A 56,338-nucleotide genomic window follows, 5' to 3' on the forward strand; every position below is an offset into this window, starting at 1 on the left:
AAGCGCTTTTGCTCAACTACTTGAAATACAACTTGCCAACCATCTTGTGCATACTTGTTTAGCTCAGCTTCCATTTTTTGCACAGGTAAACCGCTTGCGCCTAACAAGATTGTTCCGCAGCCACCTTCTACAATGTGAACCACTTTATATTCTGTAAACTTTGTCATTTTATAACCAACTATTTTAGTAAAAACAAAATGTTACAGCATGCAACAAAATGCATCAAGATGAATATTGTGAAATTCGCTGTATAACACCCAATTAAGTAGCCCCAAAACGCGATGACTCACTTTCCGCATTACTCGGCAACACCTAACCCAACGCAAACCAAAATCGCCACGCGTTGAGGGGCTGCTTGAATTGTTTGTTATGTTTTACCATAAATGACTGACTTACTTAGCAAAGAACTGCGTTGTTAAACGTATTTCAAGAAGTGAACCACAAGCCTAACCTCACTTGGCCGTCAGACGCACGAAACACCAAGCGGGTCAGTCCACGTCCCTGCCCAATGAGGCAACTGCCAAGCTGAAATGATACTTGGAAAATGTGCTGGAAGCGACTTAGAGTCAGCTATATTCAAAACCAACCGCCAGGACGTGCAAATGAAGCAACCCACTGATATTGAGATGTTTTACTGGCTGAAAAATTCACGAATGTAGGCCGATAATGCGGATTTTCTGAGACAATTCAGACGAACTGCCAAAGGGGCAAAGAACATAGATCGAAGAATTTTTAAGTTATTGAAATTAAAGTAAACATAACGCCCAATTAAAGGGTGAGCAACGCTACCACCCAACCTAAAGCATTGTACCGTAACCATTAAATTTGAAGTAGAAGCAAAAATGCCAAGCGTTGTGAATCCCTCTTAAATTGCTTGTCATGTGTAACTCAAAGTGCAGAGATGATACTTTTTAGCTGCTCAAGTGCTTATGGAGAGAAGCGGATTGATTGACTCTTTTTACCCGTTTCCTGTCGTTTCGCTGAACCATATGTATCAACTTGAAGGTATTTCTCTCCATTGTCACCAAGCACTACTGTATATGTAGCGTTTACCTCAGAATGACTAGAATCGCGTTCAAGAGTCAATTTTTCCATTTTTCTTACAATAGCCATAGCTGCCCCAGTCTTTTAAATTAGAACTTAGTGTACCGACTAATATGAGTATAGAGTCTTATTCGAGAGCAAAATACCTCTCTGACACATAACGCCCAATTAAGGGGTGAGCAACGCTACCACCCAACCTAACGCATTGTACCGTAGCCACTAAAATTGAAGTAGAAGCAAAAATGCCAAGCGTTGTGAATCCCTCTTAAATTGCTTGTTATGTGAATTTACACAGCGCACAAATGATTTAAAGGAGCCCATGCCAACTCTTTCGGGCTACCCAATTTACTACCCCAGATCCAGCCGTTTAACTCATGTTCTTTTACTAGAATTTCACCGATCGCCAAACGATGCTCCTTGGCGAAATAGTCCTCAAGTGCAGTTACCTCGCCATTGTCGATAGCTAGTATTTGTTTAGGAACCCAACCTTCTTTGTTTTCCCCTCGGCAGAAAATCCAGTTTGCCCAGTCACCTTCTGGATTGGATTCCTCTACAAATTGCAATTTTTCGCCTAGAACTATTCGAATAGGCGATTCTGGAGCATCTTGATATTCTTTAACGACTTTGTATTCCATAGCTTATTCCACTTTGTTCACATAACGCTCTGTTAAGGTGTGAGCAACGCAATACCGAAGCTCCCGCATACCACCTTAAACACCAAGCGCAACGCATAGTAAAAATGCCACGCGTTGCGAATCACTCTTAAACAGTTTGTTATAACACAGTTTTACACGTCATCTTCCGATAAAATTTGACGACAATTACGAACTGTTAGTACGCGAATTTCGTGACTTAAACTGTAGATAATACGATAGTGACCAAAGATGATTTCGCGATAATTCGTATGGGGCATTTCAGGAACAAACCGCCCCATTTCAGGCATACTTCCAAGGAGTTCAGTTTTATCAAAAACTTCGTTTACCCACTTCTCTGCCGCAGGTGGATTATCCAAAGAAATAAACTCCGCTGCATCGCCTAGTTTCTGAAGTGCTAATGGAGACCAGACTACTTTCATTTCTTAATGCGCCCAAGTACTTGAGCACGCGCATCATCATTGGAAACACCGAGACCAGAAGCTAACTGAGCTTCTGCTGTGCGCATTTCTTCCAGTAATTCGATTTTCTCTTGCATTGCTTCATACTCAGCAACATCAAGAACAACAGCAACACCTTTGCCACGTTGCGTAATAACCAATGGACGACGAGTCTCATTGATCTGTTTGATATATGAAGCTACACCGGCACGAAACTCAGACAAAGGCTGAATATCTTGATCGAAATGAATACGACTCATATTGAACTCCCATTGGTACAAAATAACGTACAAATAATAGTTCAAATGACCGTTTTGAGCAAGAAGTCGATTCTGTGTTATAACGCCACGTTAAGGGGTGCAGGCACGCAATACAAAAGCTTCTGCAAAGCACCGTAAACACAAAACTCAACGCAAACTAAAAATGCCACGCGTGCCAAATCCCTCTTAAACGCTTTGTTATATGCGAACGTTTAAGCTTAAGATTTTATGCCAAGCCCCACTTTGAAACCATGATTTTTATGTGCTTTGATGCACTTAAGTCAGGCTTAGACTTGCAGCGACTTGCCACTGAAACCACTTGGAATTTTCAACGCCGCAGAAAACGGACTGACGACACCAAAAAGTGCTTTTGGAACGGCAATTTCACAATGAGGACTTTCCACAAACTCACTGAAACCACGTGAACTCACCACACCAGAGAAAGCGCCCTTTCAACAAGTAAACCAGCTTTTAGGAAGGCAAACTCTCAGAGCGGAATTTCAGCAGAAGATGTTGCCTAAATTGACCAGGCATTATCAGCACCAAAGAATAAAACCACCGATAAACGGTAGGCAAAAACTGAACCACGGACCGGAGAAAACGAGAATTGAAACCGAAAAATCTCGACGCCCAAAGACCTAGACACCAAGGCTGTAAACCTGAATTTTTAGGCTTTCTTCATCTGGCATATAACGCCCAATTAAGTAGCCCGAAACGCCCTGGCTCACCTTCCGCATAGCAGCGTAAACACTAAACCCGACGCAAACCAAAAGTGCCACGCGTTGAGGGGCTGCTTGAATTGTTTGTTATGTTTTACCACAAACGACTGATTTATTTGGCAAAGAACTGCGTTGTTAAACGTATTTCAAGAAGTGAATCACAAGCCAAACCTCACTTGACCGCCAGACGCACGAAACACCAAACGCGTAATTCCACTTCCCTGCCCAATGAGGCAACCCGAAAAACGTTCAACAAACGCCCTCTCTTTCCAACCAAAGCGCAGAACAATGGCAAATTGCCGAGGCAACTGCCAAGCCGAAATGCTAACTGACAAATACGCTGGAAGCGACTTAGAGCCAGTGAGATTTGAACCCAGCCGCCACGACCTGCAAATGAAGCAACCCGCGAACATTGACATATTTTACTGGCTGAGAAATTCATGAACTTGGGCCGACAATGCCGATTTGCTGAGGCAACTCGAACGAATAGCTAAAGGGACAAAGAACAGAGATCGAAGAATTCTTAAGCCATTGAAATACAAGTAAACATAACGCCAAATTAAGGTGTGAACAACGCTAACCACCCTACCTAAAGCATTGTGCCATAAACACTAAACTTGCATGAAGTGAAAGCGCCGAGCGTTGTGAATCACTCTTAAATTTATTGTTAGCCGTCGCTCATTTTGCTAACGATGAACTGTGCTCTTTCTTTAACTGAAACCTTAGGTACTTCAATTAAGTCATAGCCAAATTTAATATATGCACTCACCATTTCATGATATGTCGCTATTGCTTCAGTAAAGTCCTGCTTTCGCTCAGAGTCATTTTCGTAGATTTCTTCCCAAGGCGGAAAAATGAAAACTTTACGGCAATAAGTCAGTTCACCACATTTCGCTAACAAGAGATCCGATATAGGTATGTGCTCAAGCTTACTGTACCCATACGAGTCGATAATACTTCGGTCGAAAAACGTAATTTCAGTACCACCAAAGTTTTCGTAATTGTCGATTTCTTCAATGACCATTTCGTCGCGGAATGCGGCCCTGTCCAACCAAGGCAATGCTGTACCTTGCAATTCTACTTGGGCTTGGATAACTTTTCGCCCAACTTCAGGTGCACTGGCGTAACCCATCTGGCGCAAAAATTCGATAACTGAAGTCTTCCCTGAACCTGGGCCACCTGTAAAAACTACTCGATTATTCAAATAAAACTCCATAGACGGCTAACGCCCAATTAAGTAGCCCGATACGCACTGGCTCACTTGCCGCATTGCTCGGCAACACCAAACCCGACGCAAACCAAAATCGCCGAGCGTTGAGGGTCTGCTTGAATTGTTTGTTATGCGAATTCACACGCATAAGCCAAGTTGGGCAGATGAAGATTACCTCAGACACGAAAAACCACAAACAAACCAAGTACTTTTTGTGAGTCACTGAACAACCGAAGTCACTATGTTACAGACCCACTTCCAACAAGTGACTAATGGTGAATTTCAGCCAGTGACTCTGCTTTTACTTCGAGAAACTCAACGCGGCGGAAAACCAGCGAAGAAGAACTGCCGATAAACTTGCCCTTGCCACACTTTGCGCCAGCCAACCTCGCCACAAACCAACTCTGAAAACCAATGAGGCAACCCACGAAATTTGGCATGTTTTACGGCCTGAGTGATTCAAGAATTTAGGCCGACAATGCTAAATTGACGACACCGAAAACCGACTGCCAAAGAGAGCGAGAAAGAGAGATATAGAAGATTTTTGCCCAGTCGCATAACGCCGCATTAAGGTGTGAGCGACGCTTGGCTATACTTGAGCGAAGCGAAACTGCCAAGCGTTGCGAATCACTCTTAAATGCTTTGTTATGTGCGTAACTCACCTATGAACGCCTTTGCCTTTTTAGGGCTTGTTATTCTTACAAATGTGATATGACTATACTTCGGATCGTCTAGCAGTTCTGTGTAACGAGATCGATTTTTACTGTACGTTTTTAGCGTCCAAAGGATGATAGAATCTTTGCTAAGAAAAGACTTTCTAAACGACTCAACATTACCTGTTTTACCCCATAGCTCCTGCTTGGTCACTGTGCGAACTAAAGCCCTTTTCACAGCTTGAAACAGTGTTCTTACGAAGGAGTAATCAACCCAGACAATGGTATCTACTCTGCTCCATTTAATTTCAGCAGTTCGATTATAATTACCATCAAGAACCCAGCGTTCGGCGCTCAACCTGTCGGCCAATTTTGCAAAAAACTCATCATCTGAAGATTCTTGCCAATTAGGCTTCCAGAATATGGCATCCATTTCTACATAAGGGCACTTTAGCTCACTCGCAAGCATGCGACTGAAAGTACTTTTTCCACTACCACTAGTGCCTATTACATTGATTCTTTTCATCGCCTGACCTGATTTTTTGCCTGAGCACATAACGCCCAATTAAGTAGCCCGAAACGCACTGGCTAACTTTCCGCATTGCTCGACAACACAAAAGCCAACGCAAACCAAAAGTGCCACGCGTTGAGGGTCTGCTTGAATTGTTTGTTATGTTTTACCACAAACGACTGATTTAATTGGCAAAGAACTGCTTTGTTGAGCGCGTTTCAAGAAGTAAATCACAAGCTCATACTCACTTGGCCGCCAGAAGCACGAAACACCAAACGCGTAATTTCACTTCCCTGCCCGATGAGGCAACCCGACTTAACTGCAACAAGCGCCCTCTCTTTCCAACCAAAGCGCAGGACAATGGCAAATTGCCGAGGCAACTACCAAGCTGACATGCTACTTGGCAAATATGCTCAAAGCGACTTAGAGCCAGTGATATTTGAAGCCAACCTCCACGACCTGAAAATGAAGCAACCCTCGAACTTTGACATGTTTTACGGGCTGAGAAATTCACGAATTTAGGCCGACAATGCGGATTTGCTGAGACAACTCGAACAAACTGCCAAAGGGGCAAAGAACATAGTTAGAAGAAACTTTAAACCGCTGAAATACAAGTAAACATAACGCCGCGTTAAGTAGTGAGCAACGCCACCACATAACCTAACCCATTGTGCCATAAACACTAAAGCCAAACTTTTAACCGAAGCCGCCATGCGTTGGGAATCTGCCTTAAACGCTTTGTTATATGCGTACTATTTAGCATGCGTACAAACAAAATCATTTAGCTCGGACACTGTTTTGATAATGTAGACTTCTTTGTCACTAGCGTATTCCATTAGCTTAGAGGTAAATTCATCGTTCCAGAACTTAGGGCTTAACTTGAGCATTTTATAGCTATTTAAAGTGCCTTTTAAAACTGAACTTCCATCAGGCCAGCCATCTGGCTTCACAAAGAGCCCTTTCAGAAAGCGCTTAGTAACAAACCAATAGCTTACTGAATATGGTATATCTATGTAAACGAGAGTATCTGCCGCAGCTAAGCGTTCATTAAAAGAGCGTAAAGGACCAAGCCCATCAATGACCCACGACTCTGACTGAAGAATATCATCGTGAACAGAATCAAATTCTTCTCGAGCTACAAACTCACCGTTTGGTTTGTAAACAATTGAATCTAACTGATGGAGCGGTAAACCGCTCATTTGCGCTAACACTTTGCTTACGGTTGATTTTCCACTACCCGGCTTTCCAAAAACAGCTACCTTTTTCATTTTAAATTCCTCCAAGAGACTAGTTCCCTAAAGGCAGAAAAAGAAAACCCACCTTATAGGGTGGGGTCGATTTATCCAAAGCACACAAAATCCCACCATTCCTAAGGAGTGATGATAATTCGCTTGTTTAACTGCACTTGTTTGATTTTCATACAACCACTGTTATATAAATGCACTCTGTTGTCAATTTGTCTTTGAACAGGGTTGAATCGGCTGCCAAAGCACTTAGTATCAAGTTTGAAGTGCGACACTTTCTACAGATGCGCATGAATATACTCCAATGGTATTCTATAACCAAGTCTTTTGCGTGGGCGCGTATTTAATTTGTGTGCAATTTCATTGCAGAGCTTCTGTGTCACGTGTGACATAGAAGTTCGTTTTGGTAAGTATTGTCGTATCAAGCCATTGGTGTTTTCATTAGTGCCTCGTTCCCATGAGTGGTATGGATTTGCAAAGTAAAACAGACAGTTATGATGTTTTTCTAGTTGTACATAACCATGAAATTCAGTGCCGTTATCCGCAGTTATCGTCTTAAAAGGTAAGTCAGAGCGGGTCATGATTTTGCTCATTCTTACGTTGAGCGACTCGCTTGTTCTATCGTCCATTTGCCCAATAAAAGTGTAGCCAGTCATTCTGTCGACTAAAGTCACGATACAGTGCTTGGTTCCGCGGCCAACGACGGTATCAATTTCCCAATGACCAGGCTCTTTTCGATGCTCAGCATTCGCTGGTCTTTCGGTAATATGACGCTTATTTGCAAGCCGCCCTCTGCTGTCTTTTGAGTTGTACCTCTTACGCCTTTGCTTAGTCGATTGGCGTAGGTGTTTCCATAGTGTTCCACCGAGAGCTTTGTCGTTCCAAATGTGCTGATAAATGAGCTCGTGGCTCATTGTTGGATAGCCTCTCATTCTTAGGTATCCGACGATTTGGTCAGGGCTCCAATCCAGTCGTAGCAAGGCTTCAGGTAGCCTGAAGTCAAGTTTGGTATAGCGCTTATTTCGGCGTGAACGACTCAGCCGGTTGCGCGCCATTTGCTGTGCCCGCTCTGGTTGATATGAGTACCTATCGAAGAACTTGTTGTAACGACAATTGCGTTCAATTTCTCGATAGATAGTGGCTTTGTGACGACCCAGTTGTTTAGCTATTTCAGCGGTACTAATTCCTTGCTTTCTGAGTGCAGAAATCATATACCTTTCGTTCTCAGTGAGGTGCGTGTATTTCATGTTTTTTACTTCTTGGCGGGAGCAAAGTTCATGATTATCGCACCTTACTGTTTTTATGTTCAGAGGTGTCGCACTTCGTACTTGAATCCAAGGCAACTAACAAAGCATTCAAGAGGGATTCACAACGCTTGGCATTTTTGCTTCTACTTCAAATTTAATGGTTACGGTACAATGCTTTAGGTTGGGTGGTAGCGTTGCTCACCCTTTAATTGGGCGTTATGTTTACTTTAATTTCAATAACTTAAAAATTCTTCGATCTATGTTCTTTGCCCCTTTGGCAGTTCGTCTGAATTGTCTCAGAAAATCCGCATTATCGGCCTACATTCGTGAATTTTTCAGCCAGTAAAACATCTCAATATCAGTGGGTTGCTTCATTTGCACGTCCTGGCGGTTGGTTTTGAATATAGCTGACTCTAAGTCGCTTCCAGCACATTTTCCAAGTATCATTTCAGCTTGGCAGTTGCCTCATTGGGCAGGGACGTGGACTGACCCGCTTGGTGTTTCGTGCGTCTGACGGCCAAGTGAGGTTAGGCTTGTGGTTCACTTCTTGAAATACGTTTAACAACGCAGTTCTTTGCTAAGTAAGTCAGTCATTTATGGTAAAACATAACAAACAATTCAAGCAGCCCCTCAACGCGTGGCGATTTTGGTTTGCGTTGGGTTAGGTGTTGCCGAGTAATGCGGAAAGTGAGTCATCGCGTTTTGGGGCTACTTAATTGGGTGTTATACAGCGAATTTCACAATATTCATCTTGATGCATTTTGTTGCATGCTGTAACATTTTGTTTTTACTAAAATAGTTGGTTATAAAATGACAAAGTTTACAGAATATAAAGTGGTTCACATTGTAGAAGGTGGCTGCGGAACAATCTTGTTAGGCGCAAGCGGTTTACCTGTGCAAAAAATGGAAGCTGAGCTAAACAAGTATGCACAAGATGGTTGGCAAGTTGTATTTCAAGTAGTTGAGCAAAAGCGCTTTATGCTGTTTTGGAAGCGTGAGGCTGTGATTATCACGCTTGGCCGATAAGTTTGGTTAAATATCTTTCTTTAAAGTTGATCCATCGCTATCAAGCTAGCGGTGGATCAAAACAACTATTGAACATTGAGTGTAATTTTGAGCCTACTTGCTCAGAGTACACTAAACAATGTATTGAAAAGCATGGGGCTGTCAAAGGTTGGAAGCTAGGCCTAGCTAGAATTAAGCGATGTAATCAACCTGACCTCATTGGAAAAATATATGATGAGGTGCCGTAATGCGTTTATTCGAACCGATCGAACAATTGGAAAAAAATGAAGAGCTCTTGAGGAACCAGGTCAATTCATTGCCTGAAGGTCAAAAGAAAGAGTTCTATAAGCAACAATCTAAAAAGCTCAAAGATCCAGACACCTATGCTACTTTGAACTGGTTTTTTCTTGGTGGCTTTCATCATTGTTATTTAGGTAAGTACGCTTTATTTGCTCTAGAGTTGACACTGCTAACGATAAGTATCGTAGGCTTAACTCTAGGCCACTCAAGCGCATTTATTATCCTCGGGTTACTTGTTCTCTATGAGTTGCCGCAACTGTTTTTTTCGCAGAAGATCGCCAGGCAGCATAATTATCAAGTTTCTTGTGACATATTTAATGATGTACGAAGAGGATAGGTGGAAAGTGCTGTATAACAAAGCGTTTAAGAGGGCTCCATACGCTTGCTGGTTTCGCTTCACTCACGTTTAGCAAGCGCATGTCGCCCCAAGTTCTTGAATCACTCAGGCCGTAAAACATGCCAAATTTCATGGGTTGCCTCATTGGTTTTCAGAGTTGGTTCGTGGCGAGTTTAGCTGGCGCAAAGTGTGGTAAGGGCAAGTTTATCGGAAGTTCTTCTTCGCTGGTCTTTCGCTGCGTTAAGTTTCGAGAAGCAAAAGCAGAGTCGTGCGCTGAAATTCACCATTAGTCACTTGTGGGAAGCTGGTCTGCAACATAGTGACTTCGTCTGTTCAGTGACTCACAAAAAGTGCTTGGTTTATTTGTGGTTTTCGTGTCTAAGGTAGTTTTCACGTGCTTAACTTGGCTTATGCGCATAACAAACACTTTAAAACGGATTCGCAACGCTTGGCACTTATTCTTCTACTTTACTTATATACTATGCTGTTTGTGTTAACTCAATTGGAGATAGTCGCTATGAGTACAGAACGTCATGGGATCACATTGGGCATTGAGCGCATTGGCTCGGAGCCTGTTTTAGTGTTTAAAGCCAGAGGTAAGCTTACGCATGAAGACTACGAAGCGATTGTTCCAGTGTTGGATGCGACTATAGAGAAGGTTAACTTAAAGCATCTAAAAATGCTGGTTGATATTACTGAGTTTTCTGGCTGGGAGCTTCGTGCGGCGTGGGATGATTTTCAGCTTGGGTTAAAGATTGGCGTTACGATAGAGAAAATAGCCATCTACGGTGATAAGAACTGGCAGGAACTAGCCGCCAAAATAGCAAGTTGGTTTATAGCGGGTGAAGTAAAGGCATTTGGTAATTACGACTCTGCAGTGAACTGGCTAACTGATTGACCTTAGGTACGATTTTATCGGTGTTTCCAGTGGCATGAGGAGTGTGCCCGTTTAGATCCTCGGCTTAAAAGGGGCTTGTTGAGAACATACTGAGTTCATAGAAGTGAACAAGAATACAACCCACTGACTTGAGGCGGGTCATTAGCGTGTGATAGTTTTTAGTTCAAGTCAACGTTTGTGATTACGCCAAAGGCTTGGTTTTATCTGAGCGTAAAGCAAGGTTAAGTATCAGGGAGAGGGTATGGAGATTGTGTTGTACAGCGCGCAAGATTCTAACAGCTCACGTCGAGTGGAGTGGGTGTTAAACTATAAAGCGCTCATCTATCGCAGAGTGGAAGTAGACGTCTCAGCAAATAACTCAAGCTATTTGGCGATCAACCCGTTTGGCTATGTCCCCTCTTTGTCCATCGATGGTTTTGTGGTCTGTGAGTCGATGGCAATTATTGAATACCTTGAAGAGTGTTTTCCTGACCGCCTTTTAATCGGTCGATGCCCTAAAGAGCGAGCACAAGTGCGCCAAGTCTGTGAGTTCGTCAATGCGACGATTCATACGCCTCAAAATCGAACCGTGTTGGCATTTCTGCGCCCTGAGCTAGAAGAAGAACAAAAACGAAGATTGAGGGCAGAGTGGGTGGTGCAATGCCTCAACAAGTTGCGCCCCAGTTTATGCGTAGACTCCGGCTATGCAGTCGCCACCTATTTCACCATCGCTGATATTTTTGTCGCTTGTATGTACACTAAGGCTCGTCAGCACGGCGCTGAACCCATCGCTTTCTACGAACGTCACTTGTCTAAGCTACGCAGCGATAGTCAAGTAGCGTCTGCCGAGCCGCAACCCCGAATATGACATACCACCGCTTGCTTTTGAGAATGAAGCGTAAGAGCCTTGTTGCAAGATGGAACTAAAAAATACAGTGTTTGGTAAAGTCTTTGGCTTCGTTTGCGGTCCAATCCCCTTTCGGCTTCTGTTTCAAATCTTCGCACCAAGCTTCACTTCCGACCTCAGTACAGGCTGAGAGGGCGAAACTTAATGCTAGCATTGCAATGATTTTATTCATGAACCTACTCCTTAATCACTTTTTATTACTAACTATTAGAGTCTTGCTATCAATAAAAGTCAACGTAGTTAAACGTTTAGCGATGGCAGGTGCGCGTGTTATGGCGACAGCCACTGCTGCTTGTATCGCTATCTCTCAGCGAGATGGATTGTATGAAAAGGGCTTCATCACGGAAACGAGTATTGTTAGTATGCTCAGTGTTCTCCACATCACTACCCAGGAAGAGTATGGATACGCCAAAACGGCCGATTAATCGCCACGACCACTATCATGCCCACGTTTATTTCGACGCACCAAGCTTGGCATTCGCCCGCCAGTTGCGAAATGAGCTCGAACAGGAGTTTGAGCTTGAATTGGGAACCATGCATCAACGTCTAGTTGGTCCCCACACCATGTGGAGTTTTCAAGTGTTATTTGATAGCACTCAGTTCGAGTCGCTAATCACATGGCTAGACGTTCATCGTGGAGCGCTAAGTGTATTGGTTCATGCCGACACCGGAGATGATTTGGTGGATCATACACAATACGCCTATTGGTTGGGGTGCCCTGTCAAACTTGATTTAAGCCAGTTTTAAGAAAAGGGATTGACTCCAAACAAGCGGCACGCTGGCTCTGTCGGCAGGTTTATTCTAGTGCTAGTAAGAGGCGCCAATTGCGATGACGACTTACCATCAACAATTGATATCACTGATCACACAAGACATGCACCGTGTGGCGGCCCTGGATGCCGTGGCGAGGTTAGATTTACCTCAATGCTACATAGCGGCGGGGTTTGTGCGTAACCTCGTTTGGGATTACCTGCACAATAACGTCCTTCCAACACCACTTAGCGATGTAGATGTTATCTATTTTGATCGCTCAGAAGACGACGCCATGCAACAGTCGCACTACGAGAAGCGGCTTTCAGCAGTGATGCCTGAACTTAACTGGCAGGTTCGAAATCAGGCCATCATGCATGTACGCAATGGGGATCCTGTTTATGAAAGTACGCTCGATGCGATGAGGTATTGGCCAGAGCAAGAAACCGCGGTGGCAGTCAGAAAAGTCGACGACAACACCTATCAAGTTATTAGTGCTTTTGGATTAGCCTCACTTTTTGCAGGCATGATCACGCCTAATCCTAGACGTTGCTTGGAAACATTCAACGATCGCTTAGTGAGTAAAGGCTGGCTCGAGCAATGGCCGAAACTTCACGTGGCCAGGGCTTAAACGCAGGAGGCGACGATGGCAGAAAATGAGTAGTCTGCGAGTAAGATCGCCTCAATCAGTCCGGGTTGGCTGGAGGGCGTGTTAGACTGGCGTGCCCGAGACATAGAAACGAATAAGTGAGTGATACGAATGGAAATCAGCTTGAGACCGGCGGTTGAATCCGACATTGATTTTTTGGTGGCGCTACGCGATGCAACCATGCGTGAATACCTAGAACAAGTCGGTATGCCGACGACGTTAGAAGACTACCTGAATCGCATCGAATACAAGTTTGATTGTGCCGAAATCGTGTTGCTTGATCATTTGCCGGTGGGTTTGTTCAAAGCTGAGTATCAACCGGAGAAGCGCTGTTGGTATTTGATTCAAATCCAAATTCATCCCGGATATCAAAACTTAAAGATTGGAACTCAGTTAATTGAGCGTTTGATTGCTCGAACTGAGCAGCAAGGAACAACACTGGCACTGAGTGTCATTAAAACCAATCCCGCGTATCATCTGTATCAAAAGCTCGGTTTTAGTAAAGTCGCAGAAAATCAATCTGAGTATCTATTGGAGCGCTCACCTAGACGCTAATTAGTGACGTCAATCTTCACAACTTACTAGGCAGCATTGCGCTGCCTCACTTTCCTTACGCTTACCTCTCGCTCTTATCCTTAGCCTACATAAAAATGTGCCCTGGTCGACAAATTGACACAAAATCTGGATCTTTGTCATTTTACAGCCACAATTTAGTTATAAATATAATAATAGCGTTATCTGAATGGTCACTTTGGCGCTGTCTAATGTACTTGTTTTATAAGGATTATAAACGATGCGAAACCTAGGATTTAAGACGTTACTACTTATTGCCATCATTGCTTTGGTAGTGGTGTCTGTTTCGACGTCGAGCTACGTTGCTTACGTGAAGCAGCGAGACGCACTGGTTGAGTTAATAACGAAAAGCAACCAAAACTACGTAGATGCGGAAGCGGAACAGATTGCAAGTCGCCTAAATGAGAAAGTGGCCGGGCTAGAAAAGCTTGGCCAACGTTTCCAGAACGAGCCGATTACGGGTGAGCCGCAAGATTTCATTGAAATGACGCATATGTTTGCTGCCGCAATGAACTTAAATAGCTCAGTTGTCGCCTTCACTAATGGTGATGCCTACTGGAACCAAACCGCAAACACTTGGCCGAATCACAAGTTTGATGGGGATGTGACGACGCGCGGTTGGTATCAAGCTGGCCGACAAGCCACGACGACCAGTATTACTGAACCCTATCTTGGCAGTGAAGCGGGCGGTATCTACTGGGTATCAATCGTCAGGAAAACCTTTAGCGGCATGATTTCTGCTGATATGCAGTTAGATTTTCTCAATGACATAGTGAAATCGGCCAATGAAGTCGCGGGAAAAACGGCGTTCATTCTAAACCACGATGGCACCATATTGGCGTCTTCGCTTCAAGCGGTGAAAGCAGGTGAAAAAACCGACCGCTACCCTTGGCTTAGCAAAGTGTCGCAACAGGTTTTAGGCAAGGACAATGCCCACTTTGAATCATTAGTGGATGATAGGGAAAAGCTGTTTTTTTCCCATCAAATTCGTATCGCTGATAAAAGCTGGTATCTACTCGTTGGGTTAGATAAAGAGATTGTTTTCGCTGATCTATCGGCGGCTAAACGTAATGCGATCGTTACGGCTCTGATTGCCACTGCGGTCAGTGTCATCATCGCACTGCTTATTCTTCGCGTTTTATATCGTCCAATCTTAGTTCTAAAAGAGACGGTTATGAGCTTGAGTCAAGGCAACGGAGATTTGACTCAGCGGATTGAAGTGAAAACCAATGATGACTTGGGCCAAATTTCGCAAGGTGTGAATGCCTTCATTGAGAACTTGCAAACCATGATGCTGGAAATTCGTCAGGTGACGGACCAGCTCAATGAAAACGTCGATAGGATGAAAGATCAGAGTCAACGTAACAGTGCGATTCTACAAAATCATGTACAGGAGACTGAGCAGGTTGTTACTGCGATTGAAGAAATGAACTCGACCGCAGACTCCATGGCGACCGATGCGGCGAACACCGCTGACTTGACCAATAAAGCTAACGAAGCCAGTGCCGAGTCGAAGAGGACGGTAACGCAGGCTCAAACGAATGTCCAAGAGTTGGTTGATGATGTCGGCGCTGCGTCTGAGAACGTGAATAAAATGGCTTCAGAAACCGATGGTATTAACACCATCCTAGGTGTGATCGGTGATATTGCCGAACAAACTAATTTATTGGCGTTGAATGCAGCCATAGAGGCCGCTCGTGCTGGGGAGCAAGGACGAGGATTTGCGGTGGTGGCCGATGAGGTGCGCAACTTAGCCAGTCGTACTAAAACCAGTACCGAAGAGATTGAAGCCGCGCTATCGAGTTTACAGCGTGGTAGTCAGTCTGTAGTGAACTCTATGGAGACCACCAAACAGAAATGTGCTCAAACCGCAGAGGGTGCAGGAGAGGTGGCCGAAAGTCTTGATGTTATGACTCAGTTCGTCACCGACATTAACGACTTGAGTACCCAAATCGCGACTGCCGCTGAGGAGCAAAGTAGCGTGACGCAAGAGCTCAGTCGTAATATGTCGGCTATCAACGATATTGTTGGAGAGCTCGATAGCAATGGTCAGCAAGCCCTTGAAGAAGCGCAAACTATCTCGGATATGAACCAAACGCTAACCGGGATCGTCAGGCGCTTTAAGTTGAGTTAATGAAACTAGAGCAAAGAGTAAAGGCGCAAATAGCGCCTTTATTCATTCTGCCATTGGGGCGAGAGAGTCGGTGAACGGCTGATCAGCCACATCAAACAGACCGCGCCGAAGATGCTCATCGCCGCCAAAATAAACCCATATTGCGTGAGTCCCCATTTCGATAACAGAGCAATAAGCACGTAACTAATACTCTGCATGGAGGTTGAGAACAGAGCCAACCCACCGTCGACTCGGCCACGCTGACCAATATCTATACTATTATGCATCCAGTTGGTGCGCGCAATGCGGTTGAGGGCGTTAAAAAAGCCAAACACTAGGGTGAACATGAGCAGGTGACTGGGGTGTACGGCTTGGCTCATGCCAACTAAACTCAAGGCCACCGCTAGCATCGAATACAGCATAGTGGTTGGGTGAGGGTGCGCAGCAAGCAGCTTGATAACCAACGCGCCGCTAAAGAGGGAGCCTAAGCCAAAGGCCATACTATAGCCCGCAAACCATTCTCCTGATATTCCCGTTTCGGCAAACCATATGGGCACGAGCTTAAGTAAGAACGTCAGCACGGGATAGCATAAACAAGATAACAACAAGAACGCAAAGAAGCGTGGTTGGGCTGAAAATATGTCGCGACTTTGCTTGAGTTGGGCGAAGAAAGGTTCAGAGGTATGCGACGTCAATTGACGGTGATAGTAAGTGACGGCGTAACTTAATCCGGATAATGTCGAAGCCAAGGCGGCGAAGAGTGCAAACTGAACTATTCCCCACTTCTGCAGCAATACGACACCAAGAGCACCCGCGCCCAATGTCGTGACTTGCATAACGATTTCTTGCTTACCTGAAATCGCGGCATACTCGTGGCGTTGGTAGTTCTCCTGAGTGAACGCGTTGTTGGTGGCCCAAGCTAGGTTACTCGACACCCAAAATACCAACTGTGCGCCAGCTAAAATCCATGGGCTTAGCATATTAAGAGTAGCGCTGAGCAATACGCATAATGCGGTAGCGGCTTGAACGACTTGAACTAAAATCAGCAGTTGTTTACGTGAGTGTCGGTCGATCAACGTGGCGAAGAAGGGGGTGAGTATAAAAGAGGTCAGCGTGCATGTAAGTGCCACCAAAGCGACGAATGAGCCCATATTGGGACTTTGCAGCATAATCCAAGGTAGCGCCATCATAAACAGGCCAGAAGAGAGTCCATCAAAAAAGCGTCCGCTTAGGTAGCTAGCGGTTTTGTGCCGTGAAAGATTAAACATGTTTTTTCCTTGTATCAGCTTGGGTATAACTGCTACTGTAAAACCTCAAGTTAACTTAAGGTAAAGAAGTTTTTATTGATTCGAGGGATTGAGATGGACTTAAGTGTTGGGCAAGTGGCTAAGCGTGCAGGTGTAAAAGTGTCTGCGCTGCATTTCTATGAACAGAAAGGTTTGATACATAGCTGGCGCAATCAGGGCAATCAGCGTCGCTATGATCGTAGCGTATTGAGACGAATTGCGGTGATAAAAGCGGCGAAAGAGGTCGGGCTTACACTGGAGGAGATCGTGCAATCGTTAGCCCATTTGCCCAAGCATCAAGCGCCGAATCGCCGCGAATGGGAGCAGATGGCGTCTGGTTGGAAGCAGATGCTCGAACATCGAATCCAACAGTTAAAAGCACTGCAACAAGATTTGGGGGGATGCATTGGTTGTGGTTGCTTATCGATGGAATCGTGCGCAATTTACAACCCAAAAGACATTCGTGCTGAAACCTATCAAGGAAAAACGTTACTCAGTCACCCCGAAGAGTGGTTACAAGGACAGAGCGAACCCGAGCAATAATGGTAAAGTCACAATACTAAAAAAGTTGCCAAACAAGACCATGGAGGCCACTTTGGCCGGCTCGATGTGTAAGCGCTCGGCAAACAAATAGTTCATCACGGCAGGGGGAAGCATAGTGAATAAAACCATCATTTGTAGCTGCATCGTAGGTAAAGGGATAAACCAATAGATGACGGCAAATGCTATCGCTCCGGTAAACAATGATTGTAACGTGCAAAGTACCCCTATTTTGAGGCCGCTCAAACGCATGTGACACATCTGCGCGCCGAGTGACAGCAACATGACAGGCACGGCCGCTTGACCAAGCAAAGCGGTCGCTTCATAAAGTGGGGACCATACCTGGGTGCCTGAAAGGTTAAGCATCAGCGCAGCCGCAGCGGCTAAGAAAATAGGCATCTTGATAATCTGTTTGAATGGGTTTCCTTCACTCAGCAATGCTAAGCCCAAACTGATATGAACACAGGCCGAAACCACAAACAACAAAACCGCAGAAGCTAAGGCGCTGTCGCCAAAGGTATAGGTAAAAAGAGGAATGGCGAGGTTGCCGCTATTGCGAAACATGTGCGGAGGTGCCCAAGCTTTGAAATTCAACCCTGACAGACGGCAGATAGGGATCATCACCACTCCTGGCAGCAAGACCGCGACGAGCGAGGCGCTGAGGAGAGGAACCTGGTCAAGATCGAGTGGCATGGCGACAAGAGACGAAAATACCAACGCAGGGGTAAAGGTATCCATATTGATACGATTAATTGGGCGAAAATCTGGCTTTAGCCACTTACCTACCGAAAAACCGACTAACACCAGTGCAAACACTGGAAACAGTATCCCTACGACTTGCTCTAACATGTCTCTTCCTGAGGCTGCGTTTAACTCTGTCGTTCAAACTACCTGATTTGTCAGTAATAAAACAGAAAAAATGCCTAAATGCTGCGTTAAAGCCTCAGTAAGCTGCTCATCGTCAATAGTACTGATTATCGTGCAGCGGGACTTCGAGTTGGTTACTTTGTTGACGTATCGGCGTACCAATCATTTCATCGTAGGCGCTCTGATGACGTAACACTTGAGCTTTGGCTTTGATACGGCTGCACTGGCGTTGAAGGTCGACTATGGAGTGGGTGCGCAGAAACTGACCTTGGTCATCGATGATATAGAACTCTTCCCCATCGACCACCACTGAAGCGTGATAGAGCGCCATATCCAGTGAGTGAATGACAAGCTTATCGACATAGAAAAACTTTTCTAACTTACTGAGTGCCAGTTTCATGCCTAATCCCTTATTGCTGTTGATGCCTAGGTACGTTTTTTACGTATCTATGGCTGTTACGGGGAGTACGATGAAAAAGATTAACTTAGTTTGGTTTAAACGTGACCTACGCCTGACGGATCACCTACCTTTGCAGCTCGCGCTTGAAAGCGATACACCTTGTGCGCTGTTTTATCTGTTTGAGCCGAGTTTGATGGCCAACCCACACTATGACGAGCGGCACTGGCGCTTTGTTTATCAGTCTTTGCAAGACATCAATTCGCAGCTGAAACCTTTTGGCCACCAAGTTTTGATGGTCGAAAGCGAGGCGATTGAATTTTTCGAGGCTGTCGCTAAACACTACCGCATCGAGACTTTATACTCGCATCAAGAGGTAGGGTTACAAATCACTTTTGAACGCGACAAGCGAGTGGGGCAATATTGTCGAGACAGAGGCATCACGTGGCGAGAAACGCCTTCTGGAGCCGTGAACCGTGGTGCGAAGAGTCGTGAGCAATGGGACAGCCATTGGCAAAAAGTGATGAGGGCGCCTTTAGCAACGCCAGTACTGGATGGCAGAAGGATGTTGTCGCTTGACGCCACATCGCTAGATCTAGGCCAACAGGTTGCTAGCGCTTGGCGTGAGAAACGAGCAGGCATGCAAACAGGAGGCCCGTCATTAGCTTGGCGAACGTTAGATGACTTTTTTCAGCGCCGAGGACGAGGATACTATCGCTCGATTTCTAGCCCCAGTTTGGCGCGCAGTGCCTGTAGTCGAATGTCACCTTATCTTGCTTGGGGCAATATCTCGCTAAGGGAAATGTATCAGTCATTACTCAGTCATTGGTCTCAACCCGGCTGGCGACGCAGTTTATCGGCACTTTCATCACGCCTACATTGGCACTGTCATTTTATCCAAAAGTTTGAGTCTCAGCATGAGATGGAAGTGAGATGCGTTAACCTGGCGTATGAGCCATTGCTTGCCCGAGGTTGCCGACAAAACAGCCATGATCTACAAGCATGGATGCAAGGCAAAACGGGCGTTCCCTTGGTGGATGCCTGTATGCGTTGCTTAGTACACACCGGGTATCTCAACTTTCGTATGCGAGCCATGCTAGTCAGTTTTTTAACTCACCACTTGGCGATAGATTGGCGTCATGGCGTGCACCACTTAGCGCGTCTTTTTCTCGACTTCGAGCCTGGAATACACTATGCCCAATTCCAAATGCAAGCCGGGGTGACGGGTATCAATACCATTCGTATTTACAACCCTGTTAAACAAGCTCAAGAGCATGATAGCGATGGCGCATTTATCTATCGTTGGCTGCCTGAGCTCAAGTCGGTGCCCGTCCCATTGCTGTTTTCTCCATGGCAGATGACGTCCATGGAAGCGATCTTGTATCAACTGGATCCAGAGAGTTGCTATTTACAGCCGATTGTTGACGTTGAGCAGAGTGGTCGAGAAGCAAGAGATCGTTTGTGGACATGGAAAAAGCGCACCGATGTGCAAGCCGCGGCGCAGAAGGTGTTAGCTACCCATGTGCGAAATGAATGATCTATTTTGAAACTGACTGCGTAACAGCTCTACGAAGCAACAATAATGCTAACTGGAGCTAGGCTCCTCACTTAAGGATGGACTCATGGTTAAATACACACTTTCAATTGCCCTCGCGCTGGTCGCACTGTTTACTTACATTTTGCCCGCGCAAGCTCACAATCACGGAATGAAGGCAGACATCGTTGACGTTGCCGTGGAAAATGGATCGTTCAACACGCTCGTGGCGGCGGTGAAAGCGGCCGGTCTCGTGGATACTCTTAAAGGCGAAGGTCCGTTCACCGTTTTCGCTCCGACTGACGAAGCTTTCGCCAAGCTACCGGAAGGCACCGTCGAATCTCTGCTTTTACCAGAGAATAAAGATAAGTTGGTCGCGGTACTTACTTACCATGTTGTTGCGGGTAAAGTGATGGCGGCCGATGTTGTGAAGCTCGACAAAGCAACCACAGTTCAAGGCCAAGATGTGATGGTTAAAACCATGGGCGGTAGCGTGATGGTCGACAATGCCAACGTTGTGGCGACCGATGTGAAAGCGAGCAACGGCGTGATTCATGTCATTGACCAAGTAATTCTCCCTAAGTAGCGACCACCCAACGCTACGTTCCCCTGGGCAAAGCCACGCTTTGCCCTTTCTTATATTCGTATGGTGCCAATAATGCAGCAACAAACTTTGAACGCCCAGCAGATCGCACAGATGGAAAATCGTTATAGAGCACGGTTGGTCAATAGTTTAAGTGGTTTCAAAAGTGCAAACTTAGTCGGCACGGTCGATGCCAAAGGACAAGCAAACCTTGCCATTGTTAGCTCTGTGACCCATATTGGTTCGAATCCGCCCTTGCTCAGCTTTATTAGCCGTCCTAACTCGGTAGAGCGTCACACTTTAGAAAACATTCTTGAAACAGGCGTGTTTAGCTTAAATTCGGTTGAAGCTGACTTCGCGTCTCTGGCCCACCAAACGTCTGCGCGTTATCCGAAATATCAAAGCGAGTTTGATGCGGTGGGTTTGACACCCCAGTACCAATCTGGCTTTGCTGCGCCGTTTGTATTAGAGAGTAACGTCAACATTGGCCTAAACCTCAAAGAGCACCACACCATCAAAGCAAACAATACCGAAATGGTGATAGGCCAAGTGGAACATATCCAATTACCGACTGAGATCATTCAGGCAGATGGTTATCTCGACATTGAGTCGATGGAATGGGTCACCGTCAGTGGCCTAGACAGCTATCACGTGACTCAGCGCTTGTTTCGCTTGCAGTACGCCAAACCGGATAAGGCTCTAAGGCCACTCTCTGTCTCTGGTGATAACAGCGAGTGGCCAAGCCGAGTGGATGAGCTGTGTTAACTTCCGAAAGCTGAGGAAGGCGCTGTCGAGACAGGGTTAGACTTGACGGTACTTCCGCAGTAGGTCGAGTGGTATGTGGCAGTAGTCGTCAGGAAAACGGGTCAATCTGTCTTGGTGCTCAGGATCGCTCGTCACGTAGTTGGTGAGAGGTAACACCTCAACCGCGATTTTATCCGCGTCAGGTCTTGCGCTCAAATGACGACGCGCGGTGTTCAAATGGCTCGGGTCGCGGCTGTAAATGCCGGTACGATATTTGGCCCCCATATCAGCGCCTTGTCGATTCACGCTGTATGGATCGATGATTTCAAACAGATGATCAATGAGTTGTTCGAGTGTAATTTGGCTTTCATCGAAGCGGGTTTTTACGCATTCGGCATAACCATCATATTCGCCTTTCGTGGTGTGACTGCTGCCATTGGCACGTCCAGCTTCAGTCTCAATAACACCGGGTAGGTGGCGGAAAAACTCTTGAACGCCCCACAGGCACCCGCCTGCAAAATAGACCTCTTGCACTCATTTACTCCTTGAGCTCTCTCATTTCTGCAGAGCAGTGTGCCTGTAAATAGACCGTGAGTCTAGTTGTGGTTTTTAAGCCAGCGTGTGGCCTAAATGACGGTTATTGCCGTAACAATAAATAGAAAATATTCATTAATCACAGCCAATTAGGGGGTTCGCCTCCGCAATCTTGCTTATTTAAGAGGACATTCTGTTGGTCAATCTATTTGCATCCCTGTTCGACCATGTCGTCAAACGGGCTAACATTTCACGGCGCCAGTCTCGCTATGCCAAGTAACATTAAAAAACAGCACCTCCCTGTAAAGGTATGTGCGGCGTGCCAGCGCCCATTTACTTGGAGAAAAAAGTGGCAAAAGTGTTGGCACGAGGTCAAATATTGCTCTAAACGCTGTCGTGGTCTGCGCCAAGGAGTATCACCACGGTAGCGCTTCGCCACTGTAACTATAAAAAAGACCGCTGTCGTCGGGCGTACTGCGCTCGATGATAGCCAGTAAGTCTTGGGCGACATTTCCCGGCGTAAACAGCTTGCCAGTGGGGACATTGGTCTGGAAAGGTTTGGATAATGCCGTATCCGTTGTCCCAGGGTGTAAGGCCAGTATCACTCCCTTTCTAAGGGTTCGGTGCCACTCTATTGAAATCGTTTTGATAAGCATATTAAGTGCGGCTTTCGATGCGCGATAGCTATACCAACCTCCGAGACGATTGTCACTGATGCTACCCACTTTAGCGGACAAACTGGCAAACTTAGGCGCTGCGCTTTTTTTGAGCGGGGCGGAAAAGTGCTTGGCGAGTAACAGGGTCGGCAGGGTGTTGCGGCTGATATTGTGGTAAAAGAAGTTCGCGTCGACACTGTTGAGGTTTTTCTCGGGGCCTTGTTCCTCATTATGAAGAAAGCCAACGCAGTTGATCACCCAGTCCAGTTGCGCAAAATGTTGGCTCAAGTTTTTGATGTCAGCTTCACAGCTTGCATCAAACTGGTGCCATGTTGGGTTCATCTCGTTAGATGCAGGCGGTGGCGTAGTAAAATAGGTGGCGTGTAGTTCAGCGTTGGGATAGCGCTGTTGGCAATGTTTTAGTATGGCCGCGCCTATCCCACCGCTGGCGCCGATAATTAGAATCTTCATACTCGGTCTCATTCTTCTTTGATAGCCTGTCGTTGTGAACACTCATTATTGTGATTAGGTACGTAAAAATGGGGCAGACTCACTAATACGACCAAAACAATGTGATCTATCGCAAAATTATCACGGTTAGTCTTATTCATTGTGCGAGCAAAACGTCGATTTATGCATGAACAACGAATAGTGGTCTAAATTAATATGAGATAGGTTTCTTATTTTTAGGCGCGTTGAATGCAGGCTTGGTCAAAAAAACATTGGGTTTCAGGGATGGTCATCCTCGCGTTGACTGTCTCTGCTCTGTTGTTCTACCAGCAAAAAACGCGTTCGCAGGGGCCAGTCGAGAAAACCAAAATCGGGGTGTCTTTAACCCCTCTATCGGCGCCTTTTTTCGTCGCAGATCAAATGGGGCTGTTTAAACAGTTTGGTCTTAATGTAACGCTAGTGCCTTGCTCAAGTGGTGTGAGTTGCGCGGATTTAATGCTGAGTAGCGATGTTGATTATGCCACTGCGTCTGAATCCGTGGTGATGTTCAAAAGCTTTCAACGTGACGATATTCTGCTGTTGGCCAGTTTTGTTGAGTCAGATAACGATCTTAAATTGCTCAGTTTGGTGCCTTCGAAGATTACGCATGTAGCGCAGTTGGAAGGCAAGCGAGTTGGGTTGATTAAAGGGTCGGCCAGCGAGTTCTATTTCGATTCCGTACTGATCGGCAGTAATTTGCGCAACTTGAAGGTAGAGAAAGTCTACTTGCAAACCAAAGAGCTGGTGCCAGCGCTTTTATCTTATAAGGTCGATGCGATTTCTGCATGGGAGCCGATGGGCTTCCAAGTCGATTTGCTTTCAGTGGCAAAAGTGAACAACTTGGGTATCGATGGGGTTTATCAACTCTCGTTTAACCTCATTTCACGACCCTCGCACATCGAGTTTGCTGGTGAAGAACCGACTTACTTGTTGCAAGCACTGCAAGTGGCGATTGATTGGATAAAAACACACCCCGATCAAGCCATGACCTTACTGTCACAACGACTCGACGTTCCTGTCGAGCAAATTGATTGGTCGTGGGACGACTATGTATTTCGTTTGTCTCTTGGGAACTCACTGTTGTCAAACCTCCAACTTCAAGCACGATGGGCGATAGACAGTGGCCTGGTCACTAGATCGCCACCAGACTTTAGGCGAGTATTCTACTCTCACCCTTATCAACAAATGTTGGCAGAAAGGAACTAACGTCATGCTTGATTCGATGTTTAAGAAGATGTTCGTTCTATCCACTACCACTATGCTGTTGACCTTGTTTATTGTGGTGTCGTTTACCAAAATTCACGCGGAGCATAAATCAACCAAGATAGAGCTTGATCAAGTGATAGACTTGCAATTGAGCGTGGACTTACTCCGCAGCCAATTGTGGGCGTTTATGCAATTTCGTGACAAACCAAGTTTAGAGCAAGTTGAAATGGCTCAAGCTGAGCTCGATACCAAGCTTACCGCCTACAAACATGACGACATTCAGTTGGACAATCTTCAGCGCATGAATACTGGTTTGCTCAACCTGATTGAACAAGAAAAGTCACTGTTTCTCGTTCATCCCCAAGATATGAGCCCAGCGTTAGAAAGCGCGTTGGATACAAGAGGCTTATTGCAATCTCGCTACAATATGATTGTACAAAACATGACCGAAGAGCTGGCTTACATCCACAAACAAGTACTCAACAATAACACCCACGGTCTCCAGCAGGTGATGCGCACGGCTGCAGTATGGTTGATCGCGTGTTCTCTGTTAGTCAGTGGTGTGGCTTGGTTAATTTTGTTTCGCTTCAAATCGGGCGCTGGAGCAATTAAACAAGCGATACTAAATCTCGCGAGTGGTCAGCTTGATACCAAAGTGGAAGAGGTTCAAATGGACAGCGAGTTTAAGGTGATTTCGAGTTTCTTTAACCAGATGACGGTGTCACTGCGTCAATCGACGGTGACCAAGCAAGAGTTAGAGGAAGAAGTTAAGCGTCAAACTAAGCAGTTACAAAGTAAGCAAGAGCAACTGCTTTTTCTTTCCGAACATGATCCTTTGACCAATTTGATGAATCGCAGGGCATTTGATAAGCAGGTCGAGAGCGCACTGGTTAAAGCGAATCGCACCGAGCGTAAGTTGGCGATTATGTTTTTAGATCTCGATGGCTTTAAGCAAGTGAATGACACTTATGGCCACAATGCGGGTGATTTGGTACTGACCACAGTGGCAAGACGGTTGGAAGAGTGTATTCGAGAATCTGATTTTATCGGTCGTTTGGGCGGAGACGAGTTTGTCGTTTGCCTCGATTTGTTAACGAACTTCGATATTGTGGCGCGTAAGGTTGAGCAAATTCAACAGGCTATCCATCGGCCAATCCATTTTAATGATCGAACCTTGCAAGTGAGTGTGAGTATTGGCGTGAGTTATTATCCGGATGACAGCAAGAACAAAGAGACGCTGATGAGCTTAGCCGACGAAGCCATGTACCGGACCAAAGAACAACCGATTAAACAGACCAAAGGAAAGGGGGCCGGCGAGTCAACTACGAATGACATTAATGTTGTTAGCCTACACACCAGTAAACACTCATAGCCCAACTCAATCACAAAAGTGTAAATAATACTTAACACTGTTCATTATCAAGTTTTTGGCGACTCCTCTCGACATCAATATCAATAATCGACATCTTATGCGGGTTTGACCTGTGCCTATTTTGCGGGTCGTTAAGGGATAGGAAGCCTGATATGGATAAAGAACATAGTTTGCGCGAGAATTTACTCGCATTATTACTCGGGAGTGCCTTAGTGTCTCTCGGTGTTATCTTTTTTAACAAAGTGGGTTTGTTAACAGGTGGTACGGCTGGATTGGCGATTTTTCTTACCAAAGTCAGTGATTTCAGTTTTGGCCAGATGTTTTTTGCCCTCAACTTACCTTTCTATATCTTATCAGTGATGAGAATGGGTTGGCGTTTTACTCTCAATACTTTTATCGCGGTATCGATTGTCTCGTTTGCCGTTGACCACCTTTATCATGTGATTGAAATTGCACGAATTGACCCCTTCTATGCCGCGTTACTTGGTGGTGGCATGATAGGCATTGGTATGCTTGTGATATTTCGTCATAAAATGAGTTTGGGTGGTTTTAATATTTTAGCGCTTTTTCTCCAAGAGCGTTTTGGTATCCGTGCGGGCAAAGTTCAGATGGCGCTTGATTGCACCATTGTTGTTTTGTCGCTATTTATCGTCGATATCTCGTTAATTTTGCTCTCGGTTATGGGAGCAGTGGCGACGAATCTGATTTTGGCCATGAACCACAAGCCAGGCCGATATCAACCGCAACCGACCACTGCTTAGTAAAATATATAATCAAAGGCTTAGCCACTGTGGCTAAGCCTTTTTTTATCCTTGATTGAGGATTTGATTAAAGCGCTCAACTTCATCGCTTGTTAGCGAGAACCCAGACTGACAAGGCGCATGCAAAGTGGCGACAAACGGTATATCAAAGTAAGCAAATAAGCCGCTGAACAAGCCGTGAAAGGTGGGACACAGCTCTGCACTGCCAGAGCTTGCAATTAAAAAGCCGCGCTTAGTCGCCAAAGCACGAGCTGTGGGCCTTAAATGCTTAACGTCGAGCAGTTCGGTAAGACGGTCAATGAAGGCTTTCATCGGCGCTGTAACGGAATACCAATAGACGGGTGAAGCAAACACTAGGTTGTCTGCATCGAGAAGTCGCTCAATGAGCGGGTGGAAATCGTCGTCTGGGTATTGGTTACCGTAGTTGTAGGGCGTTATCGTCATATCGTCAATGTCAATCAACTCGAACTCATGGTTAGCCTCAACGCTTGCCACTGCCTGCGCGGTATTGCCTTCCTTATTCGCACTCGAAAATAACACGATAGTTTTCATTTATTTAAGTCCTTGTTTATTAAATAGAGGATGAAACTATAAAACCTCAAGTGTGGTTGAGGTAAAGCGGAAGTTACGATTTTCTACACGGCTGAGCGATTGGGTGGTGTGGCGTATTTCGCCAAAGGTAGGAAATATTCACCAGGTTAATAGATTTACTGAGTGGTTGGTTAACGTAAGGTTATGAAATTTAAAAGCATAATCATGGATCTATTCTTGCTGATACCTGTTACCAAAGTGTGGAAATGGTCATAATGAATCGAAACTGAGAAAAGATACAAGATTCATATAAAAGTGGTCTTATGTATGGATAGTTTGGTTCTCATTGATGTCGAACCTCTGTACATTCGTATGACAACAATAATAACGTTCTGATTTTTGACGACTATTTTTATGTATTACAAACAGATAAGGAACTCACATGACGATCAAGCCGTTACGTTGGCTAGTGCCGTTGTTTATTTTAGCCGGGGCTTACGCGGGTTATGCGGCGATTGCCTCCAGTGCCCCAGAGCCTCTTGAGAGCAAGCCACCTAAGGCACCTCCGCTGGTGCAAGTTGTCAAAGCGCAATCGAGCGATCACAAAGTGGTGATCACCGGTCATGGTGAGCTAAAGCCTGTCGAGGTGACACAGTTATCTGCGCAAGTGTCGGGAGAGGTCACGAGCTGGCACCCCAATTTCGTCGTCGGAGGGGTAGTGAAGCGAGGTGAAGTACTGTTTACTCTCGAAAGTGATAACTATCAGGCCGCTGTGTTGCAGGCCGAAGCGAACTTAGCGGTTGCGCAGGCTGCGCTTATCGAAGAACGTGCACGTGCCGAAGTGGCTAAACGCCAGGCCCGGAACTTGCCAAAGCAACAGGTCACCGACTTATACTTACGTAAGCCCCAAGTGCTGAGTGCGCAGGCGCAGCTCAAATCGGCTCAAGCGGCGCTGAAACGCGCCAAACGTGACTTGGAAAACTGCCAAGTCGTGGCGCCCTTCGACGCTTTAGTGGTCGACAAAACGATTGGTGTTGGCCAATTTATTTCTACGGGTAGTCATGTCGCCACGTTGAACAATGTGGAAGCGGGTGAAGTACATATCCCTATCGCGGGTTTCGATAGCGAGTTTTTGCCACAACAGTTCGCCGGTCAACCCGCTCACGTAATTCAGCGTGGTATTACGACGACACAACGTGATGGTGTTATTGACCGCGATCTCGGTATCGTTGACAGCAGTACCCGCATGACCAGTTTAGTGATACGAGTTGACGACCCGTACGCCATTGATAGCGATCTCGCTCCGATCCAATTTGGTTCTTATGTTGAAGTTCAGTTTAACGGTAAAGAGTTCAAACATATTTACCGCCTTCCTCAAGAACTGGTCAACAATCGCCAAGTTTGGGTAGTCAATCAAGATAACCAGCTAGAGCCAAGAACAGTCAATGTGTTACGTGCAGAAAAAGAGTTCATGTTGATCAATCAAGGCTTACAAGACAACGATCAAGTCGTGCTCACGGTCCCCGAGTATCCACAACAAGGCCTAGAAGTCACGATCAATCATACGGATAGCCAGCAGCACGCTCAGGACTAACAGATGCAACAGACAAAACAGACAGGCTTGATTGCCTATTTTGCCAACAACCCCGTCGCGGCCAATTTGTTGATGGTGTTTGTATTGATCGTGGGTACGGTGAGTTTCTTTTTTATTCAGCGCCAAATGTTTCCCAACATTGAAGTGAATTACATCAATGTGAGTGCTCAGTATCCGGGCTCTTCTCCACAAGAAGTGGAAGAGAGCATTCTGATTAAGCTTGAAGAATCACTGAAGGATGTCACTGGTATCAAGAAAGCAGTATCTAGTGCTTATCGTGGTAGCGGCAATATTGAGTTAGAGATTGATGTTGATGAAGACATCGACGATGTACTGGTTAAGGTGAAGCAGAAGATCGATTCAGTGTCCAATTTGCCTGCGGGTATGGAGCCCATTCAAGTTTATCAGTATGAATATCGTCAAGATGTGATTGAAATGGCGCTGGTCGGTGACCGTGATTTGCTTGAACTCAAACCGATTGCCAAACAAATCGAAGATGAACTTTTGCAATTAGGCAACGTGGCGCTGGTGGATTTGAGCGCGCCTGAATACGAAATTGCCATTGAAGTTGAACCGAGGATCTTGCAGAAATACAGTCTGACGTTGAATGACATCGTTAACGCGATTCAGCGATATTCGGCCAACTATTCAGCCGGTGAGGTCAGAACCAACGCCGGGATGATCTCGGTGCGAATTGAAAACCAATATTACCGCGGTGATGAGTTTCGCGACATCCCAGTGAAAATCGGCGCAAATGGTGGCAAAGTTCTTCTACAAGACATCGCAACGATCAAAGATGGATTTACGGAACAGGATCGCTATTTCAAATATTCGGGTCAAAACGCGATATATTTATCGGTGAAAGCAACCAAAGACCAGAATATGGTGGCGGTGGCCGAAACAGTAAGAACCTACCTAGAGCAGAAAAATCAAACCTTGCCCAGCGATCTTGAAGTCAAAACCTTGGTCGACATGACGTACTATCTGAATGCTCGCCTCGACATGATGCTGAAAAATTTACTGCAAGGCGCGGTGCTGGTGGCATTGATGTTGAGTCTGTTTTTACGGGTTAAGCTGGCGATGTGGGTCATGATAGGGCTGCCCGTCTGCTTTCTCGGCGCTGTTATGCTGATGCCCGCGATTGGCGTGAGTATTAATATTGTCTCTCTATTTGCATTTATTATGGTACTCGGCATTGTGGTCGATGATGCGATAGTGATCGGTGAGAGTGCGTACAGTGAGATAGAGAAGAATGGGGGTGGGGTCGACAATGTTGTTCGTGGCGTGAAGCGCGTGGTAACGCCAGCCACGTTTGGTGTGTTGACCACCATGGCGGTGTTCGCACCATTTTTAATGTCAAAAGGGATAGAGCGAGCCTTTTTCTTCGGCATTGCGGCCATCGTAATGCTTTGCCTGCTATTTAGCTTGATTGAATCCAAACTGATTTTGCCAGCTCACCTTGCACATTCCAAATTCGCACCAATTAAACCAGGCAGTTGGCGAGAACGCTTCAATACGCGTTTCTTTCGCTTGGTCAATGGTCCTTACAAACGCTTTGTTGAGCTCTGTACTCACTGGCGTTGGAGTGTGTTAGCCAGCTTTGTGGCTGTTTTGGCGATCAGTGTGTCGCTGGTGATGTCGAACTGCGTACGCATCGTTCCGTCTCCTAAAGTACCGCACGATTTCCCCAGTATTAAATTGGTGATGAACGACAACATCTCGAGTCAACAGACCATCGAAGCACTGAAGTTGGTCGAGTCGGCAGTGAACCAAGTTGACAGTGAAATTGAGCAACAGACTGGGCAAAAGATGGTGCGCGATATTTTGACGTTCAACCAAGGACGCAAAGAGGGAATGCTGGTGATTCCTTTGGTAGACGAAGAGCAACGCCCGTTTGATACCTTTGAACTGGCCAGGCGCTGGCGTGAGCGTATTCCAACGATTCCTGGAATGAAGACCTTTACTATTGCCGATGATGTCAACGGTGGTGGCAAAGGCGACGAATTTGGTTTCTTACTCTATGGCTCTGATATCGACGCGCTTAATCGTGCTGGAAGGGCGTTAATTGAGGCGTTGCAGCAGCAGCAAGGATTGTTTGATATTTCATCTTCGATTGATTCGGGAAGCCAAGAGGTACAACTTTCTCTTGCGCCGGTTGCGTACAATCTGGGTCTCGATCTGTTTGATATTGCCACTCAAGTGGGCGGCAGTTTCTACGGCGGGGAAGCCGAACGTGTGCTGCGTGACGGGGAAGAAGTTAAGGTGATGGTGCGTTATCCGAAACTCACCCGTGAAGCATTCTCCTCTCTGCGCTATGCGATAATCACTACGCCAGCAGGTAAGAAAGTGATGCTAGGCGACGTGGTCGAGATCAGCCAAAAACCAGGCGTGAGTAGTATTCGTCGTGAAGGCGGTTATCGCAGTGTTTATGTGTATGGTTCGATTGATGAGGAGCTAGTGGAGCCAAACGCAATTGTCGAACGTGTCTCGAGCGAGATCATTCCCGATCTTTTAGCCGATTACCCAGGGGTGAAGAGCGAACTCGGTGGTACGATTGAGGAGCAACAGGCTCAGCAAAATGAGCAGATCATTTTCTTTGTCGCGGGGATGATACTGGTTTATATCCTGTTGGCGGTGCCGCTTAAAAGTTACAGTCAGCCGCTTATTATTATGTCGGTGATCCCGTTCAGCCTCACGGGGGCGATTTGGGGGCATTACTGGTTTGGACTCGATCTAAGCATGATGTCGACCTTTGGCTTGATTGCCGCTGCGGGGGTGGTGGTGAACGATTCGCTAGTGATGACCGACTACGTCAATCAAGTCAGACGTGAGGGGGTGAGTATTAAGCAGGCGGTGATCGATGCAGGTTGTGCCCGCTTCAGAGCGATTACATTAACTTCGATCACGACCTTTGTTGGTGTATTGCCGATCATGTTCGAAACCAGCTTGCAGGCACGGTTTGTCATCCCTATGGCGGTGGCACTTGGCTTTGCGGTCTTGTTTGCGACCTTGCTGACGTTAGTCTTGGTACCGTGTCTGTATCTTATTCTCGAAGACATTAAAGGGCTGTTTACCAAGCTCAAACACTTGGTGCTGCGCCGAAGTAAACCGGTTCAGTCTTCTGTATAACTCTCAAAGCGGGCATTCAGCCCGCTTTTTTTATCTCCTTAAGCGAGTGCTCGCTTAGATTTCTTGATGCTTATGCACTAAGCCAAAGTCTGCCAGTACGGCATACGCGGCTGGAATCATAAACAGCACCAGTAGCGTTGAGGCGAAAATACCAAACACGATCGAAATCACCAGAGGCTGAATCACTTGCGCTTGCAAACTGGTTTCGGTCAGAAGTGGTAACAGGCCTGCCGCAGTCGTCATAGAGGTCAAAAATACCGCTCTAAAGCGCTCTCGGCTCGCCTTGACGACCGAGTCATGCACGTTATCGCCTTCATCAACGTGATGGCGAATGTACTGCACCAGTAAAATGGAATCATTGACCACGATCCCCGCCAGTGACACGAACCCCATCAAACTTGGCATACTGAGCGAATGGCCGAGGAGAATGTGGCCCCAGACCACGCCAATAAAGGCCAGAGGAATGGCGAGCATGACTACAAAGGGCTCAAGATAACTGCGAAATTGATAACTCAAAATGGCGAATACACCAAACAGCCCTAACAGAAACCCTTTGCCCATTGAGGCGCCGGTTTCTGCGGTATCTTTGGCTTCACCTTCAAAGTCAAAGCGTAGCCCAGGATACTTGGCCATCAGCTTAGGCGCTTCTTGGCTTTGAAACTGAGCGATAATCGCGGTGGAATTGGCCTTGGTGTTATCGGTATCACCAAACACGCTGATGGTACGTAGGCCGTCGATTCGTTGGATACGTACGTAGTTACGCTGGAAGTCGAGGGTCGCGATAGTGGCAAGTGGGATCTGGCTACCATTCGCTAGGATAATCGGAAAGTTTGCCAGTTGTTGTAAGTCGCCGGCTTGGACCTTGTTTAATCGCACTTCTATCGAGATGTTTTCTACGCCGACTTGTATCTCGTCTGCGGTCTGACCAAAAAATGCGCCGCGCAGTTGTGTGGCAACCAACTGACCATTTACTCCGTAGCTTTCAGCGCCCGGGCGTAGTTTAACTAACACCTCTTCTTTACCCATGCGCATGTCATCGAGTACGCCGTGTACGCCATCGAACTCGTTGAGGTACTGTTGAATATCGATTGAGGCGGCTTTGAGTGCGTCGAGATCATCGTGTTTGGCGCGTATTTCTATCGCGCGTCCACCAGGCCCCATGGTCGGCTGCTTAAAAACCAAAGAAATCGGGTCTGCCAAGTCGCCCACGTCGTCGCGCCATGCGGCAATGAACTCATCGATAAGGGTATTGCGACTTTCAGCGCCGAGTAGGTCTAGTCTTACCGTGGCGATATGTGGACCCGATTCGTTGGCATCGGCGTTGGCATTAAACTGGCTGGTCACATGCTCGATCAACGGCGTTCCGTTTTCTACCTGTTGCGACCATTCAGCGCCTAGTTTGCGCGCCGAGGCTACAATTTTATCGACCACCGCTTCGGTTTGAGACAGTGATGAGCCTGGCGGCAGAATGATCCGCGCTTCGGCAATGTCGCCATCTAGCTCTGGGAAAGGTTGAAACTTAAGTAGCCCACCTGCGATGGTGGCAATGGATATTAGCAATAGAGTGACGATACTGCCCAAAAAGGCGTAACGATATTTCACTACGCGCTCGACGCCATTGACGAGACTGGTGTTACGAAAATGCTCAAAACGTGTAAGGAGTACTTGTTTAAACTTGGCGCTCGGTTTGTCGCGTTTCTCTTTGTGTAGAGAGTGTGAAAGGTGATTTGGCAGAATTAAGAACGCCTCTACCAAACTTAAAATTAGCACTAAAATCAGCACTTGAGGAACGGCTTTGAGTACCGCCCCCATTTCACCTTGCAAGAACAATAAGCTACCAAAAATACACACGGTGGTGAGAAAGGAGGAGATAACACCCGGTAGCACTTTTTTCACTCCTTTAATGACCGCATTGTCGACATCCTCTCCGCGATCGAGATGCGCGGCGATCGATTCGGCGATAACGATCGCATCATCCATCATAATACCAATGGCCATCAGCAAACCGACCAGTGACATGATATTGATCGATAGCCCGAGTTGAGCCATTAAAAACAGTCCGCCAAGAAAAGCGACAGGTAGACCTGCCGCTACCCAAAATGAGTAGCGTAAGGTAAAGAACAGCCACATGGTTGCGAAGACCAAGACAATACCTTGCCAGCCATTGCGTACCATCATCGAGAGGCGATCCCAGAGCACTGAAGAAAGGTCATTGGTCAATTCTAGTTTCACCCCACCCGGTGCCATTGCCTGCTGATCTTGGACGAACTGCTCGACGCGTTCTTTGATTCGCAGTGCGTCGTCTTCTTTATTTTTACTGACTTTAAGCAACGCTGAGGGGTGGCCATCAAACAGGACTTTTTGTTCATCAAGTTCAAAACGGTCAGTGATGGTCGCGATGTCTTTGAGGCGAATGAGCGACCCATTAGCACCAGAGCCGATAACGATATTCTCTAACTGCTGCGGGGTCGTACGGCGTTCATCGAAACGAATCAGAAAATTCTTGTCTGGTGTTTCCACGTTGCCACTTGGCAGCTTAATGTTTTGTCGGCCAATTTGGTCGGCGATGTCGACCACACTTAAGCCGAGTTGACGAATTGCTTGAGTGTCGAGCTCGACACGATATTGGTGGTCAGAAAAGCCTGCAACATCGACTAAGGACACGTCGTAATCGAGCTTTAACGTTCGCTTAAGCTGCTCTGCATAAGCTTTGAGCTCTGGCCAAGTGGTATCGGCAGTAATGGCGACATCGACGACTGGCTCGTTCCAATCAAGCTCTTGAACGACCGGCGACTCAATTTGCTGAGGAAAGTCATTAATGGAGTTGATTTGCGTCTGAACGTCGACCAACATACGACCTATATCGGCTTTTTCGTTGAGTTTCAAAATCAAGCGTGCTGAGCCTTCAATCGCTTCGCATTGGGTCTCTTCAATATTGGCCAAACCGTCGACGGCATCTTCCATACGGACGCAGATACTCTCTTCGACCTCTTGCGGTGACGCACCTGGGTAGACGACACCCGCCATAATGTATGGAGGGTCGAACTCTGGAAAGGTTTCTCGTTTGATGGTGGGCAATGAAGTGATACCCAATAGCAGCAGAGTGAGCATCAACAAGTTTGCTGCAGTAGGGTGTTTCGCAAAAAATCGAATCATTACAACGGCTCCTGTGCAGTACGCTCAGACTGTTTGAGCGACATCCCCTCAATCGCTGGTAGCAAGTCGTTGAGGATCAGTCGTTGACCCTGTTCAAACTCACCATCGATGACTACCTGATTGTCACGGCGATAAAGAACATCGACGGTTTTCATCCTGAGTGTATCGTCACTCGCCATTAAGTAGACTTTGTCACCGTGTAACGCGCGCTCTGGGATCACCCAGCTTGGGTTCGCTTGGCCTTCAATCACTGCACGGACAAACATCCCATTGACCAAAGGTGGCACATTGGTAGGGTCGAGATGACGATAATCTTGATTGATCTCCAGAATCACGCCTGCTGTAGCTTGGCTCGGGTCGACCGTTTCACTGATGCGGCTTACTTTTGCAGGCCAGCTCGCGATAAGGTTGCCACTGCTCAGCTCTATGCTTGCGTTAATAAAGGTCATATCGGGCTGAGGAATACCCGATTCATCACGACGAATGTCGCCAATGCTTGCCGCCAGTGTTTGCATATCGTGAATGGACAACTGCGCTTCCACTTCCATTACGTTCATTCCGTGGGCGGTGACCATGGTCTGTTGCATGTTCACTACCTGATCTTGTTCGATGTCGACGTCGGCAATACGCAAGTCATAGGGCAGGGTGACAATGGTTTTATTCAATGAACGTTCTGCTTCTTCAACCTTTGATGCGTTGACTTTAACCAGCGCTTGCGCCACGCGTTTTTCATCCGGCATTAAGGCGATTTGGTTTTCGATGTCTTGCACGAGTTTGCGCTGAGAGAGGGCACTTTGTTGCTGCTGGTCGACGTCGGACTGTGAGGTTAAGCCTTTTTTACGCAAGTTGAGTTTGCGCTCAAGCTCTTTGTTGGCGATCTCCAAGCGATTGCGCTCAATACTTAAGGTTTGCTTGAGGTTAGACTCTTCTTGAGACAGCTTGGCCAGTGAGGTCTGAGCGGATTTATAGTCGGCTTGCGCTTGTACCAGCTTGAGTTCATAGTCGAGCGGGTCAATACGCAGAATCTCGGTGCCAGCGGTGAGAATTTGGCCTTTCTCCAGCTTTGGATGGCGATAAACCACTTTCCCCGTTACTTCTGCAATCGCCTTCCACTCGACCTTGGGGGTGATTTTCCCAAAACCGATAGCGATCGGAGCCATCGCGCGCAGTTCGAGGGGAATAGTTTCAACCAGGCGCGCGCGCTCTCCCGCCGGTTTAACCGGAAGGTCTGGCTTGAGTTTAATGGCCATCACCAATACGAATATTCCAACGGCAACCGCTGGAAAAAACAGGCGTTTTCTATTGAGGTTCATTATGAGTTGTCCTGGTTGTCGTGGGTTTGGAGAAATCCATGTTTCATCAAATTAATATTGTGCTCGAGTAGTTGATTCAAAAAGTGTTCATTGAGTTCGATACCGTGTACAGCCAGCAGCGCAGGGGGGGCAATGAATGGAAAAACCATCAGGCTGATGTAAGAGACTCGACAAAGACTAGGGTCAGCATCTGGGCGTAAAATGTCGCTGTTGACTAAACGCTCAAACATCACCTTTTGCATTGGTTGGGTAATGTCGATGAAAACCTTTTCGAGCAGTTTGCGTTGAGTTTCCGATGGGTTCATGTGCATCACTTGCGCGACCAAACGCGGGAACTGCGGGACTTTGATCATTTCTCGGTAGTAGGTTTTCATTAAGTCGAGAAAGTTCTGTTGAGAGCTGTCTTTGAGCAGTAACTGCATTTGACGCTTCATCGGCGCAAGCGTTTCTCTTAGCATGGTTTCGAACAAGCCGTCTTTAGACCCGAAGTAGTAGCGAATCATGGCAGCATTGACGCCGGCTCGCGTAGCGACTAAGCGTGTTGACACCTTGTCGTAGGGCATTACGGTAAACAGCTCTCGGGCGTGGTAGATCAGTTGCTCTCGCACATCAATGGAGTCGTTCGGGCGTCCAGCTTTGCGATTCGATGGGGTCACAGAGGCACTCTCAAAAATTAATCAGATGATTAATTATAGTGTGCGAACGCTCTGTCTGATATGACAAAAATTAACCGACATTTAATCAAGTGATTAATTAATTGCGTTCTTATCAATATAGGTAAGCACAATCGCCCATGCAGAGGAACACAGCATGGGCGATTTGAAGAGCGTTGTATTGGCTTCGCGTTCGTTACAGTTTGTCGGATATTACTGAAAAGAGAGGTGATGATTGGTAGTGAGTCGGGTCCGGCGTACCATTTTGCTCAGCTTTCCAGTAATCCCACCCCACCGTGCCTTTTTCTCCCAGCTCATAGTTCATCGCATCCCAGGCGTCTTCGCGAAAACTGTAAAACGCCCAATGAAGTTGGTTCGAATCAAGCGCAGTGATCACGTCATCTAAATAGGTCGCACAACTGTTCATTTTTCTCACACAGCCAAACTCACCGGCGACGAGATGTTGTGTTGGGATGCCGTGCATGTTGGCCCAATCGACAGGTTGCTGTAGATAGCGCGCAACACGGCTCTTATCCCAGCGCTGTGGCTTGGCGTCTGCGAAGGGGACTTCTCCCGGGTACACGTAAGGTTGGTCCCTGCGCAAGTTCGGAGAGCTGGTCGCTTGGTAAGGTTCGTACATATGGAAGCTATATAGAACCTTGTCATCGTTAATCGGCTTAAGCCAGTAGTTAAAGCCGTCGGCTGCCGCATACCAACCTGAGTCGAGCATAATCGGTGTTACTGGGTCGACGTCACGGATCGCATCCGTGATGGTTTGGTAGAACAGAGGAAGATCGCGACTGCCGCCCTGATGCTGTTGGTACCAGGCTTTCATCTGCTCGCTGGATGCATGCTCTGCAAGACCATGGCGCTTTTCAGGAGCGGGTTCGTTGAGGATGTTATAGGCTGCCACATAAGGGCTGTCTTTAAGCGCGAGAGCCAGATCAACCCAAAATTGGATAGCGACTTGCCAATTTTGCTTGGAATCGAACAATCGGCTGTCGAACTGATTCCCATTGTTTTGCGACCAGCGATAGAGTGGCAGTGAGAGTGGCGCAATCACCACTTTGAGCCCGGCTTGACCCGCTTTTTCAATCTCTTGTTTAAGCAGGGCGAGGTCTTCTTTAACGAGACCTTGGTAGTTGTCGGCATCACCAATCAGGAAGTCCCGTTGTTTGCTCGGCCATTTATCATAGGCTAAACGAATCCAACTGGCGTTGTAGTCATGTAAGTCTGGGTAGACATCTGCGTTTGCGGGTAAACGATTAAAGATGTTGGCACCGTGCTGCGGCGTGTGCCAAAACTCAATGAGGTCAGCGGCGGTGACGTTTGCACTGACCAACATAGAGAGACTAAGCGCGGTGAGGGTCATCAGTGGTCGAGGTGTAAAGCGAGACATAATCAGCTCCAAGTCGTGAATGAACCTGTACTATGCGCTCGAACTTGCAAGCAATTGTCACCTCACTGTCTCATTGACTGACAGGGAGAACATCGGTCAATGTGACGCGCTGAATATACTCAATTTTGATGTTCGCTTGGTATTCATATAACAAGGCAGAGGCGCTTAGGTATTGAGCATTATCGCGAAATAGATTATCTGGTAACTGAACGTGTGTTTGATTGAGCGTTAGAGGCGTACGTTCGCCGACCTGATCATAGTGGTCGTCAAACCATTGCAACAAGACTTGCAGAGGCTGGCAAGTTTGCGTGGTACTTGGTACATCGACATTTAAACGATTCGGCTTTGCCCCATCACGCATCAACCAACCCGACGTATCGAAGTCAGACAGCAGCAGAGAAATAGTCTGACTGGCAAAACTCAGTTGATAAAGTCCAGGCTTTGGCTTTAACAGTAAATCACGGGTTTCCCACTCCTGATAAAACTTACCGGGCAATACGTCGCCGTGAATTAACCGCTCTCCATCTGGTGAGGTCAGCAACAATGGGCCGCTTTGTTGCGCACTCTCGATAGAGATTTTAAGCTGATAACTACTGCTTGAATGCCCCTTTCTACTAATTAAGCTGAGAGTAAAAGGGGGGAATGGATGAGCGCTTGTCAGTCGGTGCCCGCATTCAGAGCGGGACAATATGACTTGTTTGACAGGTTGCCACTGTTCGCTAGCCACCGAATGACTGTCGAGTGCGACAAGCAGCTCTTGCCATGCACGTTGAGGGTTTTGCTGCAACAAAGCCTCAAGTGCTGGCCTAATTGGCGTAGGACGAAACCAGGGCGATTCGGCTTGTACTGGCCAACCGCTCACGAGTAGCAAAACGACGACTAACCAATACGGATTCATGGTAGCTCCTTACGTAAGCGATAACCGATACCGCGGTGAGTTTCAATCTCTAAGCAGGGAAGCGCTTGGCGAAGTCGCAGCACATGATTATCAACGGTTCGCGTGGTTGGAAATGCTTGATAGCCCCAAATCTTATTGAGTAGTTCATCTCGATGAAACACTCGCCCCTGATTGTTTAATAACAGTACCAGTAACTGGAACTCCTTTGGCTTTAGCGTCACAGCCACGTCTTGGTGTGAAACGGTACGACTGGAAACGTCAACGCTCAAAGACTTATAGCAAAGCGTGTTGGCCCCAACAGGGCGCAGTTGAGCCACAACTCGTGCGAGCAACTCTTGGTGTGAGAAAGGTTTCGTCAGGTAGTCTCGAGCGCCTGCCATCAATCCTTCCACGCGTTGGTCTACGTCGATTTTAGCGGTCAGCATGATGACTGGTATCGCCTTAAGGCTTAGCCAATGTGACAAGTGACGAATACTGTCTCCATCTGGCAACTGACGGTCTAGAATCACTAACTCTGCGTTGTACCAATGCTGAGCGACATCCTTAGCGTCGGTTACCCAGTGACACTGATAGCCTTGGCGTTCGAGAAAGTGTGCGAGCCCTTCTCCAAGAAGGCGGTCGTCTTCAATAATTAACAGTGAACTCAAAGGGGTAGCTCCATAGTCACTCGAGTGGGTTGGGTCTCTATCTTCAGTCGTCCGCCCATTTTTTGGATTAAATGACGGACCAATTTAAGGCCAATTCCCATGTTGTCTGGGTTTGGCGAACGTTTAAACCAGCGTTGGTAGCGTGGCGGGAAGTGGCCTTGATCGCAAACCGTGATCCGCAACTGCTGGTTGATACTCGCGTTGACGTGGACGGGTCGCGTCCCGTGATGGAGTGCATTGATAATTAAATTGTTCAGGCAAACACTCAACCAGTAGTAAGGGAGGGTCAATTGCTGATCGTGATTGAGTGTGTAGGGAACTTGGTGAGCGCTGCATACTTGCGCCAACCAATCCTCTAGTGATGCGGTTTGTATCGCGTAGTCGCCTGTTTCACTGAGGTAAGTTTTACTCTGTTCGGTCAGTTGTGATAAGCGTTGGTAGTCTTCCGTTAGGCGCCAAAAGGCACGCTGCGCCTCTTCATTGAGATGGTCAAACTGGTCGCGCAGCATTTCTGTCGTTAAACCCAAACTGGCAATTGGCGTTCTCAACTCGTGGGTTAAGAGTTGTAAAACGAAACGCCGAATGTTGCTTTGCTGGCGCTTTACATACCAAGCGCGGAGCAGCAGGGCAAAGAGGCATATCGACAGCAGCGCTAGTGCAACTTGACTAATCGTTAGGACTGAGTCGCGCCTAGCGATGCAGAGGTTACTGTAGCGAAAGTCACACTGCGTTTGATCGAGTGTGATATTAAGCTGCTTGGCAATTGGACGCCAGCTTGAGCTCGGAACTTGCTTCCAACCCCGCTCTCCACTTAGCCATAGGGTTTGGCCTTCTAGCCACGCGCGAGAGCCCGTTAACAACGCATCGCGTCCGGGCGGCGAAACTTGCTCGAAGATGTCGGCCAATGGGTGACGAGGGCTATTGCCGCTTGTCAGCATCAGTAAGGTTGCTTGCTGCTCTGGTGACAAAACTGCTTGGTTGTGTTCTAGGTATCTATCGACATAACTGCCTCCAGCAGGATGAAGGAAAGCGCCATCCGAAAACCATTGAAAAGGGAGAACGCGCTGGGCGCAGAGTGCTAACTCAAACTCGACCGCCTTTTTTAACCTGTCGCTGATTGGTGTTGAAGCTATACAGCTTTGCCTGATGGCATACAGCGCCTCTATGGTATCCCAAGAAGTTTGAGTGAAGTTGGGGTAATCACTACTGCTGAGTAGAAGAGGAAGCGGGTATTGAGAGAGCTCAGTCTGGGTAACGAGTAGTGCGTTTGAATCCCAACTGCGTTGATAAAGACTCTGCCATAGAGCTTGTATTGATGAGGCCTGCAATGGCATCGAAGTGCAAACAGAAATAAGGGTGACTAACAGGTTTTTTTGCATCAATCGCTTGGCTGATTAAGAGCTGGATAGATAAAGAGTAGTGATTTTTGGCGGAGATTTGTAACCTCTCTGTCAACAAATGGGAGATTTAGCTCAAGAGAGGTGCCCGGCACCTCTCTGGTTGTATTAGGAGTTTGAGCGTCGCATCGTGCCACGATGAGCTTGAAACTCTTGTTCATCAATGATTTGATCTTGGTTGGTGTCGATGCGCTCGAACATCCACTCACTCTGGTTGGCATTTTTCATCAATCGGCCTTCGGCTTGGCGTGCTTGCTTTTTCGCTTGCTGAAAGTCAGTAAACTCTTGCTCAGTAATGACGCCGTCTTGATTGAGATCGATATCAGTAAAGATAGGGGGTTGCTGCATGTTCATCGGGCCATTGCCCTTTGCTTGTAGAGTAAAAGGCAATGAGAGTGCGACGAGAGTGAGCATGGCAGAGACGAGATAGCGGTTCATGGTATCCTCCGATTCCTTGGGGTTCACTATAAGTATACCGTTTAATAACCACTTGAAGTGTAAGGTTATGTAAAGATGGCACACGTGCACACCCAGCTCTCACCGTTGAGACAGCTTAAGGTCGATATTTTGCCGCTAGTTGCTCAATCGAGATCGGACGTTCAATTAAGAAACCTTGTAGCACTTCACAGCCGTAACTCTCTAAGACTTGTTTCTGTGCTTCGGTTTCAACCCCCTCGGCAACGACTCGCATGTGGGCAGATTGAGCGATTGCTAGGATGGCTTTGACCAATGAATCACTGTGTTTTGAAGAGACCATTTTATCAACAAAGACTCGGTCGACCTTTAGTTCGTCTAGCGGCAAGCTACTAAGGTAGCTAAGTGATGAGTAGCCGGTACCAAAGTCATCCAGAGAAATAGTAAAGCCGAGCTCCTTCAATTGACTGATGATCGGGCCGGCTTTAGGTAAGTCACTAATGAGCACGTTCTCGGTGATCTCAAGAGTAATGCGATGCGTCGGGATGTTGTGCTTGGCGACAATCCCGCTTAACTGGTGAGTAAAACCTTCACTCATCAGCTGCACTGGCGAAATGTTGATCGACAACATAGTACTGTAATCGGGTGACGGGAATAGATGACTAAACTCATCACAGGCGCGATCGATGACAAAATGCCCCAGTTTACCGATCAAGCCGATTTCTTCTGCGAGAGTAATAAACTCCAGTGGGGAAACGTGACCCAACTGCCGGTTGTGCCAACGCAGAAGGGCTTCGACGCCATAGAGCTCACCGGAGCGAGCGTAGACCTGTGGTTGATAGACGATAGAGAGCTCGCCTCGGTCAATTGCGCCCCTTAGCTCACGCTCAAGTAGAAAATCGTACTGCACTTGTTTGTTGATCGAAGAGTCAAAGAAGAGCACATCGCCCTTCTGACGCGCTTTAGATTTGTAGAGTACGATGTCAGCTTTAGAAATCAACTCTTCGGGATCGTCACCGTCATTAGGGAACATGGACACACCAATTGAACAACTGGCAAACAGTACTTTGCCATCGATGACAAACTGGCGTTTGAACACGTTTTTGATATTGTCAACTTTGCCTTGGGTTTCGCCAATATCATTCAAACCGGCAAAACAGAAGATAAACTCATCGCCGCCAAATCGGGCCACAAAGTCGTTGGGTCCCATAAAACTCTCAAACTTGTCGCCAATTTCACTGAGGAGTTTATCACCCGCGGTATGGCCGTATAAGTCATTGACTTTTTTAAAGTCATCTAAGTCAACAAACATCACTGCTAGCTGCTGGCAATGCTCAGTCGAGTAGGCGATGCCTTGGGCGATCTTTTGATGTAGTTGCGATCGGTTGGGCAGGCCAGTAAGCTCATCATGACTGGCGAGGTATTCGAGTTTGTCCTTAGTGGTTTGCAAGCTTGCAAAGTCATGATTGATACGGCGTTCAAAGCGTTTGAACCTTTGGGCAATCATTCGGCTTAGCGCGATAGAGAAAATACCGACAAACAAAGTGGTGACCACGCCAATAATGGCCATCTGTTGCATACTTTGGCGCTGTTCTACACGCGCAGTTTGTTCGCGTTGAGCAAGAAAGCGTTGGCTGAGCTCGTCGTATACACCGGCGCCGATACTCCACCCCCAGCTTTGATCTTGAACCACATAGCTGGTCTTAGACAAGTCCCTCAGTTCAGGCGGACCTGAGGGGGCAATATAATGGACAAACTCTTCGTTGGCCGACATTAGGGCCTTAGCACCCTCAATGTTGGCCTCGCTGCCCACGCTGAGCGCATTTTGGCCCAGTAAATCGGAGTTGATGTGTGACAGAATAGTGCCATCTCTGTCGAGCACAAAGACATAACCGAACTCACCAAAGCGCAGATTGGTTAACCAACTCAGAACGGTTTTCTTGATATCGTTTTCAACGTCTACCACATAGTCGCCGGTGCCAATGAACCAATCGTAAGGTTCGAAGTATTTGCCGAAGCCAATTTTTTCAAACTCTTTGTTTTTGTTATCGGGCTTTACAAACCACCAGCGATAAAACGCCTCTCCTTGCGCTTTGACTATCTCGCCCATCTCACGCACGATGTAGCTGCCCCTAACATCTTTGAAGTCCCACAGCGACGTTCCTTCAACCCGGGGTAGCAGCGGGTGCATGATATTGAGCCCATCGGTTTTGTAGATAAAAAAGTACCCGCGGCCGTCATTAAAACGTATGTCGCGTAGGGCGTCGGTGATTAATCGAGTGACCTCGGCTTCTGGTAAATGCTTATTGCTTTGGTAAAGGCGGGTGGCGATGTTATGCGCTTCGTAGATTCGCGCTTGAATGGTGCTCTCTAGCTGCTGTTCTGTTTGCGCGCGAGCGTGAGCAATCTGTTGCTGAACGTACTCAACGCGGTTGGTCAGTGTGACATATTGGCGCTGCTCGGCCTCTTCTCTTAGTGACACTAACTCTTGCTGAGAACTGAGTAGTTGATCTCTGGCGGCGACGGCAACCCAAACTAAGGTAAAAAACGCAACAATTAAAGCGGGAGCGTAGGTGATCAGGTTGAGTAGTTTTTTGTCGGTTAACGTGGTCATAGAGCTCCGCGTATCAGGCAGTCAAACATTTGTTCTTGTTATAATAATGAATGACTTTATTACAGCTAAATTCGCTTTTGGTCTAAAAAAGTAAAAAATTAGTGACAGCAAGGTCAATTTTATACATATCTCGATCTCTGTCTCATTTCTGAGATGGTGACGCGTGTCTCACTGTGATGATTAGCGTACGCTTTTTCCTCCCGCCGATGATTTTCAACCATACTTGGTGTAGGTATCGAGGGAGAGTGAGTGCGAGTGAAGCGAATATTACTCTGGTTGACGGTTTTTACACCGACACTGTTGTGGATCAGTTTGACCTTCTATGAGGCTACGTGGTGGATTGAGAATCTGGTCGCTTTTCCGGCGCTGTTTCTAATCGTCAACCTGTGCCTGTTTTTGGCTATGACACTATTACGAGCGTGGGCGCCAGCAGCTTTATGTGTGATTTTTGCTTTGACTTTCTTTTTGTTGAGTCCAAAAAACAACCATGATTTCGTCGTCAACTGTGTGAATCCAATCACTGTTGCGCAATACAACCTCTACTACGAAAATCCAGACATCAACGCGTTTATCAATGACCTACTTTCTTCTTCTTATGATCTGGTGGTATTGCAAGAAGTCGCGCCGGAAGTGGGAGAAAAATTGCATTCTTTGGACGACCACTATCCTTACTATTTTGGCGGTCAAGAAGGGGTGGGCTACCCTGCGAGTCAGATGATTTTAAGCCGTTACCCTCTCAAGGCAATATCGGTTTATATGACACCGGATCAGCAGGCGATCATTCGTGGTGTCTGGTACCCCAATACGCAAAAAGCGATCGATTTTATCGCCGCTCATCCTCCATCACCAAGGACAAAAGCTTTGTGGTATCGGCGCAACGCGCTAATCCGTACAATAGAGTCACTCATCGAGATTTATCCGAGCAAAGAGTTGTTGGTTGTTGGAGACTTCAATCTGTCATCGGTTAGTTTGCGTTTTGGTAAAATCTTGCCCAGTTTCCAGACTGCGCCTGTTGCAAGTTGGCCCAACGTTGTGCCGTTTGAGACACCGAGCTTTTTGAAAATTGCGATTGACCACTTGTGGTTAAAAGCGACTGAAACGGGTAGAAGGATTTGTCAGCGAACCAGTTTCACTGAGCCGAAAGGCTCGGATCACAACCTTGTTGTTACCACCATAGGGTACTGAAGCCATCAGGCTAGCAAAAATGGCATCGCGGATAGCTCTACCATTCTTGCTAGGGTGTTGGGTTTGGTGCTAACCCTGCACAAGGACGTGTGGTTTTGCTTATTGAGGTTTTCGAGCGAGCACTTGGTCAATATCTTCCGCGCAGTGTCGTTCTGCTAATTGCTCCCACTCTTCACCGAAAGTACGGTTAACAATGCGCCCGCGTTGAACACCTAGACGGGCTTCAACTTGTTTGGCCCAGCGCACAACATGAGTGTATGAACTCACTTGTAAGAATTCAGCGGCATCATAGAGTTTCCCTAGCACTAAGTTCCCATACCAAGGCCAAATTGCCATATCGGCGATAGTGTAGTCTTCACCCGCGACATAAGTGTGTTTCGCTAGTTGTTTATCCAGTACATCTAACTGGCGTTTTGCTTCCATCGCAAAGCGGTTAATTGGGTATTCTTGCTTTTCATCTGCGTAAGCATAGAAGTGGCCAAAACCACCACCGAGGAACGGGGCGGATCCTTGAGCCCAAAATAACCAATTGAGGGTTTGAGTGCGCTCAGGACCGCTGGCGGGTAAGAAATGACCGAATTTTTCGGCTAAGTGAACTAATATAGAGGCCGACTCAAACACATTCACCGCTTGTTCGCCACTCAGGTCTAGTAGCGCTGGAATCTTTGAATTGGGGTTAATGTCAACAAAGCCAGAAGAAAACTGCTCTGCTTCACCTATGTTGATTAAAAACGCGTCGTACTCGGCCTCCTTGATGCCAAGAGCAAGCAGCTCTTCGAGTAGGATCGTCACCTTTTGCCCATTTGGCGTGCCCAATGAATACAGTTGAAGGGCGTGTTCACCTTTGGAAAGCTCTTGCTCGTATCGGGCCCCTGATTCTGGGCTGTTGATGTTTGCCCACTTGTTCCCTCCACTGACATTATTGACCCATACTTTTGGCGGTACATATTGGTTTGTCATCGTGAATCCTCGGTTGATTATTGTCCGGCATGATCAGAGATTGGGCTAAGGTGATGGGATTAAAACCCTTGCTGGTGGTTTTTATTAGAACGCTTGGTTATTGGACAACAACAAAGGGTATAAAGCGGGCAAGGCAAGCACAGCCAACACTGTGCTTGTAGAGATCAAGGGTGCGACTTTAGATAACTGAGCGCATGGTTCAAGGAAGGCACAATATGATGACCGAGTGCCTTAACCTCGTCACTCGGTTCAACCAAGTCTGGGACTTGAAACGTTGTCATGTTGGCAGCGACTGCACTGCGCACGCCGTTATTTGAATCTTCAAATGCGATGCATTGTTGAGGGTCGACTCCCAGCCTTGAAGCCGCCAGCAGGTATATTTCTGGGTGGGGCTTGCCATGGCTCACTTCACAGCCACAGGTGAGATTGGTGAAGTATTGGCTGAGGTTGGCAAGTTCAAGCTTGACCTGCGCCACCTCACGGTGGGTGGAGGTCGCCACTGCAACGGGGATCTGCTTTGCATTAAGCCACTCAAGCAGTGCCACGACGCCTTCTTTTACCGGAATAGCCTGATGCTTAACGACACTGTCGTATTGCGTGCGCCACTCTTGATGGAGTCGCTCATAGTTCTCGCCATACGCTCGGCGAAAAATGGGCTCAATCCCGGCAGAGTTTCGACCGATGATTGACAGATAAATGTCTTCATAAAATGGCACATTGACGGTTTGGCAAGCTTGTTTAAAAACGTGCATACAGAGACGTTCTGTATCGAGGAGTAGGCCATCCATATCAAAGATGGCGGCTTGAAATTTCATAGGTACAGCTCAATCCACAACAAAGGTGGCCAGTATTCTTGCACAGTTGGAGCAGAGAGTAAAAATGATTGAATGGGCGTAAAAAGCGAACACGCGCATTGGTGGGCTGAATGAACCTTTGGCCCAGCAGACGCGCTGGGCCAAAGCGTGGATTACAACATCCACATTCTTGCGCTGCGGGCAGGCAATGTAAAGTTGTGATAACGTGAGCTAACGGTCGTACTCTCACCACTCAATGGGTCTTTATAAGGGGTGTACCAATTGAACTCATGTTGGTAGGTATCCACCGTGACTTGTTTGCTCTCGCCACATTTATTGATCCCGACGACCCCTTGTTTGCCGCGCTTGAACAGTAAAGTGCACTGATCGCTTGAGAGTACAGTCATACTCTGTCCTTGCATCGCGTTATGGAATCTGAGCATGTTGATCATAGTGGCGTCTCGCCATACATCAGCCCAACGGCCATTATCTCTGTCTTCATTGTCCGGTAAGTCGTCGCTATAAATAAGCGGGGTTCCACCATCTTTTCCTAAAATGTAAGCATAAGCGAGCTGTTCATCTGTTGAGTCCATTATTTGATAGCGAAAGCCATCATTGGTCGGAATATCGTGGGTGATGGTAAAAGTGATCGCACGTGAGTCATCTAATGCTTGACCATAGGCTTGTGGGTCGTGAAGTTGGTTCATTCCACCAGAGAATGAAAAGGCCGCTCGAATGGATGCAAACAACGGGAAGTCATAAGCCGCGTGATCGGTGTTATTAAGATAAGGGGCAAGAAAAGCTTCATAGCCGCTATCGCCTTGTCCGCCACTGGTAATCACCTCTCCGAAGATATGCATGCCTGCGGTGATCTCTGAGCTGAATATTTGGTCGATTTGATACTGGCTCATATGCTTGACAGCATCAATGCGAAACCCTTTGATTCCCATCGCTTTCAGTGCGTTTAAGTAGTGTTGTTGTTGGCTAATAACCCATTGATTAGGGTCGAGATCGGGCAAGCCACTATCGCCTTGATCCCCGCATAAGCGCCAATACTGAACATGGCCTGGATCACTCCAATTGGTAATACAGCCTGCTGGATGGAAATCATCGGCGGAAAAAAGATTGTCCTGCAGATCACCGAAAAGCGTTTGAGCTTGATAGTAATCCGAGCGGTTCTGATAGTCGTTGAGCACTTCAGTACCTGGATAGTTGAGGTCACTGCGCTGCCATGATTCATTCGCCATGTGGTTGAGTACGACATCGGCGTAAACGTCAACACCGACTTTGTTGAGTGCTTGGATCATGACGTTGAGATCTTGCTTGTTTCCCAATGGCGAATCGATGACTCGCAAATCTTGAGGCTGATATCGAGCCCACCATTGACTGCCGCTGGATTTCATCGCGGGTGATATCAACACTTTCTTGAAACCGTTCGCGGCAATCTGAGTCGCGTTGGCAGTGACATCGGTATATTTCCAGTTAAATGCGTGCAAGATCGCATCGGCGTAACTGATAGGCGAAACGGTGAGTATCGCGCTGGCAGCGCATAGTCGTATTATATTTTTCATAGGATATTCTCGTTATTGGTATTCAGTAAAATGATATTTTTTTGCGTTTTTATGGGTAGTGACGAGCCGCGGCTGCGGAATCCTGATCACCTTCGGTAGGGGCGAAAATGCCAACTTTGTTAGCGCGATAGTAGTTTGTACTAACTGGTTAATATTTGTACGTTTACCGTATGCACGGAGGTTGGCACAGCGCAAAGTGAGCGCCGAGTCACGTTTATATCCGCTGTAAACTAGGAGGGGTCTAGTGGTAAAGTGAACGTTCGCACGATAAACATAGAAAGGAAGAAAATGAGTCAGCATAATGTCGCTTTTATTGGCCTAGGCGTGATGGGCTATCCAATGGCTGGATTTCTAAGTCGAGCAGGCTTTACCACCAAGGTGTATAACCGTACTACCGCCAAAGCTCAGCAGTGGGTTACGCAGCATAAAGGCCAAGCCTGTGACAACCCGCGACAAGCGGCCGAAAACGCTGATATTGTGTTTGTCTGTGTCGGCAATGACGACGATGTGCGCAGTGTGGTCTACGGCGAGAACGGAATATTGGCAGGAATGAAACCAGGGGCAATTCTTGTTGATCATACCACCACTTCCGCCGAATTAGCCGTCGAGTTGGGGCTGGCTGCAGATAAGCAAGGCAACGCGTTCATTGATGCCCCGGTTTCTGGTGGGCAAGCCGGTGCGGAAAATGGAGTACTGACGATTATGTGTGGCGGCGAGCAAGCGGTGTTTGACACGATCAAACCTGTCATGGACGTGTATGCCAAGCAGATCTCTTTGATGGGTGAGAATGGCCAAGGACAGCGCTGTAAAATGGTCAACCAAATTTGCATCGGCGGTATTTTACAAGGCTTGAGCGAGGCCTTATTGCTGGCCGAAAAATCAGGGTTAGACATCGCACAAGTGGTTGAGACATTGAAACACGGCGCTGCTGGGTCTTGGCAAATGGAAAATCGCGCAGTGACTATGTCACAAGGCCAATTTGATTTTGGTTTTGCCATCGATTGGATGCGCAAAGATCTAGGCATTTGCCTAGACGAGGCACAGCGTGCAGGGTTGTCACTGCCTCTTACACAACGAGTTGACCAGCAATATGCACAGCTACAGCAAGACGGCTTGGGGCGAATGGATACCTCGGTGTTGATCAAAGCCGTGGCCAAGGGTTAGTAAAAGATAAACAACTCTTTGGTATCAAATAGTTTGAAGAAGTTGAAATCACTCATCGCATTTTCCTTCTCTAATCGGGTGACAGCCGCATCGATAGTTATGCATCATTGCACTTATCTGTGCGGACTCTTTAAACTTAGTGCAGCTTTGTTGCTTTCGCCACAATGTGCTGTGTTACTAGAGAGAATAGGACTGGAGTAAGGGGATGGCTAATCGCTAGTTTGGATTAGTTTGATAGGCCAAAGTGATGATAAAGGGGAGCATGCAGCTCCCCTTAGTGTTATCAGCCATATTTGACTTCAAGTTCCAGTGCTTTTTGGTAACACGGATGTTGAGCCAGTTGCTGTTGATATCGGGCGATATTAGGGTAGTGCTCGAGTAGGCCAAACTTGGTCAATACATCAAACACAAACGACATCATGATGTCTGCTCCGGTTAAACGCTCTTCTACCAGGTAGGTTTTGCCTTCCAATCGCTCGTTGACGTAAGTCATCACTTTTTTGATTTCTGCGTCGGCATAATCTGCGACAAAGTTGGTCGGCGCACCATCTTTCGCGATAAACACTTTTAGCAGCAGCGGTAAAATGGCAGAGCTTTCTGCAAAATGCAGCCACTGCAGGTAGTCGATATACTCAGGGCTCTGTTTCTCTGGCGCGAGTTGTGTTGGTGCATATTTTTCAATTAAATATTCGGTAATCGCACCAGATTCGGTTATCACGCGGCCATCTTCTTCAATCACGGGTGATTTACCCAGCGGATGGACCGATTTCAACTCTGGTGGCGCTAAAAACGAGACGTTGTCACGTTGGTAAGGCACAATCTGGTAGTCGACTTCTAGCTCTTCTAGTAACCAAATAATACGCATAGAGCGCGATTGGTTGAGGTGATGTAATTTGATCATTGTCGCTCCTTACAATGGTTGGTTCGTTTGCACGACTAACTTGCCAAAGTTCTTCCCTTCAAGAAGACCAATAAAGGCTTGTGGCGCGTTTTCAAAACCTTCAACCAAGTGTTCACGGTAATGAATTTTGCCTTGCGCAAGCCACTGAGTCATGTCGGTGGCGAACTCGTTGTAGCGGTGCGCGTAGTCATCAAAAATGATGAAGCCTTGCATTTTAATACGCTTGACCAGTAACTGGCCCATCAACATTGATAAACGATCCGGTCCCTCAGGTAGAGAAGTGGCGTTGTATTGAGAGATAAGTCCACAGAGTGGGATACGCGCGCTAGTGTTAAGCAAAGGCATAACCGCATCAAACACTTTGCCACCCACGTTCTCAAAATAGATATCAATGCCTTGATCACAGGCTTTGGCTAACTGCTCGGCAAAATTGTCGGCTTTGTGATCGATACACTCATCAAATCCGAGCTGCTGTTTGGCGAACTGACATTTTTCTTCGCCGCCAGCGATACCGATGACTTTGCAGCCTTTGAGTTTGCCAATTTGGCCGACCATTGATCCAACCGCGCCGGTCGCCGCGGCAACCACTAAGGTTTCACCTGCTTTAGGCTGGCCGATATCAAGTAGTCCCATATAGGCGGTAAAACCTGGCATTCCCATTACACCCAAGGCGTAAGAAGGATGGCTTGGATTTTTACCCAGCTTGATCAGTCCTTCGCCATCAGAAAGGCCATAGTCTTGCCAACCTGTGTATGCCAGCACCCATTCGCCAACCTCGAAGTCAGCGTGATTGGATTGTTCAACTTGACACACGGTCCCCCCAACCATCACATCATTGATTGCTACTGGTTCGGCGTAAGATTTCGCATCGCTCATTCGACCACGCATATAAGGGTCGAGAGAAAGATAAACAGAGCGAAGGAGCATTTGACCTTGGCCTGGTTGCGGTTTATTCGTGTTTTCTAGGCGAAAATCGGACTCTTTGGGCGCACCTACGGGTCTTGAAGCCAATACAATGCGTCGGTTTGTCGTCGTTGTCATGGTTGTTTCCTGTTATTAGACCAGTCGTCTAGTTGTGGTGTTAAAAAATCCCGTCGTATCTTCGACGGGAAGGATTAGGCGTTGAGTAACTGCTTGGTTGCTTCAAAGCAGTGGTGCAAATTCACTTGATCTTGATTGAGCTTATTGAGCAGGCTTGCACCGAGCCATTGTTGGTAAAGAATGCGCGCCGTTACGGCCGAATCCAATGTTGCAATCGAACCATCTTGCACGCCCGACTCAATACTGGCTGCCAGTTGCTCAATAATTTTATCCGCGCCTTGGGCCAAAGTGACTCGCATTGTGTCGGATAAGTCAGAGACCTCAGCGCTCAGTTTAACGACTAAGCATTTGTTGGCGTTACATACACCGTTTTCGATCTCCAGCCAACGTGAAAAATAGTTCAATACACGTTCACGACCGCATGCTTCTCCACCATGAAGTACATCACGAGCGCGAACTATATAAGTCTTGAAATACTCTTCGATCAGCGCCTGACCAAACTGCTCTTTCGATTTGAAGTAATGGTAGAACGATCCTTTGGGAACGTCAGCGGTTTTGAGTAGTTCGCTTAGACCAACAGCGGTGAAGCCTTTGGTGACCACTAGTTGATAACCGACTTCGAGAATATGTTGGCGCGTGTCTTGAGTTTTTGCATTCATGGGTGGACTATAATGCAAATTAGACCAGTCGTCTAGTGTCGATTGGCAAGCTATAGGCGATAAACAGTCAAGCCAGTCTCATTGTCTGGCTTGACTGCGATGGATTAAATCAGCTCGTAGCGGATTTCGAATAGGGCGTCGGTATTGGGATAAATCTCACGAATGAGCTGTTTGAGCTTTGGTAGCTCAATGGCCTCTTGTTCGGCGTGAAATTCATTGATCTCTTCAAACTTCAGCGGCGTGACCGATAAAATGCGAATGTCACACACTTTTTGATCCGTTTCTAAAGTGAACACTTCCACTTCAGTGCCAGGAACATAATCGGACTCAGACTCATCACGGATAGTGATGGTTTTCATCCCCGAGGTAATCAGGGGAGTGAGGAACTCGAAAAAGGTGATTTTCGTCGGCGCGCTCATGAATTCTCCTTCGCTTGACGTTTATGTTTGGGCACGTAGTTGAGGATTGACACAGGCACAGGTTTACGTGGCTCGAACCCTTCCACTTCACGACGTTCAATTAGGTGGCCTAAACGCGATTCGATCATGCATAGGTTTTTAAAGTTATCTTTAGCGACAAAAGAGATCGCTTCACCTTGAGCATCTGCGCGACCGGTACGACCAATGCGGTGAACGTATTCATCTGCTGGGAACGGAAGATCGTAGTTGACCACGCGGGTTAAACCTTCGATGTCGATGCCACGCGCACCAACGCCCGTGGCGATCATGTACTTGATTTTGCCTGCTTTAAAATCTTCTAACAGTTTTGCGCGCACTGCTTGACTGCGACCACTATGAAAGGCTTCAGCGTGGATACCACGTTTTTCAAGCTGAGTCGCAAGCTTAGCGGCACCATGTTTGGTTTCGATAAAGATCAGCGCTTGGTCCCAGTCATTTTCTTTAATTAGGTGACTAAGTAGTGCTGACTTCTTATCTTTATCGACGGTAATTAACCATTGCTCGATGTTCTTTTTCGAGGCTTGGTTGGCAGCAATAGAGATCTCGTAAGGGTTGTAAACCGCGGTTTTGGCTAAATCGCGTACCTTGTTCGAGAGCGTCGCTGAAAACAGTAGGTGCTGAATATCGGTTGGTAAGCGGTCGAGGATTTTGTTGATGTCTTCGATAAAGCCCATATCGAGCATACGGTCAGCTTCATCAAGCACTAATACTTCGATCTCTTCAAAGTAAACCGCGCGTTTGCCATACATGTCGAGTAGACGACCAGGCGTTGCCACCAGAATATCAACACCGTCAATCAAGGCTTGTTTTTGCGCTTGTTCATCAACGCCGCCGTACATTGCCAATGAAGTCAGGTTTAGGTGCTTACTGTAGTCTTTCACTTTTTGATCGACTTGCATTGCCAGTTCGCGAGTTGGAGCAAGAATAAGGGCACGAACGCGCTTCTTACGCTGTGTTTCACCTTGCGCTAATTTCTCTAGAATCGGCAGCACAAAGCTTGCTGTCTTACCCGTACCGGTTTGCGCCGCTGCAATGAGATCTTGGCCTTCGAGAATGACAGGGATCGCTTTGGTTTGAATATGGGTTGGTTTGTCGTAACCAAGTTCAGAAATCGCGTTAGTGATAGGTTGGCTTAAGCCAAGTTTTGAGAATGACATGTTTACACTCTGTATCTAGTCGGTTCGTTACCCGTATATTGGACGCAAAGTGTAACAGAAAGCGTGGTGATGCTCAGCTTTGTTTCATCAGCTTGAAAGGTCAACTCGCGTTAAATACCAAGTCCCTTTACATGGCCCATTAGTTAAGTACCATTGGCCTTGGATTTTATTTCGATTAGCGACGCCACTGAATCGGTAGTCCCATTGCCGGTGGGTTGCATAAAGAGTCAGGTTGCCACCTTCCTCTGCGACCCAACCTTTCAGTGACGTGCCATTGTACGTGAGAGTTAAACTGGCTAATCCGTCTTGAATAGTGCCAGTGATAGTGGTTCGCTCGCACATGTTGTTACCACTAACATCGACTCGTCTGCCGACCCATTCTCCGTCAAACTGATGAGAGATCACGAAATCCGGTTGACTGGGCAACTTAGGAAAGGACTCTGGTTTATGAGAGCCAAATAGCCCTTTTTGTTGACCGACCACGACAAAAAGCCCAAAGGCGAGTGTGGTAGCAACAAGCAATGGTTTTTTCATTTAGGGCGACTCTATGATCTCTGTGGTGATCTCAGTCTTAACCGAGTTGGCGATAAAACAGTGTTGATGGGCAAGGTGGTGGAGTTTTTCGAGTTGTGCTTTATTGGGTTTATTTCCGACGAAGACAATAACGGGCTTGAGCGTCACCTTAGTGACCGAAGTTTTACCATTGGCATCCTCCTCCATAACACCTTGCGCAAGATCGGTGTAGCTATCTATCACATAGCGTCTCTTTGCGGCGATACCAAGAAACGTGAGCATATGACAGCTAGAAATCGACGCAATAAACGCTTCTTCGGGGTCGACATTTTCTTCTACTGAAAAAGGTAGCGGTACCACATGCGGAGAAGCAGATGCAGGAACGCTTACGCCACCATCGAACTCCCAGGTGTGGGCTCGGCTGTATTGGTTGTCGTTAAATGCTTCTTGAGCATTACGCTGCCATTTTATCGTGGCAACAAAATGTTGAGACATAGTAACCTCCATGTTGTGTGTCATGGAGGTTAACTCATCATTGTGCCCAGTGTAAACGCGCTAATGCTTACCTGCTATTGCTTGTACTCACCACGGAAAGAAGCATCTCGATACGCTTCGAGTTTGCCTTGTGCTTTCAGTTTGGCCAGCCCGCGATTAAATGCATCAACCAATTCTTGTGCACGCGGGGATTGTTTAGAAATAATGACAAAATAATCTCGGTCTGAGAGTGTTTTGGCATGGGGTTCAATCACGTCGGTCAGGTTTAGCTGAGTGATCAGTTCCATACCGACATCTTTATCCTCTAACACCACATCTAACCGCCCGGCACTGAGCTTTTTATAGTTGTTTTCCGCGCTGGCAATACGCTGGATTTTAACTTGGCCAGACTTTTCGTACTCTTCGATGCCATAGGCGTATCCAGTCACACCGCCAACTTTGAGTGCCCCAAGGTCGCTGGGATCACTCCAAGATACTGGATTGCTTTTTTGTTGAAATAGGGCAGTACTCAAGGTGATGACTGGATCGGTAAAGTGAAATGATTGCTCGCGCTCTGAGTTGCGGCCCCAAATAAGCGAGCCGTCAAACTTGCCCGCTTTGGCCTCTTCAAACCCCCGCTTCCAAGGCAGGTAAGCAAATTCAACTTGATATCCCTCTGCCTCAAAAGCCTCTTTGACGACTTGAGTGATAAAGCCACCTTCTTTTAAAGACTTAGACATATAAGGAGCCCACTCACCGTTGGCAAGGGTGACGGTGTTGGCCTGGCTCAGACCGCTAAGTGACATTGCAGTTGCAAAGCAAAATAAAACGACGGTTCTCATCAACATTTGAGTATCCTCTGGAGTGTTCTTTCTCCTAAAGAATAGTTGTTGATTTAATTATCACCAAAAACCGTTTTCACTTGGTCACTATCACAAGACTAATTAGTGGCTAAAAGCTTTCCGCAACTTGAAACGTCATTCTCTGCTTGGTGTAGGGGTGGTCAAGCTCAAGACGCTCGGCATGTAAATGTAAGCGATTGGCCTTTTCACCGTATAAAGTATCCCCAACCATAGGCGTCGCTAGGCCAAGATGATGGGCGCAGTGGACACGTAACTGGTGAGTGCGGCCGGTCTTGGGTTCAAGATAGAGTTTGGTTCGCCCATCGTCCTGCGCAATTTTTTGCCATGTGGTAAAAGCGGGCTTACCGTGCTCAAAGCAAACCAACTGGCGAGGTCTGTCGACAGGGTCGCCG

The 56,338-nt window shown here is 47.0% G+C and carries 61 protein-coding genes (1 of these 61 cut by a window edge); 23 read left to right on the top strand and 38 right to left on the bottom strand.

The window, feature by feature from the left end:
• The 8 genes from FCU94_RS12345 to FCU94_RS12385 form a co-directional block, all read right to left on the bottom strand.
• Nucleotides 1-167, bottom strand: a 167-nt coding sequence (locus FCU94_RS12345; RefSeq protein WP_140199030.1) for a DUF4177 domain-containing protein, incomplete at its 3' end; no start/stop codon positions are given.
• A 760-nt stretch (nt 168-927) separates the two neighbouring features.
• Nucleotides 928-1,113 (bottom strand): methionyl-tRNA formyltransferase, encoded by a 186-nt coding sequence (locus tag FCU94_RS12350; protein WP_176288827.1) that lies wholly within the window; start codon nt 1,111-1,113, stop codon nt 928-930.
• A gap of 218 nt (nt 1,114-1,331) precedes the next feature.
• Nucleotides 1,332-1,679 (bottom strand): SH3 domain-containing protein, encoded by a 348-nt coding sequence (locus FCU94_RS12355; protein WP_176288830.1) that lies wholly within the window; start codon nt 1,677-1,679, stop codon nt 1,332-1,334.
• Nucleotides 1,680-1,831: 152 nt separating this feature from the next.
• Nucleotides 1,832-2,119 (bottom strand): type II toxin-antitoxin system RelE/ParE family toxin, encoded by a 288-nt coding sequence (locus FCU94_RS12365; RefSeq protein WP_015296903.1) that lies wholly within the window; start codon nt 2,117-2,119, stop codon nt 1,832-1,834.
• Nucleotides 2,116-2,397: a type II toxin-antitoxin system Phd/YefM family antitoxin gene (locus FCU94_RS12370; RefSeq protein ID WP_000086647.1), complete on the bottom strand. Its 282-nt coding sequence runs from the start codon at nt 2,395-2,397 to the stop codon at nt 2,116-2,118. Before FCU94_RS12370 ends, FCU94_RS12365 begins: the two co-directional genes overlap by 4 nt.
• Before the next feature lie 1,386 nt (nt 2,398-3,783).
• Entirely contained in the window at nt 3,784-4,320 is a 537-nt protein-coding gene (locus tag FCU94_RS12375; protein WP_176288831.1) for an AAA family ATPase, read from the bottom strand.
• Between the two features lie 275 nt (nt 4,321-4,595).
• Nucleotides 4,596-4,766, bottom strand: coding sequence for a hypothetical protein (locus FCU94_RS12380; RefSeq protein WP_176288832.1), 171 nt, complete (start codon nt 4,764-4,766; stop codon nt 4,596-4,598).
• Between the two features lie 205 nt (nt 4,767-4,971).
• Entirely contained in the window at nt 4,972-5,505 is a 534-nt protein-coding gene (locus tag FCU94_RS12385; protein WP_176288833.1) for a shikimate kinase, read from the bottom strand.
• 345 nt (nt 5,506-5,850) lie between these two features.
• On the opposite strand from FCU94_RS12385, the gene FCU94_RS12390 reads away from it, so the two are divergent.
• On the top strand, nt 5,851-6,012 hold the full coding sequence (locus FCU94_RS12390; RefSeq protein WP_176288834.1) for a hypothetical protein: 162 nt from the start codon (nt 5,851-5,853) through the stop codon (nt 6,010-6,012).
• A gap of 230 nt (nt 6,013-6,242) precedes the next feature.
• Here the strand turns inward: FCU94_RS12390 and FCU94_RS12395 are convergent, their stop codons facing one another.
• Nucleotides 6,243-6,758, bottom strand: a complete 516-nt coding sequence (locus FCU94_RS12395; protein ID WP_176288835.1) for an adenylate kinase — start codon at nt 6,756-6,758, stop codon at nt 6,243-6,245.
• 254 nt (nt 6,759-7,012) lie between these two features.
• Complete coding sequence (locus tag FCU94_RS12400) at nt 7,013-7,981, bottom strand: IS30 family transposase (RefSeq protein ID WP_176288836.1); 969 nt, start codon at nt 7,979-7,981, stop codon at nt 7,013-7,015.
• An 810-nt stretch (nt 7,982-8,791) separates the two neighbouring features.
• Here FCU94_RS12400 and FCU94_RS12405 point away from each other — a divergent pair.
• From FCU94_RS12405 to FCU94_RS12425, 5 genes are all read left to right on the top strand, one after another.
• Nucleotides 8,792-9,007, top strand: a complete 216-nt coding sequence (locus FCU94_RS12405; RefSeq protein WP_005447484.1) for a DUF4177 domain-containing protein — start codon at nt 8,792-8,794, stop codon at nt 9,005-9,007.
• 2 nt (nt 9,008-9,009) lie between these two features.
• Complete coding sequence (yidD, locus tag FCU94_RS12410) at nt 9,010-9,234, top strand: membrane protein insertion efficiency factor YidD (protein WP_176288837.1); 225 nt, start codon at nt 9,010-9,012, stop codon at nt 9,232-9,234.
• A complete protein-coding gene (locus tag FCU94_RS12415) occupies nt 9,234-9,623 on the top strand; it encodes a hypothetical protein (protein WP_176288838.1) in 390 nt (129 codons plus the stop codon). The genes yidD and FCU94_RS12415 overlap by 1 nt, the downstream gene beginning before the upstream one ends.
• A gap of 517 nt (nt 9,624-10,140) precedes the next feature.
• Nucleotides 10,141-10,521: an STAS/SEC14 domain-containing protein gene (locus FCU94_RS12420; RefSeq protein ID WP_176288839.1), complete on the top strand. Its 381-nt coding sequence runs from the start codon at nt 10,141-10,143 to the stop codon at nt 10,519-10,521.
• A gap of 241 nt (nt 10,522-10,762) precedes the next feature.
• On the top strand, nt 10,763-11,368 hold the full coding sequence (locus tag FCU94_RS12425; RefSeq protein WP_176288840.1) for a glutathione S-transferase family protein: 606 nt from the start codon (nt 10,763-10,765) through the stop codon (nt 11,366-11,368).
• 55 nt (nt 11,369-11,423) lie between these two features.
• Here FCU94_RS12425 and FCU94_RS12430 read toward each other — a convergent pair whose 3' ends face one another.
• Nucleotides 11,424-11,579, bottom strand: a complete 156-nt coding sequence (locus FCU94_RS12430; RefSeq protein WP_176288841.1) for a DUF3012 domain-containing protein — start codon at nt 11,577-11,579, stop codon at nt 11,424-11,426.
• Between the two features lie 100 nt (nt 11,580-11,679).
• On the opposite strand from FCU94_RS12430, the gene FCU94_RS12435 reads away from it, so the two are divergent.
• The 5 genes from FCU94_RS12435 (at nt 11,680) to FCU94_RS12455 (ending at nt 15,513) form a co-directional block, all read left to right on the top strand.
• Complete coding sequence (locus tag FCU94_RS12435) at nt 11,680-11,832, top strand: hypothetical protein (RefSeq protein WP_176288842.1); 153 nt, start codon at nt 11,680-11,682, stop codon at nt 11,830-11,832.
• Nucleotides 11,807-12,154 (top strand): DOPA 4,5-dioxygenase family protein, encoded by a 348-nt coding sequence (locus FCU94_RS12440; RefSeq protein ID WP_176288843.1) that lies wholly within the window; start codon nt 11,807-11,809, stop codon nt 12,152-12,154. The genes FCU94_RS12435 and FCU94_RS12440 overlap by 26 nt, the downstream gene beginning before the upstream one ends.
• An 82-nt stretch (nt 12,155-12,236) precedes the next feature.
• Entirely contained in the window at nt 12,237-12,788 is a 552-nt protein-coding gene (locus FCU94_RS12445) for a nucleotidyltransferase family protein (RefSeq protein ID WP_176288844.1), read from the top strand.
• A gap of 129 nt (nt 12,789-12,917) precedes the next feature.
• Nucleotides 12,918-13,361, top strand: a complete 444-nt coding sequence (locus FCU94_RS12450; protein ID WP_176288845.1) for a GNAT family N-acetyltransferase — start codon at nt 12,918-12,920, stop codon at nt 13,359-13,361.
• Between the two features lie 238 nt (nt 13,362-13,599).
• Nucleotides 13,600-15,513, top strand: coding sequence for a methyl-accepting chemotaxis protein (locus FCU94_RS12455; RefSeq protein WP_176288846.1), 1,914 nt, complete (start codon nt 13,600-13,602; stop codon nt 15,511-15,513).
• Nucleotides 15,514-15,551: 38 nt separating this feature from the next.
• On the opposite strand, the gene FCU94_RS12460 is transcribed toward FCU94_RS12455, so the two are convergent.
• Entirely contained in the window at nt 15,552-16,760 is a 1,209-nt protein-coding gene (locus FCU94_RS12460; RefSeq protein WP_176288847.1) for an MFS transporter, read from the bottom strand.
• Between the two features lie 93 nt (nt 16,761-16,853).
• On the opposite strand from FCU94_RS12460, the gene soxR reads away from it, so the two are divergent.
• Nucleotides 16,854-17,321: a redox-sensitive transcriptional activator SoxR gene (soxR, locus tag FCU94_RS12465; protein ID WP_176288848.1), complete on the top strand. Its 468-nt coding sequence runs from the start codon at nt 16,854-16,856 to the stop codon at nt 17,319-17,321.
• On the opposite strand, the gene FCU94_RS12470 is transcribed toward soxR, so the two are convergent.
• Both FCU94_RS12470 and FCU94_RS12475 read right to left on the bottom strand, forming a co-directional pair.
• Nucleotides 17,292-18,167, bottom strand: a complete 876-nt coding sequence (locus tag FCU94_RS12470; RefSeq protein WP_176288849.1) for an AEC family transporter — start codon at nt 18,165-18,167, stop codon at nt 17,292-17,294. The two genes, soxR and FCU94_RS12470, sit on opposite strands and share 30 nt — an antisense overlap.
• A 112-nt stretch (nt 18,168-18,279) precedes the next feature.
• Complete coding sequence (locus tag FCU94_RS12475; RefSeq protein WP_176288850.1) at nt 18,280-18,585, bottom strand: DUF6482 family protein; 306 nt, start codon at nt 18,583-18,585, stop codon at nt 18,280-18,282.
• Nucleotides 18,586-18,655: 70 nt separating this feature from the next.
• Between FCU94_RS12475 and FCU94_RS12480 the strand changes: the two genes are divergently transcribed.
• The 3 genes from FCU94_RS12480 (at nt 18,656) to FCU94_RS12490 (ending at nt 21,464) form a co-directional block, all read left to right on the top strand.
• Nucleotides 18,656-20,119 carry a cryptochrome/deoxyribodipyrimidine photo-lyase family protein gene (locus FCU94_RS12480; RefSeq protein ID WP_176288851.1) on the top strand — a complete coding sequence of 488 codons (1,464 nt, stop codon included), beginning with the start codon at nt 18,656-18,658 and terminating at the stop codon, nt 20,117-20,119.
• Between the two features lie 85 nt (nt 20,120-20,204).
• A complete protein-coding gene (locus FCU94_RS12485) occupies nt 20,205-20,702 on the top strand; it encodes a fasciclin domain-containing protein (protein WP_176288852.1) in 498 nt (165 codons plus the stop codon).
• 72 nt (nt 20,703-20,774) lie between these two features.
• Nucleotides 20,775-21,464 (top strand): flavin reductase family protein, encoded by a 690-nt coding sequence (locus tag FCU94_RS12490; RefSeq protein ID WP_176288853.1) that lies wholly within the window; start codon nt 20,775-20,777, stop codon nt 21,462-21,464.
• Nucleotides 21,465-21,500: 36 nt separating this feature from the next.
• Here the strand turns inward: FCU94_RS12490 and FCU94_RS12495 are convergent, their stop codons facing one another.
• Nucleotides 21,501-21,977, bottom strand: a complete 477-nt coding sequence (locus tag FCU94_RS12495) for a peptide-methionine (S)-S-oxide reductase (protein ID WP_176288854.1) — start codon at nt 21,975-21,977, stop codon at nt 21,501-21,503.
• Nucleotides 21,978-22,246: 269 nt separating this feature from the next.
• Here FCU94_RS12495 and FCU94_RS12500 point away from each other — a divergent pair, with 269 nt between their 5' ends.
• Nucleotides 22,247-22,405: a DUF2256 domain-containing protein gene (locus FCU94_RS12500; RefSeq protein WP_176288855.1), complete on the top strand. Its 159-nt coding sequence runs from the start codon at nt 22,247-22,249 to the stop codon at nt 22,403-22,405.
• On the opposite strand, the gene FCU94_RS12505 is transcribed toward FCU94_RS12500, so the two are convergent.
• A complete protein-coding gene (locus FCU94_RS12505) occupies nt 22,394-23,104 on the bottom strand; it encodes an SDR family oxidoreductase (RefSeq protein WP_176288856.1) in 711 nt (236 codons plus the stop codon). The two genes, FCU94_RS12500 and FCU94_RS12505, sit on opposite strands and share 12 nt — an antisense overlap.
• A 228-nt stretch (nt 23,105-23,332) precedes the next feature.
• On the opposite strand from FCU94_RS12505, the gene FCU94_RS12510 reads away from it, so the two are divergent.
• The 3 genes from FCU94_RS12510 to FCU94_RS12520 all read left to right on the top strand — a co-directional run bounded on the left by FCU94_RS12510 (nt 23,333) and on the right by FCU94_RS12520 (nt 26,461).
• Nucleotides 23,333-24,328, top strand: a complete 996-nt coding sequence (locus FCU94_RS12510) for an ABC transporter substrate-binding protein (RefSeq protein ID WP_255199263.1) — start codon at nt 23,333-23,335, stop codon at nt 24,326-24,328.
• A gap of 4 nt (nt 24,329-24,332) precedes the next feature.
• Nucleotides 24,333-25,700: a diguanylate cyclase domain-containing protein gene (locus FCU94_RS12515; protein ID WP_176288857.1), complete on the top strand. Its 1,368-nt coding sequence runs from the start codon at nt 24,333-24,335 to the stop codon at nt 25,698-25,700.
• A 152-nt stretch (nt 25,701-25,852) separates the two neighbouring features.
• Nucleotides 25,853-26,461, top strand: coding sequence for a YitT family protein (locus FCU94_RS12520; RefSeq protein WP_176288858.1), 609 nt, complete (start codon nt 25,853-25,855; stop codon nt 26,459-26,461).
• 45 nt (nt 26,462-26,506) lie between these two features.
• On the opposite strand, the gene FCU94_RS12525 is transcribed toward FCU94_RS12520, so the two are convergent.
• A complete protein-coding gene (locus FCU94_RS12525; RefSeq protein ID WP_176288859.1) occupies nt 26,507-27,013 on the bottom strand; it encodes a flavodoxin family protein in 507 nt (168 codons plus the stop codon).
• 421 nt (nt 27,014-27,434) lie between these two features.
• Between FCU94_RS12525 and FCU94_RS12530 the strand changes: the two genes are divergently transcribed.
• Entirely contained in the window at nt 27,435-28,586 is a 1,152-nt protein-coding gene (locus FCU94_RS12530) for an efflux RND transporter periplasmic adaptor subunit (protein ID WP_176288860.1), read from the top strand.
• A gap of 3 nt (nt 28,587-28,589) precedes the next feature.
• A complete protein-coding gene (locus FCU94_RS12535; RefSeq protein WP_176288861.1) occupies nt 28,590-31,715 on the top strand; it encodes an efflux RND transporter permease subunit in 3,126 nt (1,041 codons plus the stop codon).
• A gap of 54 nt (nt 31,716-31,769) precedes the next feature.
• Here FCU94_RS12535 and FCU94_RS12540 read toward each other — a convergent pair whose 3' ends face one another.
• The 9 genes from FCU94_RS12540 to FCU94_RS12580 all read right to left on the bottom strand — a co-directional run bounded on the left by FCU94_RS12540 (nt 31,770) and on the right by FCU94_RS12580 (nt 44,206).
• Entirely contained in the window at nt 31,770-34,871 is a 3,102-nt protein-coding gene (locus FCU94_RS12540) for an efflux RND transporter permease subunit (RefSeq protein ID WP_176288862.1), read from the bottom strand.
• A complete protein-coding gene (locus FCU94_RS12545; protein ID WP_176288863.1) occupies nt 34,871-36,184 on the bottom strand; it encodes an efflux RND transporter periplasmic adaptor subunit in 1,314 nt (437 codons plus the stop codon). Before FCU94_RS12545 ends, FCU94_RS12540 begins: the two co-directional genes overlap by 1 nt.
• Nucleotides 36,184-36,840: a TetR/AcrR family transcriptional regulator gene (locus FCU94_RS12550; RefSeq protein WP_176288864.1), complete on the bottom strand. Its 657-nt coding sequence runs from the start codon at nt 36,838-36,840 to the stop codon at nt 36,184-36,186. Before FCU94_RS12550 ends, FCU94_RS12545 begins: the two co-directional genes overlap by 1 nt.
• Nucleotides 36,841-37,033: 193 nt before the next feature.
• Complete coding sequence (locus tag FCU94_RS12555; protein ID WP_217906436.1) at nt 37,034-38,236, bottom strand: glycoside hydrolase family 5 protein; 1,203 nt, start codon at nt 38,234-38,236, stop codon at nt 37,034-37,036.
• Between the two features lie 70 nt (nt 38,237-38,306).
• Complete coding sequence (locus FCU94_RS12560; RefSeq protein ID WP_176288865.1) at nt 38,307-39,134, bottom strand: DUF2861 family protein; 828 nt, start codon at nt 39,132-39,134, stop codon at nt 38,307-38,309.
• On the bottom strand, nt 39,131-39,781 hold the full coding sequence (locus FCU94_RS12565) for a response regulator transcription factor (RefSeq protein ID WP_176288866.1): 651 nt from the start codon (nt 39,779-39,781) through the stop codon (nt 39,131-39,133). The genes FCU94_RS12560 and FCU94_RS12565 overlap by 4 nt, the downstream gene beginning before the upstream one ends.
• Nucleotides 39,778-41,160: an ATP-binding protein gene (locus tag FCU94_RS12570; protein WP_176288867.1), complete on the bottom strand. Its 1,383-nt coding sequence runs from the start codon at nt 41,158-41,160 to the stop codon at nt 39,778-39,780. Before FCU94_RS12570 ends, FCU94_RS12565 begins: the two co-directional genes overlap by 4 nt.
• A gap of 126 nt (nt 41,161-41,286) precedes the next feature.
• Complete coding sequence (locus FCU94_RS12575; RefSeq protein WP_176288868.1) at nt 41,287-41,616, bottom strand: hypothetical protein; 330 nt, start codon at nt 41,614-41,616, stop codon at nt 41,287-41,289.
• 115 nt (nt 41,617-41,731) lie between these two features.
• Nucleotides 41,732-44,206, bottom strand: a complete 2,475-nt coding sequence (locus FCU94_RS12580) for a bifunctional diguanylate cyclase/phosphodiesterase (RefSeq protein ID WP_176288869.1) — start codon at nt 44,204-44,206, stop codon at nt 41,732-41,734.
• A 255-nt stretch (nt 44,207-44,461) separates the two neighbouring features.
• On the opposite strand from FCU94_RS12580, the gene FCU94_RS12585 reads away from it, so the two are divergent.
• Nucleotides 44,462-45,391, top strand: a complete 930-nt coding sequence (locus FCU94_RS12585) for an endonuclease/exonuclease/phosphatase family protein (RefSeq protein WP_176288870.1) — start codon at nt 44,462-44,464, stop codon at nt 45,389-45,391.
• A gap of 99 nt (nt 45,392-45,490) precedes the next feature.
• Here the strand turns inward: FCU94_RS12585 and yghU are convergent, their stop codons facing one another.
• The 3 genes from yghU to FCU94_RS12600 form a co-directional block, all read right to left on the bottom strand.
• Nucleotides 45,491-46,351 (bottom strand): glutathione-dependent disulfide-bond oxidoreductase, encoded by an 861-nt coding sequence (yghU, locus tag FCU94_RS12590; protein WP_176288871.1) that lies wholly within the window; start codon nt 46,349-46,351, stop codon nt 45,491-45,493.
• A gap of 164 nt (nt 46,352-46,515) precedes the next feature.
• Nucleotides 46,516-47,166 (bottom strand): HAD family hydrolase, encoded by a 651-nt coding sequence (locus tag FCU94_RS12595; protein ID WP_176288872.1) that lies wholly within the window; start codon nt 47,164-47,166, stop codon nt 46,516-46,518.
• A 152-nt stretch (nt 47,167-47,318) separates the two neighbouring features.
• Nucleotides 47,319-48,716: an alpha-amylase family protein gene (locus FCU94_RS12600; RefSeq protein WP_176288873.1), complete on the bottom strand. Its 1,398-nt coding sequence runs from the start codon at nt 48,714-48,716 to the stop codon at nt 47,319-47,321.
• Between the two features lie 273 nt (nt 48,717-48,989).
• Here FCU94_RS12600 and FCU94_RS12605 point away from each other — a divergent pair, with 273 nt between their 5' ends.
• Nucleotides 48,990-49,880 (top strand): NAD(P)-dependent oxidoreductase, encoded by an 891-nt coding sequence (locus tag FCU94_RS12605; RefSeq protein ID WP_369597255.1) that lies wholly within the window; start codon nt 48,990-48,992, stop codon nt 49,878-49,880.
• Between the two features lie 283 nt (nt 49,881-50,163).
• Here the strand turns inward: FCU94_RS12605 and FCU94_RS12610 are convergent, their stop codons facing one another.
• The 9 genes from FCU94_RS12610 to FCU94_RS12650 all read right to left on the bottom strand — a co-directional run.
• A complete protein-coding gene (locus tag FCU94_RS12610) occupies nt 50,164-50,781 on the bottom strand; it encodes a glutathione S-transferase family protein (RefSeq protein WP_176288875.1) in 618 nt (205 codons plus the stop codon).
• A 9-nt stretch (nt 50,782-50,790) separates the two neighbouring features.
• Nucleotides 50,791-51,822 (bottom strand): NADP-dependent oxidoreductase, encoded by a 1,032-nt coding sequence (locus tag FCU94_RS12615; RefSeq protein WP_176288876.1) that lies wholly within the window; start codon nt 51,820-51,822, stop codon nt 50,791-50,793.
• A gap of 74 nt (nt 51,823-51,896) precedes the next feature.
• The gene (locus FCU94_RS12620; RefSeq protein WP_176288877.1) at nt 51,897-52,481 is read right to left on the bottom strand and encodes a TetR/AcrR family transcriptional regulator; all 585 of its coding nucleotides are present in this window, start codon (nt 52,479-52,481) and stop codon (nt 51,897-51,899) included.
• 104 nt (nt 52,482-52,585) lie between these two features.
• Nucleotides 52,586-52,900 carry a N(4)-acetylcytidine aminohydrolase gene (gene yqfB, locus FCU94_RS12625; protein WP_176288878.1) on the bottom strand — a complete coding sequence of 105 codons (315 nt, stop codon included), beginning with the start codon at nt 52,898-52,900 and terminating at the stop codon, nt 52,586-52,588.
• Nucleotides 52,897-54,096 (bottom strand): DEAD/DEAH box helicase, encoded by a 1,200-nt coding sequence (locus FCU94_RS12630; RefSeq protein WP_176288879.1) that lies wholly within the window; start codon nt 54,094-54,096, stop codon nt 52,897-52,899. Before FCU94_RS12630 ends, yqfB begins: the two co-directional genes overlap by 4 nt.
• An 87-nt stretch (nt 54,097-54,183) precedes the next feature.
• Nucleotides 54,184-54,630, bottom strand: coding sequence for a hypothetical protein (locus FCU94_RS12635; protein ID WP_176288880.1), 447 nt, complete (start codon nt 54,628-54,630; stop codon nt 54,184-54,186).
• Nucleotides 54,631-55,104, bottom strand: coding sequence for an OsmC family protein (locus FCU94_RS12640; protein WP_176288881.1), 474 nt, complete (start codon nt 55,102-55,104; stop codon nt 54,631-54,633). It abuts the gene before it with no gap.
• 74 nt (nt 55,105-55,178) lie between these two features.
• Complete coding sequence (locus FCU94_RS12645; protein ID WP_441351743.1) at nt 55,179-55,931, bottom strand: substrate-binding periplasmic protein; 753 nt, start codon at nt 55,929-55,931, stop codon at nt 55,179-55,181.
• A 103-nt stretch (nt 55,932-56,034) separates the two neighbouring features.
• Nucleotides 56,035-56,338, bottom strand: partial view of an RluA family pseudouridine synthase gene (locus FCU94_RS12650; RefSeq protein ID WP_176289184.1) — the final stretch only. The gene runs 1,376 nt beyond the window's last position; 304 of the gene's 1,680 nt are visible here — the last part of the coding sequence; the start codon falls outside the window, past its right edge; the stop codon is at nt 56,035-56,037.

This window comes from Vibrio sp. JPW-9-11-11, assembly GCF_013369335.1.
Lineage (GTDB): Bacteria > Pseudomonadota > Gammaproteobacteria > Enterobacterales > Vibrionaceae > Vibrio.

Excerpts from the sequence above, each read along its gene's own strand:
- FCU94_RS12575 (WP_176288868.1), bottom strand. The coding sequence starts at position 41,616 with ATGAACCGCTATCTCGTCTCTGCCATGCTCACTCTCGTCGCACTCTCA.
- FCU94_RS12635 (WP_176288880.1), bottom strand. The coding sequence starts at position 54,630 with ATGAAAAAACCATTGCTTGTTGCTACCACACTCGCCTTTGGGCTTTTT.
- FCU94_RS12425 (WP_176288840.1), top strand. The coding sequence starts at position 10,763 with ATGGAGATTGTGTTGTACAGCGCGCAAGATTCTAACAGCTCACGTCGA.
- FCU94_RS12580 (WP_176288869.1), bottom strand. The coding sequence starts at position 44,206 with ATGACCACGTTAACCGACAAAAAACTACTCAACCTGATCACCTACGCT.
- FCU94_RS12595 (WP_176288872.1), bottom strand. The coding sequence starts at position 47,166 with ATGAAATTTCAAGCCGCCATCTTTGATATGGATGGCCTACTCCTCGAT.
- FCU94_RS12370 (WP_000086647.1), bottom strand. The coding sequence starts at position 2,397 with ATGAGTCGTATTCATTTCGATCAAGATATTCAGCCTTTGTCTGAGTTT.
- FCU94_RS12470 (WP_176288849.1), bottom strand. The coding sequence starts at position 18,167 with ATGTTAGAGCAAGTCGTAGGGATACTGTTTCCAGTGTTTGCACTGGTG.
- FCU94_RS12545 (WP_176288863.1), bottom strand. The coding sequence starts at position 36,184 with ATGAACCTCAATAGAAAACGCCTGTTTTTTCCAGCGGTTGCCGTTGGA.
- FCU94_RS12500 (WP_176288855.1), top strand. The coding sequence starts at position 22,247 with ATGCCAAGTAACATTAAAAAACAGCACCTCCCTGTAAAGGTATGTGCG.
- FCU94_RS12355 (WP_176288830.1), bottom strand. The coding sequence starts at position 1,679 with ATGGAATACAAAGTCGTTAAAGAATATCAAGATGCTCCAGAATCGCCT.
- FCU94_RS12420 (WP_176288839.1), top strand. The coding sequence starts at position 10,141 with ATGAGTACAGAACGTCATGGGATCACATTGGGCATTGAGCGCATTGGC.
- FCU94_RS12455 (WP_176288846.1), top strand. The coding sequence starts at position 13,600 with ATGCGAAACCTAGGATTTAAGACGTTACTACTTATTGCCATCATTGCT.
- FCU94_RS12610 (WP_176288875.1), bottom strand. The coding sequence starts at position 50,781 with ATGATCAAATTACATCACCTCAACCAATCGCGCTCTATGCGTATTATT.
- FCU94_RS12630 (WP_176288879.1), bottom strand. The coding sequence starts at position 54,096 with ATGTCATTCTCAAAACTTGGCTTAAGCCAACCTATCACTAACGCGATT.
- FCU94_RS12645 (WP_441351743.1), bottom strand. The coding sequence starts at position 55,931 with ATGTTGATGAGAACCGTCGTTTTATTTTGCTTTGCAACTGCAATGTCA.
- FCU94_RS12555 (WP_217906436.1), bottom strand. The coding sequence starts at position 38,236 with ATGTCTCGCTTTACACCTCGACCACTGATGACCCTCACCGCGCTTAGT.
- FCU94_RS12530 (WP_176288860.1), top strand. The coding sequence starts at position 27,435 with ATGACGATCAAGCCGTTACGTTGGCTAGTGCCGTTGTTTATTTTAGCC.
- FCU94_RS12430 (WP_176288841.1), bottom strand. The coding sequence starts at position 11,579 with ATGAATAAAATCATTGCAATGCTAGCATTAAGTTTCGCCCTCTCAGCC.
- FCU94_RS12485 (WP_176288852.1), top strand. The coding sequence starts at position 20,205 with ATGGTTAAATACACACTTTCAATTGCCCTCGCGCTGGTCGCACTGTTT.
- FCU94_RS12525 (WP_176288859.1), bottom strand. The coding sequence starts at position 27,013 with ATGAAAACTATCGTGTTATTTTCGAGTGCGAATAAGGAAGGCAATACC.
- yghU (WP_176288871.1), bottom strand. The coding sequence starts at position 46,351 with ATGACAAACCAATATGTACCGCCAAAAGTATGGGTCAATAATGTCAGT.
- FCU94_RS12405 (WP_005447484.1), top strand. The coding sequence starts at position 8,792 with ATGACAAAGTTTACAGAATATAAAGTGGTTCACATTGTAGAAGGTGGC.
- FCU94_RS12520 (WP_176288858.1), top strand. The coding sequence starts at position 25,853 with ATGGATAAAGAACATAGTTTGCGCGAGAATTTACTCGCATTATTACTC.
- FCU94_RS12600 (WP_176288873.1), bottom strand. The coding sequence starts at position 48,716 with ATGAAAAATATAATACGACTATGCGCTGCCAGCGCGATACTCACCGTT.
- FCU94_RS12380 (WP_176288832.1), bottom strand. The coding sequence starts at position 4,766 with ATGCCAAATTTCGTGGGTTGCCTCATTGGTTTTCAGAGTTGGTTTGTG.
- FCU94_RS12510 (WP_255199263.1), top strand. The coding sequence starts at position 23,333 with ATGCAGGCTTGGTCAAAAAAACATTGGGTTTCAGGGATGGTCATCCTC.
- FCU94_RS12440 (WP_176288843.1), top strand. The coding sequence starts at position 11,807 with ATGGATACGCCAAAACGGCCGATTAATCGCCACGACCACTATCATGCC.
- FCU94_RS12515 (WP_176288857.1), top strand. The coding sequence starts at position 24,333 with ATGCTTGATTCGATGTTTAAGAAGATGTTCGTTCTATCCACTACCACT.
- FCU94_RS12350 (WP_176288827.1), bottom strand. The coding sequence starts at position 1,113 with ATGGCTATTGTAAGAAAAATGGAAAAATTGACTCTTGAACGCGATTCT.
- FCU94_RS12540 (WP_176288862.1), bottom strand. The coding sequence starts at position 34,871 with ATGATTCGATTTTTTGCGAAACACCCTACTGCAGCAAACTTGTTGATG.
- FCU94_RS12415 (WP_176288838.1), top strand. The coding sequence starts at position 9,234 with ATGCGTTTATTCGAACCGATCGAACAATTGGAAAAAAATGAAGAGCTC.
- FCU94_RS12365 (WP_015296903.1), bottom strand. The coding sequence starts at position 2,119 with ATGAAAGTAGTCTGGTCTCCATTAGCACTTCAGAAACTAGGCGATGCA.
- FCU94_RS12620 (WP_176288877.1), bottom strand. The coding sequence starts at position 52,481 with ATGAATGCAAAAACTCAAGACACGCGCCAACATATTCTCGAAGTCGGT.
- FCU94_RS12385 (WP_176288833.1), bottom strand. The coding sequence starts at position 5,505 with ATGAAAAGAATCAATGTAATAGGCACTAGTGGTAGTGGAAAAAGTACT.
- FCU94_RS12490 (WP_176288853.1), top strand. The coding sequence starts at position 20,775 with ATGCAGCAACAAACTTTGAACGCCCAGCAGATCGCACAGATGGAAAAT.
- FCU94_RS12615 (WP_176288876.1), bottom strand. The coding sequence starts at position 51,822 with ATGACAACGACGACAAACCGACGCATTGTATTGGCTTCAAGACCCGTA.
- FCU94_RS12445 (WP_176288844.1), top strand. The coding sequence starts at position 12,237 with ATGACGACTTACCATCAACAATTGATATCACTGATCACACAAGACATG.
- FCU94_RS12570 (WP_176288867.1), bottom strand. The coding sequence starts at position 41,160 with ATGCAAAAAAACCTGTTAGTCACCCTTATTTCTGTTTGCACTTCGATG.
- FCU94_RS12460 (WP_176288847.1), bottom strand. The coding sequence starts at position 16,760 with ATGTTTAATCTTTCACGGCACAAAACCGCTAGCTACCTAAGCGGACGC.
- FCU94_RS12390 (WP_176288834.1), top strand. The coding sequence starts at position 5,851 with ATGGCAAATTGCCGAGGCAACTACCAAGCTGACATGCTACTTGGCAAA.
- FCU94_RS12435 (WP_176288842.1), top strand. The coding sequence starts at position 11,680 with ATGGCGACAGCCACTGCTGCTTGTATCGCTATCTCTCAGCGAGATGGA.
- FCU94_RS12535 (WP_176288861.1), top strand. The coding sequence starts at position 28,590 with ATGCAACAGACAAAACAGACAGGCTTGATTGCCTATTTTGCCAACAAC.
- FCU94_RS12640 (WP_176288881.1), bottom strand. The coding sequence starts at position 55,104 with ATGTCTCAACATTTTGTTGCCACGATAAAATGGCAGCGTAATGCTCAA.
- FCU94_RS12395 (WP_176288835.1), bottom strand. The coding sequence starts at position 6,758 with ATGAAAAAGGTAGCTGTTTTTGGAAAGCCGGGTAGTGGAAAATCAACC.
- yqfB (WP_176288878.1), bottom strand. The coding sequence starts at position 52,900 with ATGAGCGCGCCGACGAAAATCACCTTTTTCGAGTTCCTCACTCCCCTG.
- FCU94_RS12560 (WP_176288865.1), bottom strand. The coding sequence starts at position 39,134 with ATGAATCCGTATTGGTTAGTCGTCGTTTTGCTACTCGTGAGCGGTTGG.
- soxR (WP_176288848.1), top strand. The coding sequence starts at position 16,854 with ATGGACTTAAGTGTTGGGCAAGTGGCTAAGCGTGCAGGTGTAAAAGTG.
- FCU94_RS12450 (WP_176288845.1), top strand. The coding sequence starts at position 12,918 with ATGGAAATCAGCTTGAGACCGGCGGTTGAATCCGACATTGATTTTTTG.
- FCU94_RS12475 (WP_176288850.1), bottom strand. The coding sequence starts at position 18,585 with ATGAAACTGGCACTCAGTAAGTTAGAAAAGTTTTTCTATGTCGATAAG.
- FCU94_RS12505 (WP_176288856.1), bottom strand. The coding sequence starts at position 23,104 with ATGAAGATTCTAATTATCGGCGCCAGCGGTGGGATAGGCGCGGCCATA.
- FCU94_RS12480 (WP_176288851.1), top strand. The coding sequence starts at position 18,656 with ATGAAAAAGATTAACTTAGTTTGGTTTAAACGTGACCTACGCCTGACG.
- FCU94_RS12400 (WP_176288836.1), bottom strand. The coding sequence starts at position 7,981 with ATGAAATACACGCACCTCACTGAGAACGAAAGGTATATGATTTCTGCA.